At 62.8% G+C, this 57,036-nt stretch carries 49 protein-coding genes (2 of these 49 cut by a window edge); 26 read left to right on the top strand and 23 right to left on the bottom strand.

The annotated features are described in order from the left end of the window. The 5 genes in view from LNV08_RS00775 to LNV08_RS00755 are tightly spaced (at most 20 nt apart) and all read left to right on the top strand, a layout consistent with a single transcriptional unit that may run on beyond the window. On the top strand, positions 1-339 hold the final stretch of the coding sequence (locus LNV08_RS00775; protein ID WP_263531750.1) for a toxic anion resistance protein. The gene continues 891 nt to the left of window position 1, outside the view; 339 of the gene's 1,230 nt are visible here — the last part of the coding sequence; its start codon lies beyond the left edge, outside the window; it ends in the stop codon at positions 337-339. After that, entirely contained in the window at positions 336-1,922 is a 1,587-nt protein-coding gene (locus LNV08_RS00770) for a vWA domain-containing protein (RefSeq protein ID WP_263531749.1), read from the top strand. The genes LNV08_RS00775 and LNV08_RS00770 overlap by 4 nt, the downstream gene beginning before the upstream one ends. 20 nt (positions 1,923-1,942) lie before the next feature. Further along, entirely contained in the window at positions 1,943-2,569 is a 627-nt protein-coding gene (locus LNV08_RS00765) for a hypothetical protein (protein ID WP_263531748.1), read from the top strand. Between the two features lie 9 nt (positions 2,570-2,578). Next, positions 2,579-2,791, top strand: coding sequence for a CopG family ribbon-helix-helix protein (locus LNV08_RS00760; protein ID WP_263531747.1), 213 nt, complete (start codon positions 2,579-2,581; stop codon positions 2,789-2,791). Then, positions 2,788-3,228 carry a PIN domain-containing protein gene (locus LNV08_RS00755; protein WP_263531746.1) on the top strand — a complete coding sequence of 147 codons (441 nt, stop codon included), beginning with the start codon at positions 2,788-2,790 and terminating at the stop codon, positions 3,226-3,228. Before LNV08_RS00760 ends, LNV08_RS00755 begins: the two co-directional genes overlap by 4 nt. On the opposite strand, the gene nadB is transcribed toward LNV08_RS00755, so the two are convergent. Beyond that, positions 3,179-4,819: an L-aspartate oxidase gene (gene nadB / locus LNV08_RS00750; protein ID WP_263531745.1), complete on the bottom strand. Its 1,641-nt coding sequence runs from the start codon at positions 4,817-4,819 to the stop codon at positions 3,179-3,181. The two genes, LNV08_RS00755 and nadB, sit on opposite strands and share 50 nt — an antisense overlap. 242 nt (positions 4,820-5,061) lie before the next feature. On the opposite strand from nadB, the gene LNV08_RS00745 reads away from it, so the two are divergent. Both LNV08_RS00745 and LNV08_RS00740 read left to right on the top strand, forming a co-directional pair. Beyond that, positions 5,062-6,207, top strand: a complete 1,146-nt coding sequence (locus LNV08_RS00745; protein ID WP_263531744.1) for an IS481 family transposase — start codon at positions 5,062-5,064, stop codon at positions 6,205-6,207. Positions 6,208-7,019: 812 nt separating this feature from the next. Continuing rightward, positions 7,020-7,694, top strand: coding sequence for a class I SAM-dependent methyltransferase (locus LNV08_RS00740; protein ID WP_263531743.1), 675 nt, complete (start codon positions 7,020-7,022; stop codon positions 7,692-7,694). 72 nt (positions 7,695-7,766) lie between these two features. Here the strand turns inward: LNV08_RS00740 and LNV08_RS00735 are convergent, their stop codons facing one another. Next, positions 7,767-8,648, bottom strand: a complete 882-nt coding sequence (locus tag LNV08_RS00735) for a sterol desaturase family protein (RefSeq protein WP_263531742.1) — start codon at positions 8,646-8,648, stop codon at positions 7,767-7,769. A 139-nt stretch (positions 8,649-8,787) separates the two neighbouring features. Between LNV08_RS00735 and LNV08_RS00730 the strand changes: the two genes are divergently transcribed. Continuing rightward, positions 8,788-9,777, top strand: a complete 990-nt coding sequence (locus LNV08_RS00730) for an AraC family transcriptional regulator (protein WP_263531741.1) — start codon at positions 8,788-8,790, stop codon at positions 9,775-9,777. Beyond that, complete coding sequence (locus tag LNV08_RS00725) at positions 9,774-10,790, top strand: DUF2804 domain-containing protein (RefSeq protein ID WP_263531740.1); 1,017 nt, start codon at positions 9,774-9,776, stop codon at positions 10,788-10,790. Before LNV08_RS00730 ends, LNV08_RS00725 begins: the two co-directional genes overlap by 4 nt. Positions 10,791-10,814: 24 nt before the next feature. Here LNV08_RS00725 and LNV08_RS00720 read toward each other — a convergent pair whose 3' ends face one another. Continuing rightward, positions 10,815-11,093, bottom strand: coding sequence for a DUF3297 family protein (locus LNV08_RS00720; RefSeq protein ID WP_263531739.1), 279 nt, complete (start codon positions 11,091-11,093; stop codon positions 10,815-10,817). 170 nt (positions 11,094-11,263) lie between these two features. Between LNV08_RS00720 and LNV08_RS00715 the strand changes: the two genes are divergently transcribed. Continuing rightward, a complete protein-coding gene (locus LNV08_RS00715) occupies positions 11,264-13,357 on the top strand; it encodes a M3 family metallopeptidase (protein ID WP_263531738.1) in 2,094 nt (697 codons plus the stop codon). 333 nt (positions 13,358-13,690) lie between these two features. Here the strand turns inward: LNV08_RS00715 and LNV08_RS00710 are convergent, their stop codons facing one another. After that, positions 13,691-15,997 carry a hypothetical protein gene (locus LNV08_RS00710; protein WP_263531737.1) on the bottom strand — a complete coding sequence of 769 codons (2,307 nt, stop codon included), beginning with the start codon at positions 15,995-15,997 and terminating at the stop codon, positions 13,691-13,693. A 482-nt stretch (positions 15,998-16,479) separates the two neighbouring features. On the opposite strand from LNV08_RS00710, the gene LNV08_RS00705 reads away from it, so the two are divergent. Further along, positions 16,480-17,790, top strand: a complete 1,311-nt coding sequence (locus LNV08_RS00705) for a M16 family metallopeptidase (protein ID WP_263531736.1) — start codon at positions 16,480-16,482, stop codon at positions 17,788-17,790. Between the two features lie 92 nt (positions 17,791-17,882). On the opposite strand, the gene LNV08_RS00700 is transcribed toward LNV08_RS00705, so the two are convergent. From LNV08_RS00700 to clpB, 5 genes are all read right to left on the bottom strand, one after another. Further along, complete coding sequence (locus tag LNV08_RS00700) at positions 17,883-18,476, bottom strand: hypothetical protein (RefSeq protein ID WP_263531735.1); 594 nt, start codon at positions 18,474-18,476, stop codon at positions 17,883-17,885. A gap of 14 nt (positions 18,477-18,490) precedes the next feature. Beyond that, entirely contained in the window at positions 18,491-19,561 is a 1,071-nt protein-coding gene (locus tag LNV08_RS00695) for a M48 family metallopeptidase (RefSeq protein ID WP_263531734.1), read from the bottom strand. Between the two features lie 53 nt (positions 19,562-19,614). Continuing rightward, positions 19,615-20,328, bottom strand: a complete 714-nt coding sequence (locus LNV08_RS00690; protein WP_263531733.1) for a hypothetical protein — start codon at positions 20,326-20,328, stop codon at positions 19,615-19,617. Positions 20,329-20,624: 296 nt separating this feature from the next. Further along, positions 20,625-21,353 carry a GNAT family N-acetyltransferase gene (locus LNV08_RS00685; protein ID WP_263531732.1) on the bottom strand — a complete coding sequence of 243 codons (729 nt, stop codon included), beginning with the start codon at positions 21,351-21,353 and terminating at the stop codon, positions 20,625-20,627. A gap of 132 nt (positions 21,354-21,485) precedes the next feature. Continuing rightward, the gene (gene clpB / locus LNV08_RS00680) at positions 21,486-24,092 is read right to left on the bottom strand and encodes an ATP-dependent chaperone ClpB (RefSeq protein WP_263531731.1); all 2,607 of its coding nucleotides are present in this window, start codon (positions 24,090-24,092) and stop codon (positions 21,486-21,488) included. Between the two features lie 142 nt (positions 24,093-24,234). Here clpB and LNV08_RS00675 point away from each other — a divergent pair, with 142 nt between their 5' ends. Together LNV08_RS00675 and LNV08_RS00670 are read left to right on the top strand one after the other, a co-directional pair. Next, on the top strand, positions 24,235-24,750 hold the full coding sequence (locus LNV08_RS00675; RefSeq protein ID WP_263531730.1) for a DUF1993 family protein: 516 nt from the start codon (positions 24,235-24,237) through the stop codon (positions 24,748-24,750). 117 nt (positions 24,751-24,867) lie between these two features. Then, a complete protein-coding gene (locus LNV08_RS00670) occupies positions 24,868-25,350 on the top strand; it encodes a YciI family protein (RefSeq protein WP_263531729.1) in 483 nt (160 codons plus the stop codon). A gap of 40 nt (positions 25,351-25,390) precedes the next feature. Here the strand turns inward: LNV08_RS00670 and LNV08_RS00665 are convergent, their stop codons facing one another. From LNV08_RS00665 to LNV08_RS00655, 3 genes are all read right to left on the bottom strand, one after another. Further along, positions 25,391-26,359 (bottom strand): collagenase, encoded by a 969-nt coding sequence (locus tag LNV08_RS00665; protein WP_263531728.1) that lies wholly within the window; start codon positions 26,357-26,359, stop codon positions 25,391-25,393. 109 nt (positions 26,360-26,468) lie between these two features. Beyond that, complete coding sequence (gene crcB / locus LNV08_RS00660) at positions 26,469-26,858, bottom strand: fluoride efflux transporter CrcB (protein ID WP_263531727.1); 390 nt, start codon at positions 26,856-26,858, stop codon at positions 26,469-26,471. Then, a complete protein-coding gene (locus LNV08_RS00655; protein WP_263531726.1) occupies positions 26,855-27,340 on the bottom strand; it encodes a molybdenum cofactor biosynthesis protein MoaE in 486 nt (161 codons plus the stop codon). The genes crcB and LNV08_RS00655 overlap by 4 nt, the downstream gene beginning before the upstream one ends. Before the next feature lie 107 nt (positions 27,341-27,447). On the opposite strand from LNV08_RS00655, the gene LNV08_RS00650 reads away from it, so the two are divergent. The 3 genes from LNV08_RS00650 to LNV08_RS00640 are packed head-to-tail and all read left to right on the top strand — an operon-like array spanning position 27,448 to position 30,424. Continuing rightward, a complete protein-coding gene (locus tag LNV08_RS00650; RefSeq protein ID WP_263531725.1) occupies positions 27,448-28,500 on the top strand; it encodes an SPFH domain-containing protein in 1,053 nt (350 codons plus the stop codon). Positions 28,501-28,507: 7 nt separating this feature from the next. Further along, on the top strand, positions 28,508-30,157 hold the full coding sequence (locus LNV08_RS00645; RefSeq protein ID WP_263531724.1) for a DUF4178 domain-containing protein: 1,650 nt from the start codon (positions 28,508-28,510) through the stop codon (positions 30,155-30,157). Between the two features lie 42 nt (positions 30,158-30,199). Next, on the top strand, positions 30,200-30,424 hold the full coding sequence (locus LNV08_RS00640) for a DUF350 domain-containing protein (RefSeq protein WP_263531723.1): 225 nt from the start codon (positions 30,200-30,202) through the stop codon (positions 30,422-30,424). Positions 30,425-30,502: 78 nt separating this feature from the next. On the opposite strand, the gene LNV08_RS00635 is transcribed toward LNV08_RS00640, so the two are convergent. The 4 genes from LNV08_RS00635 to LNV08_RS00620 form a co-directional block, all read right to left on the bottom strand. After that, positions 30,503-31,006, bottom strand: coding sequence for a hypothetical protein (locus LNV08_RS00635; RefSeq protein ID WP_263531722.1), 504 nt, complete (start codon positions 31,004-31,006; stop codon positions 30,503-30,505). A 278-nt stretch (positions 31,007-31,284) separates the two neighbouring features. After that, positions 31,285-32,118: a GNAT family N-acetyltransferase gene (locus tag LNV08_RS00630; RefSeq protein WP_263531721.1), complete on the bottom strand. Its 834-nt coding sequence runs from the start codon at positions 32,116-32,118 to the stop codon at positions 31,285-31,287. A gap of 60 nt (positions 32,119-32,178) precedes the next feature. Further along, positions 32,179-33,183, bottom strand: a complete 1,005-nt coding sequence (locus tag LNV08_RS00625; RefSeq protein WP_263531720.1) for a transporter — start codon at positions 33,181-33,183, stop codon at positions 32,179-32,181. Between the two features lie 180 nt (positions 33,184-33,363). Continuing rightward, positions 33,364-36,138 carry a zinc-dependent metalloprotease gene (locus tag LNV08_RS00620; protein WP_263531719.1) on the bottom strand — a complete coding sequence of 925 codons (2,775 nt, stop codon included), beginning with the start codon at positions 36,136-36,138 and terminating at the stop codon, positions 33,364-33,366. 276 nt (positions 36,139-36,414) lie between these two features. Between LNV08_RS00620 and LNV08_RS00615 the strand changes: the two genes are divergently transcribed. Beyond that, on the top strand, positions 36,415-37,020 hold the full coding sequence (locus LNV08_RS00615) for a YqiA/YcfP family alpha/beta fold hydrolase (protein ID WP_263531718.1): 606 nt from the start codon (positions 36,415-36,417) through the stop codon (positions 37,018-37,020). On the opposite strand, the gene LNV08_RS00610 is transcribed toward LNV08_RS00615, so the two are convergent. From LNV08_RS00610 to LNV08_RS00600, 3 genes are all read right to left on the bottom strand, one after another. Beyond that, the gene (locus LNV08_RS00610) at positions 37,017-37,928 is read right to left on the bottom strand and encodes a DUF2145 domain-containing protein (protein WP_263531717.1); all 912 of its coding nucleotides are present in this window, start codon (positions 37,926-37,928) and stop codon (positions 37,017-37,019) included. The genes LNV08_RS00615 and LNV08_RS00610 overlap by 4 nt on opposite strands. Then, positions 37,925-38,425 (bottom strand): hypothetical protein, encoded by a 501-nt coding sequence (locus LNV08_RS00605; RefSeq protein WP_263531716.1) that lies wholly within the window; start codon positions 38,423-38,425, stop codon positions 37,925-37,927. Before LNV08_RS00605 ends, LNV08_RS00610 begins: the two co-directional genes overlap by 4 nt. A 147-nt stretch (positions 38,426-38,572) precedes the next feature. Continuing rightward, positions 38,573-38,701, bottom strand: coding sequence for a hypothetical protein (locus LNV08_RS00600; RefSeq protein WP_263531715.1), 129 nt, complete (start codon positions 38,699-38,701; stop codon positions 38,573-38,575). Here LNV08_RS00600 and LNV08_RS00595 point away from each other — a divergent pair. From LNV08_RS00595 to LNV08_RS00580, 4 genes are all read left to right on the top strand, one after another. Further along, the gene (locus tag LNV08_RS00595) at positions 38,700-40,388 is read left to right on the top strand and encodes an alkaline phosphatase D family protein (RefSeq protein ID WP_263531714.1); all 1,689 of its coding nucleotides are present in this window, start codon (positions 38,700-38,702) and stop codon (positions 40,386-40,388) included. The genes LNV08_RS00600 and LNV08_RS00595 overlap by 2 nt on opposite strands. A gap of 23 nt (positions 40,389-40,411) precedes the next feature. Further along, entirely contained in the window at positions 40,412-41,032 is a 621-nt protein-coding gene (locus LNV08_RS00590; protein WP_263531713.1) for a DVUA0089 family protein, read from the top strand. 179 nt (positions 41,033-41,211) lie between these two features. Continuing rightward, positions 41,212-42,621: a bifunctional enoyl-CoA hydratase/phosphate acetyltransferase gene (locus tag LNV08_RS00585; protein WP_263531712.1), complete on the top strand. Its 1,410-nt coding sequence runs from the start codon at positions 41,212-41,214 to the stop codon at positions 42,619-42,621. Positions 42,622-42,777: 156 nt separating this feature from the next. Beyond that, a complete protein-coding gene (locus LNV08_RS00580) occupies positions 42,778-43,254 on the top strand; it encodes a hypothetical protein (protein ID WP_263531710.1) in 477 nt (158 codons plus the stop codon). Between the two features lie 683 nt (positions 43,255-43,937). Here LNV08_RS00580 and LNV08_RS00575 read toward each other — a convergent pair. From LNV08_RS00575 to LNV08_RS00560, 4 genes are all read right to left on the bottom strand, one after another. Then, positions 43,938-45,545: a PEP/pyruvate-binding domain-containing protein gene (locus LNV08_RS00575; RefSeq protein ID WP_263531709.1), complete on the bottom strand. Its 1,608-nt coding sequence runs from the start codon at positions 45,543-45,545 to the stop codon at positions 43,938-43,940. Continuing rightward, positions 45,542-47,500, bottom strand: coding sequence for a DUF47 family protein (locus LNV08_RS00570; RefSeq protein ID WP_263531708.1), 1,959 nt, complete (start codon positions 47,498-47,500; stop codon positions 45,542-45,544). The genes LNV08_RS00575 and LNV08_RS00570 overlap by 4 nt, the downstream gene beginning before the upstream one ends. Before the next feature lie 192 nt (positions 47,501-47,692). Then, entirely contained in the window at positions 47,693-49,861 is a 2,169-nt protein-coding gene (locus tag LNV08_RS00565; protein ID WP_263531707.1) for a prolyl oligopeptidase family serine peptidase, read from the bottom strand. 127 nt (positions 49,862-49,988) lie between these two features. Then, complete coding sequence (locus LNV08_RS00560) at positions 49,989-51,596, bottom strand: ABC transporter permease (RefSeq protein WP_263531706.1); 1,608 nt, start codon at positions 51,594-51,596, stop codon at positions 49,989-49,991. 115 nt (positions 51,597-51,711) lie between these two features. Here LNV08_RS00560 and LNV08_RS00555 point away from each other — a divergent pair, with 115 nt between their 5' ends. From LNV08_RS00555 to rocF, 5 genes are all read left to right on the top strand, one after another. Then, positions 51,712-52,854 carry an ABC transporter ATP-binding protein gene (locus LNV08_RS00555; protein ID WP_263531705.1) on the top strand — a complete coding sequence of 381 codons (1,143 nt, stop codon included), beginning with the start codon at positions 51,712-51,714 and terminating at the stop codon, positions 52,852-52,854. 205 nt (positions 52,855-53,059) lie between these two features. Then, positions 53,060-54,499: a S41 family peptidase gene (locus LNV08_RS00550; RefSeq protein WP_263531704.1), complete on the top strand. Its 1,440-nt coding sequence runs from the start codon at positions 53,060-53,062 to the stop codon at positions 54,497-54,499. Between the two features lie 85 nt (positions 54,500-54,584). Then, positions 54,585-55,364 (top strand): HesA/MoeB/ThiF family protein, encoded by a 780-nt coding sequence (locus LNV08_RS00545; RefSeq protein WP_263531703.1) that lies wholly within the window; start codon positions 54,585-54,587, stop codon positions 55,362-55,364. An 87-nt stretch (positions 55,365-55,451) separates the two neighbouring features. Further along, positions 55,452-56,336 (top strand): LOG family protein, encoded by an 885-nt coding sequence (locus LNV08_RS00540; protein WP_263531702.1) that lies wholly within the window; start codon positions 55,452-55,454, stop codon positions 56,334-56,336. 16 nt (positions 56,337-56,352) lie between these two features. After that, a protein-coding gene (gene rocF / locus LNV08_RS00535) for an arginase (RefSeq protein ID WP_263531701.1) crosses the window boundary here: on the top strand, positions 56,353-57,036 show its 5' portion. The gene runs 237 nt beyond the window's last position; 684 of the gene's 921 nt are visible here — the first part of the coding sequence; its start codon is at positions 56,353-56,355; its stop codon lies beyond the right edge, outside the window.

The raw sequence follows: 57,036 nt of genomic DNA, 5'->3' as shown, positions 1-57,036 counted from the left end.
AACAACCAAAAGCTGGTGTTGGATCAGATCAGCGCGCTCAACACCACCACCGGCAACCTGATCGCATCCACCAGCGAGATGCTGCGCGATCAAAGTGCTGCCATCTATCAGCAAGCGGCGTCCAGCACGATTGAGATCGCCAAGCTGCAACAAGCCTTTGCCAATATTTACCAGACCATGGACGCCATCGGCGACTTCAAGACCAAGGCGCTGGACGCGATGCAGACAACGGTCAACACGCTGAGCGACGAAGTCGCCAAGAGCAGGACTTATCTGGAGCGCGCGCGCAGCCAAGCCTCGGCCGCCGCGCTGCAAGCGCCCGGCGAGGTCAAGCTGTGAGGCGCTGGCCGGCAACTTGGCTGTTGGCAAGCGCGGCGGTACTGCTGGCCCTGCAGGGTTGTGGCAAGCGCGATGCCGACAAGGAGGCCGAAGCCGCCAAAGCTGCACAAGCCGCCCGCCCGGTATTCAGCATCCTGGCGGGCTCCGAGCTGAAGGATCTGGAAGCACCTATCGTCGCGGCTGCTGCGGCCGCCGGCGTCGAGATCAAACTCAGCTATGCGGGCACGCTGGAGATCGTCGAGCGCGTCAATGCCGGTGAGCAGTTCGATGCCATTCTGCCGGCCAACGGCGCCTACCCCGCACTGGCTCTGAACAGCAAGCCGCTGGCGCGCGAAAAGCTTTTCTATTCGCGCATTGCGCTGGGCGTCAAGCCCGCCAAACTGAAAACATTGGGCTGGGACAGCAAGCCGCCCGGCTGGAACGAGATCGCCGCCGCCGCCGGCACGGGCAAGCTGCGCTACGCGATGACCAATGCCAGCAGCTCCAACACCGGCATGAGCGCGCTGTTTGCGGTCGCCTCCGCCTCCGCCGGCAAGAGCGAGGACCTGGGCGTCGAGGACGTCAAAGCGGACGTGATCAAGGCCTTTTTGTCCGGGCAGAAGTTGACGGCCGGCAGCTCGGGGTGGTTGGCCGAGGCCTTTGTCAAAGCGCCACAAGACATCGACGCGATGATCAACTACGAGGCCGTGATCCTGCGTGCCAACGAACGCTTGGGCGCGGCCGACCAGCTCGGCCTGATCTACCCGCGCGACGGCATGATCTCGGCCGACTACCCGCTGATGCTGTTGAACGCCGACAAGCGCGAGCCGTACAACAGCCTGGTGGCCGCACTCAAGGGCGTGCCCTTCCAGCGCGATGCGCTATCGGCGGCCTTCCTGCGGCCGGCCAACCCCGAGGTGAAGGCCGCTGCGGCCTTGCCGACGGCGGCGGTCGCCGAGCTGTCGTTTCCGAATCGCCTGGAGGTGATCGATGCGGTGCTGGCCAACTACCAGTCCGCATGGCGCCGCCCGGCCACTTCGATCTTTGTGCTGGACATCAGCGGCTCTATGAGCGGCGAGCGCATTGTGGCCATGCGCGAGGCGCTCAAGGTCTTGGCCGGCGCAGACGCAAGCACCGCCTCGGCGCGCTACGCCGCCTTTCAGGCGCGCGAACGGGTGGTCTTGATCGCCTTTGACGACCGGGTCGAGGCGCCGCTCTGGGTGCGCTTTGAAGATGGCGATCTGGAGGCCGCACGCGCCAGCATCCGCAGCCGCGCCGAAGCGCTGTCGCCACGCGGCGGCACGGCGATTTTTTCTGCGCTGGACGCGGCGCAGGCCGTGGCCCGCGAAGAAAAGCAGCGCGACCCCGATCGCCTGGTCAGCATCGTCTTGTTGACCGATGGCGAGAACAATGCCGGCATCAGCTTTGAGGATTTCAAAGCGCGCTACGCCGCTGCCGCGCCGGCGCGGGTCTTCCCGATTCTGTTCGGCGAGGCCAACGTCAAGCAGATGCAGGCGCTGGCGGCGGCCACCGGCGGGCGCGAGTTCGATGCGCGCAAGGCGAGACTAGCCCAGGTTTTCCGCGAAATTCGTGGCTATCAGTGACGTCCTGAAGCGGAGCCCTTGTGGATAGAACCTTGAAGATGCGCGCGCTGCTATTCCTTTACAGCAGTGCGAATATTGCCGGCTGCGCGCTGGCGCTGCTGGGACCGGCGCTCTTGTTTGCCGGCGTGATAGACAGCGGCTGGCTCTTGATCACTACCGGGCTCTATGTCGGCGGCTGGCTGCTGGGGCGGCGTCCTCCGGCGCTGGAGCGCCATATCGAGCAGAGCTTGACGGTGGAGCAAACGCTGGCTCGGCTGGATGATTTGGTGGCAGGTGCCCGTCCGCATCTGGCCGATGAGATGCGCGCCAGCCTGGACTCGATCCGCAGCTCCGTGGCCGAAGTGTTGCCGCGCCTGCTCGAGAGCGGCAGCGCCGCTAACGATTTATTTACCGTGCGCGAAACGGTGCTGAGCTATTTGCCCGAGACGCTGGCCAACTACGTCGCGCTGCCGCCGGCCTTTCGCGCGACCCATGTATTGAGCGAAGGCAAGACCGCCAGACAGCTGCTGGGCGATCAACTGGCCCTGCTCGACGCCAAGATGAAAGAAGTGGTCGTCAATGTGTCGGGCAGCGATGCCAAGGCCTTGTTGGCCAATGGCGAGTTCCTGCACGCCCGTTTCAACCGCCCCGATTTTTTGCAAGCCTGAGTTCACACCATGCCGCGCACCATCATCGACATCCCGACGGCACAGATGCAAGACGTTGACCGCCTGTGCAAATTGCTCGGCATTTCGCGTGCCGAGGCGGTGCGGCGCGCGCTGCGCGATTTCATCGCCGGCAATGCCGAGGTCAGCACCGATGGCTTTGGCCTGTGGAAGCAGGCGCAAACCGAAAGTCGAGGCAAGAAAGCCAAGGGGACAGGCCCATGAACGCCTTGATCGACACCGCTTTGCTGATTGATTATTTGAGGGGCGAGCCGCGCGCGGCGGCGGCGCTGGACATCTGCAAGCACCGCTCCATCAGCGTGGTCACTTGGCTGGAAGTGATGAGCTGCTGCCCGCCGGATTTGCAGGAAGCGACCAGAGGTTTTTTGCGCTCCTTCGAGCGCTTGTCGATCAGCGAAGCCATCGCCGACGAAGCGCTCAAGCTGGCACAAGAACACGCGGGGCTGGGCCAAGAGCGCGCGCTGACCTGGGCCACCGCGAGCATCAATCAGCTGATGTTTGTCACCACCGAAGCGATTGCTGGCATGCAGTCGGGCCGCAATGTCACGGTGCCCTATGCCGCTCCTGCTTCTGTCGTTCCAGCCTCTGCATCTAGAGCTTGCGCAGCCCCCGCTCGGCCATCAGCACGGTCGGGAAACTGACCGGCAGCGTCAGCGGATAGTCGCGGCTATAATGCAGGCCGCGGCTCTCATGCCGCAACAAGGCCGAGCGCACGATCAACTCGGCGCAATCGACCAGATTGCGCAGCTCCAGCAGGTCACGGCTGACGCGGAAATTGGCGTAGTAATCATCGATCTCGCCGCGCAGCAAGGCGATGCGGTGCAGCGCCCGTTCCAGCCGCTTGGTGGTGCGCACGATGCCGACATAGTTCCACATCAAGAGCCGTAGCTCGTCCCAGTTATGCGCGATGACGACCTGCTCATCGGCGTCTTCGACCTGGCTTTCATCCCATCCCGGCAAGGGTGCCGGCTCGGTCTCGGGCAGACCCAAGATGTGCTCGGCACAGGTCTGGCCCAAAACCACGCATTCCAATAGCGAGTTGCTGGCCAGGCGATTGGCGCCATGCAGGCCCGTGTAGGCGGTCTCGCCCACCGCATAGACGCCCGGCATATCGCTACGCCCAGCCAGATCGGTGACCACGCCGCCGCAGGTGAAATGCACGGCCGGCACGACCGGAATCGGCTGCTTGGCGATGTCTATGCCTAGACTCATGCAGCGCGCATAGACCGTCGGGAAATGCTCTTTCAAAAAAGCCTCGCCCAGATGGGTGGCGTCCAGCCACACATGGTCGACGCCGTGTTTCTTCATCTCGAAGTCGATCGCGCGGGCCACGATGTCGCGCGGCGCCAGCTCCATCCGCGCATCATGCGCGGCCATAAAGCGGCCACCGCCCACATGCTCGGGCAGCTTCAAATAGCCGCCTTCGCCGCGCAGCGCCTCGGTGATCAAAAAGCTGCGCTCCTGCGGGTGATACAGGCAAGTCGGGTGGAACTGGATGAACTCCATATTCGCGACCCGGCAGCCGGCCCGCCAGGCCATCGCAATGCCGTCGCCGGTGGAGGTATCCGGGTTGGTGGTGTAACGGTAAACCTTGCCGGCGCCGCCGGTGGCCAGCACCACCGCACGCGCCGGCAGGGCTTCGACGCGCTGGGTGTCAATGTCCAACGCGTAGATGCCATAGCAACGCGGCTCTTCTTCGCGCTGCACATGGCGCGAAGTGATCAGATCCAGCGCCATCCAGCGCTGGCGCAGCGTGATATTCGGGTGCGCCTTGGCGGCAGCCAGCAACTGGTCGTGAATGGCCTTGCCGGTGGCGTCTGCTGCATGGGCGATGCGACGCACCGCATGGCCGCCTTCGCGTGTCAGGTGCAAGCCCAGGGGGCCGTCGTCATCGGGCGTGAAGGGCACGCCTTGGTTGACCAACCATTCGACCGCCGCGGCGCTGCGCTCGGCGATGAAGCGGGCGGTATCGACATCCACAAGACCAGCTCCGGCATCTTGGGTATCACGCACATGGGACTCGATGCTGTCGTCATTGCCCAGCACGCCGACGATGCCGCCCTGCGCCCAAGCCGTGGCGCCTTCGGTCAACTCGCGCTTGGCCAGCACGACCACCGGCACCGTGTCGGCCAGATGCAGCGCCACTGTCAAACCGGCTAAGCCGGCTCCCACGATCACAACAGGTGACACCGGCGGAGCGGGCGTTTTCGACTTGGCAGCAGCAGCATTCATTCGTGGGCTTCCGGCGCCTTGTTGAAGGCGCCATGCAGGGGCAGGAGGAGGGATTCTAAAGACAGGCTTGGCAGGCCGATCAAATATGGGCTTCGGATAGACCGCTGTCCCAGCACGATGCCGGGGGTTCGTCCCGGCGGCCGACCTACTTCTCTTGCTTCGCTGTATGGACCGGAGACATCGGAAACGGTTGTGCCGGGACATAGGAAACACTTCTTCGTCTATTCGACGAGGGAATTCCTATGCCGTGGCAACCGAAAGATCTGATGCAAACCAAGTTGGAATTTGTGACCTTGGCGCTCAAGGAAGGGGCCAATCGGCGTGAGTTGTGTCGGCGCTTTGGTATCAGTCTAAAGACGGGCTATGAGCTGATCAATCGCTTTGTCGCAGGCGGCGCGGCGGCGCTACAGCCCCGCAGCCGACGACCGCTACTCAGCCCCACGCACTGCACGCCGCAACTGGAGCAGGCTGTGGTCGCATTGCGCCATGCTCATCCTTGTTGGGGCGGGCGCAAGCTCAGCGCCGCGCTCGGCAACGCGGGGATTGAGCCACCCACGCCAAGCACGGTCACCCGCATCCTGCATCGCCATGGCCTGATCACGCCCGAGGCGAGCGATGCGGCCACGCCATGGCACCGGTTCGAGCACGATGAGCCGAATGCGCTTTGGCAGATGGACTTCAAGGGCTATTTCGAGACAGGCCGAGGACGCTGCAATCCGCTGACGATCCTGGACGATCACTCGCGATACAACCTGGCCATCGCGGCCTGCGGAAAGACCGATGGGAGCACCGTGCAAGGCCATATGGAGCAAGTATTCGGGCGCTATGGCTTGCCGCTGCGCATCAACACCGACAACGGGAGCCCTTGGGGAGTCCCAAAGCAGCCTCAGGGCTCGTTGAGCTCCTTGGCTATCTGGCTCATTCGGCTTGGGATTCGCGTCACCTACAGCGCACCTTATCACCCACAAACTAACGGCAAGATTGAGCGCTTTCACCGGGCCCTGAAAGCCGAAGTGCTCGACGGGCACAGTTTTGCGGATATGGCTTGCGCTCAGGACGCATTCGATCGTTGGCGTCGTATCTACAACCTTGAACGGCCCCATCAAGCCCTGGCGCTGAAAACGCCTGCAACGCGGTACTTACCCAGTCCTCGGAGCTATTCGAGCACGCTCGCGCCGATAACCTATCGTGATGAAGATGAAGTGCTCAAAGTCGGCTGGAACGGGGTCATCCATTTCAAGGGCCGAAAGCTGCAAATATCCAGCGCGCTGCATCGCCTGCCGGTCGCCTTCAGAGCAGACCCACATGACGATCAGTGCTTCGACATCATGTTCTGCCACCACCGTGTCACTCGCGTCGATTTGGCCCGCGCTGATCTCCTCAGGTAAGGTGGCAATGTGTTTACTATGTCCCGGCACACCTGTTTCGTATGTCTCCGGTCCATACACTTCGCCAAGAGAAGTAGGCAAGAGAAGGCGACCCGGACGACTGGCCCCTGCGGGGTCCGTTGCGGTGCTCGCAATTCAGGGCCGCGCCCAACTCACTGCGCGCCCTACGGCCGCTACGTTCAAACAGGGGGCGCGAAGTCAGTCATTGAGGGCGCTGCGCGCCTGCCCTGAATTGCTGCGCTCCTCACCCAGTCATACGGGGCTAAGAGTCTCGGCTCGCTGTGCATCGCCTCAATAGAGGTGCTGCGCACAGCGCGCCCCACCAAGGCGAAGCGCAGCGAGCCGTCTTCTTCTGAGTTCCCCTTCTGCATGGGCGAGGAGCGCAGAATTTGCCGGGCGTCGCGCAGCGACTTCAAGAACTGACTTCGCGCCCCCTGTCTGAGCGTAGCGGCCGTTAGGGCGCGCAGCGAGTTGGGCGCGGCCCGGTAAATTTGAGCATCCGAGCGAACCCGCAGGGCCATGCGGCAGGGGCGCTTTCTTTGCCCTCTTTCTTGTGCGCACAAGAAAGAGGGTCGCCCGCCGGGGCGAACTCCCGGCATCGTGCGGGTAGAGCAAACATGCCTCTGATCAGGTCTTGCTGACACCGATCGAGAGCGTCTGGCCAAGGTGGCGCAGCATCAAAGAGAAAAGCACAGTTGCATTCGCTGGTCTGACAACGCAGTTGACTGTGAGAAAGTGAAGCCCAGTCCAGCAAAGTTTGAGAAGACTCAGCTAAGCCACACTCCAAGTCAATCTCTTGCCTCCTGAGCACCATGGATCACAGCGACCTGTCCTCATCTACCGCCCAAGCCTTCGGCAGCTTCGCGCAGCGCTACGCCGAAAAATACTTTGACCTTCCGGGCTACCACGCTCATCTAGACCGCTTCCTCAACGGACTGAGACTCGAACAGACCGCCCTCCTGGACCTCGCCTGCGGCCCGGGCAACGTCAGCGCTTATTTGCTAGCGCGCCGTCCAAGCCTGCGCATCCATGGCCTGGACCTGGCCCCCGAGATGATAGAGATCGCGCGCCGAAAAATACAGGATGCGGTCTTTGAAGTGGGCGACTGCCGCGACCTGGCCCTACTGAACCGCCAGGGTCGACGCTTCGACGCAGCGGTTTTTTCCTTCGGCCTGAGCTATCTCAACGATGGGGACGCCGACCAATGCCTCAAGGCCTTGTACACCCACCTGCGGCCCTCGGCCTCTCTCTACCTCACAAGCCTCACCGGCGACCCCGCGCAGTCTGGCTCCATCGAGGTCAACGGGCACAGCCTGTATACAGCCTACCGCAGCGCCGACGACATCCTGGCCCACATCACGGCTGCCGGCTTCCAGGTAAGCTTCAGTGCTCTGATCTCAAGCCCGGCGAATGCGACAGTGCAAACGCAAGACTTGGTGGTAATTGCGACCCGAGGGGAGGATGAAGTGCAGACGGGGCACGAATAAGAGTTCGAATTCGAGGTCAGGTGCCAAATCTACCGTGAAGATCCGGGGCGCTAAGGGCCTGCAGCCTCACCACTACCCCACATCCCCCCGCTCCCACTCCGGCGGCGCCCACAAATGCTTGAAAGCCAGCCACCACGAGCCCTTCTCGCGCAACTCGCGCCGCATGTCCTTCAACATCGCCGCCCACTCATGCACATTCAGCCAGACCAGATTATTGGTCGGCACCGGATGCTCCAGGCCGTAGTCAACCGCCTCCTGCTCCGGCACAAAGCTGCCGAACAGACGGTCAAAAATGATCAAGGTGCCGCCGAAGTTACGGTCTATATAAACGGGGTTGCGGCCATGGTGAGCGCGGTGATGCGAGGGCGTGTTGAACAGCCACTCGAACCAGGCCGGCAGCTTACCCACCCACTGCGTGTGCACAAAGAACTGATAGCCCAGGTTCAGAGACAACGCAAACAAGACCCAATGCGGCTCGAAGCCCAGCCAGACCATGGGCGTGTAGAACAACCAATTGCCGGCAATCGCATAGAACCAGCTCTGGCGCAGAGCGGTGGTGAAGTTCATATGCTCGGAGCCGTGATGCACGACATGGGCGCACCAGAACCAGCGGATGCGGTGGCTGGCGCGGTGAAAGCCGTAATACAACACTTCAACGCCCAGAAAGAGCGCAAAAAAGGTCCAGGGCGTGATCTCTATCGTCCATAGCCGGAACTGATAGACCCACTGCATCGCCGGGATCACCAAGACAATCACCAGCAATAGATCGACGAACAAATAGCTGCCGCCGCTGTTCATGCTCATGAAGGTATCGCGCCAGGTGTAAACGCCGGGCGTCTTGCGAAAGCGCCAGGCCTCCAGCGCGATGCTCAGCATGAACAGCGGCGACAAGAGCAGCAGGGTCAGGTCGCGCGGGTCGAGATGCTGGCGAAAAAAATCGAGCAAGGGTTCCATGTCTTCACAGGCCTTTTGGTTCAAACCGAGCTGCCGATCTTGCAAGCTTATGTGCGTTTTGCCTTGACCATACGCGCCAAGTTGGCGCGGGGTAAACCACGGCTGTGATGAGTGCTGCGCTGCGGCATCATCATGCCCCATGACCGAAGCCCGCCTTGCCGCCTCCTATGTGCATCTGCTCTACGAGTATTTGCGCGGGCTGGGGCTTGACCCCCACAAGCTGCTCGGCCCCTTGCCCAGCGGCCATTTTGTGGCGCTGGCCACATGGCGCACCGCACTGGATCGGGCCCAAGCGTTGGACCCCCGCCCTGCGTTGAGCCTGCGCCTGGCCGCCGGCATCAGCGCGCGGCATTTCGGGGTGGTGGGCTTCGCGGCGCTGGCCTGTCCGAACTTGTTCGCGGCGCTGCAGCGCCTGGAGCGCTTTCACAACTCGGTCTATGACGTCAACCCGGCACAGGTCGAGCTTAGCGAACAAGGCCTTTGCATTGAGTGGGGCACGGCACGCGGGCGCCCGGGCGCCTTGGTTGACGAGACCGCGCTGGCCTCGCTGGTACAGCTGACGCGTGACTTCACCGGTCGGCGGCTGGCGCCTCTGCAAGTCGACTTCGTCAACCCAAGGCCGCTCGATACCTCGCCTTACTTGAGCTTCTTCGGCTGCCCGGTCTATTTTGAACAGCCTTCGACAAGGCTGCTGCTGGCGACGCGAGACCTCTCACTGCCGCTGCGCAAGTCTGACCCTGCCCTCTTGGCGCTGCTGGACGCCCAAGCTGAAGCCTTGTTGCAAGCGGTCAGCCAGGTGGCGGCACCCGTTGCGGCCTTCCGGCTCAGCTTGGTGGCCTTGATACGCGAAGGCCACACCTCGCTGGACGCGCTGGCGCGGGCCCACCACCTCAGCACGCGCAGCCTGCAGCGGCGCCTGGCCGAGCAAGGCCTGAGCTTCCAAGCGCTGCTGGACGGCACGCGCCGGCAACTCGCCGAAGCCTATTTGCGCAGCCCCGATCTGGAGCTCAGCGAGATCGCGCTGCTCTTGGGTTTTTCCGAGCAAAGTGCCTTCACGCGCGCCTTCGGTCAATGGACCGGCATGGCCCCAGCGAATTGGCGCAAACAGCATTTGAGAGACCCCCTATGACTGAAGCCCGCAGCCGCTTGCCGGCGCCACCGCCCGAGGTGGTGATAGACGGCGCACCGGCAATCGGCCGTTATGCCGGACGCATCGCGACGATTGACTGGCGCGCCTTGAGCGAGCCTCATCGGCGCTCGGCCTTGTGGCAGCGCCTGCATCACAAGCGCTGGCACTATGTGGGGCTGGGCAATGGTGAGTTGTTCATCGGCGTGGCCATCGTCGACCTGGGTTGGACCTGCACCGCATTCGCCTATGTGTTCGAGCGCCGCAGCAAGAGCCTATTAGCCAATTGGCGCCAAGACGGCATGCCGGGCCTGCAATGCCGCGTGTCGGATCAGCCGCTGAGCGGATGCGATAGTTGGTTTCGCGGCCCGGGCGCGCGCCTGAGCCTGCGCCATCAGCCTGAGGACACACTGAGTCTGAAGGTGCAGACCGCTGGCATCGACTTGCAAGCCGAGTTGCGCTTGACTGACGCCGCGCCCATGCTCTTGGCCATAGGCCGGATAGAAAACGGCGGCGTGGCCCATGCGACCCAAAAGAGCCCGGCGCTGAAGGTCAAAGGTCAGTTGAAGGTCGGCGGCCAAGCTTCTTTCTCCCTTGAAGATGCGATCGCCAGCGTGGATGCCTCCAACGGGCTCTTGGCCCGCAACACCGATTGGCGCTGGGCCTGCGCGCACAGCCCGGAAGTTGGCTTCAATTTGCAGAACGGCTATTTCGGCGCCAACGAGAACGCGCTCTGGCTGCAGGGGGAATTGATCCCCTTGGGCGCGGCGCGTTTTGAGTTTGAGCCCAAGCAGCCCATGGCGCCTTGGCGCGTCAGCACCGATGACGGTCTGCTCGACTTGAGCTTTAGCCCGGAGGGCGCGCGCCAGGAAGACCGCAATCTATTCATCGCCGCCAGCCATTACATCCAGCCGGTCGGCACGTTCAGTGGCCAGGTCAAGACCTCGAAAGACGCCCTGCCTTTCGCCGTCAAAGGCTTGCTCGGCGTGACCGAGGATCACCAATCACGCTGGTGATCGTGGCGACGCCCGGTCAGCTGCTTACTTGTAAAACGCTTCGACCTTGCCCTTGATCTTCATCATCAGCGGGTTGCCCTTGCGGTCGCGCGTCTTGGCGGCGCGAACCATCACCCAACCTTCGCTGATCGAATACTCCTCAACGTCGGAACGCTCTTTGCCGTTCAGACGAATGCCGATTTCATGCTGGAACACGGCCGCGTTGAAATGCGGGCTGCGCTCGTCCACCGACAGCCGGTCAGGGATGGCGGGCTTCTCAGCGGCTGGGGCTGCGATGGTTTCTGGCTTGGCTTCTTCGTTCATGATCTTTTTCGACTGCTGTTTTCAAAGGCGCCGTGAATGGCGGACAGTCCCGATTCTCGCGGATAAATCGCTAGGTCGCGGGCAGCATGCAGCGTAATCCCCGGCAGCACGGGCTGTGAGCCGCTGCGATACTCGTTCGCACTTGATCCAACTCCCAACTCAACGGCCCCATGCGCAAACTGCTACTGCCCCTCTTGCTCGCCGCCAGCTTCGCAGCCGGCGCACGTGACAACCCGCTGCTACAGCCCTCGACCCTGCCGCTCGGCTACCCCCATTTCGACCAGCTCCAAGACGCCGATTTCGCGCCAGCTCTGCAGGCCGGCATGGCGCTGCACTGGCGTGAAGTCGACACCATCCTGCGCAATCCGGCGGCGCCGACATTCGAGAACACGGTAGAAGCGATGGAGCGCGCTGGGCGCCTGCTTGGCCGCACGCAAAACATGCTGGGCAGCCTCAGCGGCACCGACAACAACCCTAGCCGCCAAGCCTTGCAGCAACGCTTTGCGCCCGAAATGGCCGCGCACCGCGACCGCATTGCGATGGACCCACGCCTGTTCGCCCGCATTGACTCGCTACTCAAGGCCAAACCCAAACTCGACGCCGAGCAGCAACGCCTGCTGGAGCGCATGCACCGCAATCTGCGCCGCGCCGGCGCCGAATTGCCTCCCGACAAGCAGCAACGCCTGCGCGAGATCAACAGCGAACTCGCGCAGATGGGCGCCGAGTTCAACCGCAAGGTGCAGGCTGGCGTCAACGACGCGGCCTTGTTCATCACCGACCGCGCTGCGCTGACAGGTCTAAGCGATGCCGAAATCGACGCGCTGAAGCAAGCCGACGGACGCTTTCGAATAGCGCTGCAAAACACCACCGGCCAGCCCCTGTTGCACCGTTTGCAGCACCGCCCCCTGCGCGAGCAGCTCTACAAGGCCTCGATTGCACGCGGCAGCCAGGGCGATGCGAACGACACTACAGCCCTGGTCAGCCGCTTTGCCGCCCTGCGCGCCGAGCGCGCCGCGCTGCTGGGTTTTGCCACCTATGCCGACTTTGAATTGCAGGAGCAGACCGCCAAGGAGGTCAAGACGGTCAATGCGCTGCTGCGCCAACTCGCACCTGCGGCAGTGGCCTCGGCACGCAAGGAACAGGCCGCGCTGCAACAGCTGGCCGACCAGGAACAAGACGCCGCCGGCAAGCCGCGTTTCGCCTTGCAGGCCTGGGACTGGGATTTCTACAGCGAGCGTCTGCGTGCCGTCCAACATGGCTACGACGGCGAGCAGCTGCGCCCCTACCTTGAATTGCAGACGGTGCTGGAGCGCGGTGTTTTCCATGCCGCCACCGAGCTCTTCGGTTTGACCTTCAAGCGGCGCCACGATCTGCCGATCTACCACCCGGATGTGCAGGTCTGGGAGGTCTTCGCGCCGAATGGCAAGACGCAGGCGCTGCTGTTGTTTGACTTCTACGCCCGCCCCACCAAGCGCGGCGGCGCCTGGGCTAACGGCTATGTGCGACAGAGCCGGCTATTCGGCGAAAAGCCGGTCGTCGGCAACCACATGAACATCCCCAAACCTGCGGCCGGTCAGCCCACGCTTTTGACCTGGGACGAGACCAAAACCCTGTTCCATGAGTTCGGCCACAACCTGCACAGCATGCTCAGCGACATCCGCTACCCTGGCCTGGCCGGCACGCCGCGCGACTATGTCGAGTTCCCCTCCCAAGTCAACGAGATGTGGCAGACCTGGCCCTCGGTGTTCAAACATTACGCCCGCCACCATCAGACCGGCGCGCCCATGCCCGAGGCTTTGTTGAACAAAGTGCTGGGCGCGGGCACTTTCAACCAGGGCTTCGCGACCACCGAATACCTGGGCGCGACGCTGCTTGACCAGCGCTGGCATCAACTGAGCTTGGCCGAAGTCCCCAAGCCCGAAATGGTGATGGCGTTTGAAGCTCGAGTGCTGGAACAAGAAGGCTTTGGCCCCGGGCAGACCTTGGTCGCACCGCGCTACCGCTCGCCCTACTTCAGCCATATGGTCGGCGGCTATTCGGCCGGCTACTACAGCTATCTGTGGAGCGAGCTGCTGGATGCGACCACGGTCGAGTGGATAGAGAAAAACGGGGGCTTAAGCCGCCCGGTGGGCGAGCAGCTCAAGCGCCATGTCTTCTCGATTGGCGGCAGCAAGGACATCATGGCGGAGTTCGAGACGATGGTCGGGTCGAAGCCAAAGCTCGAGCCCTATTTGAAGCGGCGTGGGCTGAGCTTGAACAAATGAGTGGCTGAGAACTTTTTGCTACGCGGCCCCGATGGGCCCGAAGCGGCCATACAAGATTTGACCTTAGGATCCATCCGGAAGACTGCCGTTCATGCCAGCTCGGCTCTACCCGCACGATGCCGGGCGAGCACACAGGCATAGGGTCAGGCGTCGCCTACAGATTTGATACATGCCCATGTCTGTCGTCGAAACTTAGTTGGAATTTGCCTGAGTGCAAGACCTGACCCTTGACCCCTGATTCATGCGGCGCAATGAGGTCTGGTTGGCCTTGCCCGGAGGCGGTTCAATACGACAGAACGGCCAACTTCAGAACCGCCCCCGGTACACCCCCCACTATTGCCGCTTGAACAACAAGGTGCCGTAAAGCGGCAGGGTAGCAATGTTTGCGCTATAGCTCACAACGGCATACTCACCGTCGGGGCCACTGATGGCCCCCGTCACGCCAGAGCCCGCATTGAAGCCCTCGCCATAGAAGAGGCCACTCAGTGCCTGCCTCCGATCGGATCCTTCGCCCAGCAAGAACGACTGCCCCGCCACCGAGCCTTCTGCTCGGAATAGTGCGGTGCCGTACCAAGGGCTGAAGGTACCCACAGGGTTCTGCCCAAACACAATCTCCAGTTGCGCACTGGACACAATGCCTGGGGGGATTTGAGCGTCGCCGGAGCCCCGGCCCAACATCACGCCGGTTTGCGCGATCAGTGTGTAGCGGAACGTGCCTGTATTGGGTACTTTCGCCCCCGGGATGCTCACTGCATAGGGCACCGACCAGGTCCTGTTTTTATTGTCTGGATAGTTCTCGGTCACATTGACGCGCCCAATGCTTGCTTGGGCGGTGCCGGCAAGCTCATAAACAGGGCCTGAGAAGACATAAGGCGAAAGCACGGCTGCCAGTTCGCCCGACGCGCCGAAACGAGCATCTTTCCAAGCGCCCATATGGAACTGGGAACCATCGACATGCATGAACACATTGGCAGGCCCATCGACCGGCCGGGAGCTCAAACCAGGGCCAACCGTCCCAGAGTTGCCGCAACCCTTGGTCTGCGGTTGCACATTGGGATCGCCGAAAGCAGCAGCGATCTCTGTCAACTGACCACCAACCTCCAGCCTGAGCTTGGCCGCAGCCTTACGCGCGCCCTCACCGCCGACAGCCAAACGCATTTGCAAGTACTGGTTAGCCGATGTTGCGGTCGGGGACACAGGTTCCAGCACGATGTATTCCGCCTTGCCCACGGCTTGGTCAGAGAGCCAAGGCATACCGGACCCGCCGCGAGTTCTGAAACGCGCCACCGTTTGATCCGCCATACGCAGACCGATGTCTGCCCCAACATAGGTGCTACCCAGGTACTGGAGGCCCAGCGTGGAGTCCGCCGTCAGGCCGACAAAAGCGCGCTCCGCGCCAAAGGCCAGGGAGGGCAAACTGGCTTCGGTGCTTGCCAGCAGATTCAGGACGCGCGCACCACATCCGGGACTCGCTAAGGCCGGGGCCGCCACGGCATACTGAAGTGCCTCGCGGTTCAATTGGTACATCCCAGGCTGGAGCTCATCCCCGACCAGCGTCGCACTGGCGATCGCGCCGCCATTCCATCGGCCAATGCCGATCTCCCCATCACCAAACACCTCCGCCACACTGTTCGTAAAGCTGGTGGTCCATTGCGTCGCATCGGTGCCCGAAGTGAAGCCAATCAAGGCGCCGCGTTTGTTGAAGCGAGTTTTCCCCAGGGGCTCATCAACCAGCTTGAGCACATCGTTCTGCATCTTTGCAGTCACCGAGCCGCTGCTGACCCCTTTGGGCGTTATCTTTTTTATCTCCCACTCACCCAGCGGCTGCATCGCGCCGCCAAACAGGAGTGACTTAGTGCTGAGTTTCTCACTCGGCCCAATGGCCATCAAATCGACGAAATCCGCCATACCGCCTAAAAAGGCAGGGAAAAGCCGGTCATCCTCTTCATCGATCAGCATTAGGCGTTCCAAGCCATCCAGACTACGGGCCATCGACGGCGCGGTAGCGCCATCCAAGCGCTTGGAAAAACTATTAAAGACGCCAAGGTAGAGAGACATGGCCACATCGGTGTTCACCGATGGAACGCCGGTGAAGGGCTTTCTCAAGTCCAGCACCTGAAAGTTGAGAACGGAGCTCACGCCCAACCACGCTGCAATCTTGGCGTTGGCCGCTGCGACTGCGGGGGTCGACCAATCAGGCGCAGCCTGCTGCCTGAGGAACCTGACGCCCACCTCGGTATAAGGACTGATGTGCAGCTTGTGCGCAGCAGAGGCGCGCACATCGACAGCGCGAATGATTGCGTCCAGGGGCTGACTTACGGTGGTCGATTCGCTCGTGTAAGTTCCACCGGTGGCCTGCACCAAGAAGACCGAAGCCTCGGGCAGATTGACCTCCAACTCGAAGCTGCCATCGCTTGCGGTTACTGTTTTGCCGACCGGGGTTTGCGTACCGTCATTGGCGACCGCAAAGGCCTGTACCGAAGCGCCTATCACTTGCGGACTCAAGACCTGCCCGCTGATGCGGGTATTGGTCTGGATCGCCGGGGGTTCCGGCGTCTTTGCATCGCCCCCGCCACTACTGCCGCCCCCCCCGCAGGCACTAAGCAAGACTCCGAAAAAAACAACAATCAGCTTTTTCATCCCGCTGGTCCTCCCGCGCCATGTGTTGGCGGCATTTTTAGATCCAGCGGATTCTATAGATCATCCAGCCGCCGGATATCCGCGCAAGCAAGAAGTTATTCACATCCACTTCAGTACCTCTGAACCAGCGCAGTCAACAAGGCGAAGAACACCGGCGCCGTCACCATAAACAGCAGCGTCAAGGCGACGATGGCGGCAGTCGGAGCCTGAGGGTTAGGTCTCCCTTCTTGCATTTCGTCAAGCGCGCCAAAGCTTCGGAGCCAAGACGGGGCTGGTCCAACTTCCGGCGCTCCTGTTGCCTGCCTGTCAACGACCACACCGAACACGTTCCAACCGCTCGCCAATACCCGCGCGATACTCAAAGCTGGCACAAGGAATCGACATTAGGAATCACGCAGCAAGAGCTAACCTCAACGCTGACCGCCCTCTCATCTTTAAACTTGGTTCAGCCCCCCAATGCACATCGACACCCACAGACCATTTTGGACAATTTGACCGCCTTCCACTCCAGCCACAGCGCCCAGTTCGAAACGCTGCCAAACGGCCTGCGCACCGTCGTGATTCCCATGCCTTGGCGCCAAACGGTGAGCCTGAGCGTGTTCATACGCACCGGCAGCCTCGATGAGAGCGCCCGGCTGAACGGCATCAGCCATGTCGTGGAACACATGGCCTTCAAGGGCACGGCGAGCCGTGATTGCCAGTGCATCAACCTCGACGCCGAGGCCATGGGCGCCGAGGTCAATGCCCACACCGACAAGGACCACACCGCCTTTCACATCGAAGGCTTGCCAGCCGACTTGCCGGCCTTTGTGGCCTGGCTGGCCGACATTGTGCTGAACAGCAACTTTCCGGCCGATGAGCTGGAAAGAGAGCGGCGCGTGATCGAACAGGAGTTCAACGAGTTCGAGGACGACCCCAGCAGCGTCGTCTTCCAGTTGCTGGACCGCGCTTGCTATGGCCAGCGCCATGCAGCTGGGCGACCCATCATCGGCACGCGCGCCAATATCCTGCGCTTCAGCCGCGATGAGCTGATGGCCTACGTCCAGGCCCAATACACCGCCAGCAATGTGGTGGTGGCCGTGGCCGGGCCGGTGGATGGGGAGGCGTTCACGCGACTGGTTGAGCAGTTCTTCGGCGCCATGCCTGAGGGTCAGCCGAATGCGCTGAGCGCACCGCTCTGGCAAGGTGGCATGAAAACGCGCCGCATGGCCGGTAGCGGCCAATGCCAGCTGATGCTGGGCTTTGAAGCGCCCAGCCTGGGCGAGTACAAGAGCCGCCGGCATCTGCCCCATGTGCTGGCCGCCGCCCTGCTGGGCGAGGGCATGAGCTCGCCGCTGCTGGACGAGATCCGTGAGCGCCGCGGGCTGGCCTATCACGTCGCCTGCTCAGCCGACATCCTGCCGCTCTACGGCCAGTTTTTGATCGAGGGCGCGACGGCACCGGCCCAGGCCGAGGAGTTCTTAAAAGCGATGCAGCATTTGCTGCAGCGTCAGGCCGACGGGCCGCTGAACAAAGTCGCGCTGGCGCGTGCACGCAAGCAGTTACAGGTGCGCAGCCTGCGGGCGCTGGAGCAACCTGCGCGGCGCATGGAAGCCGCCGCGCAAGAGCTGTTCAACTTCGGCCGCCTGCGCGAGCCCCAAGAAGCGATGGCGCACATGCAAGCGGTCACGGGCGCGCAGGTACAGGCGGTGTTCGAGCAGCTGCTTCAGCCCGGCCGCTCAAGCCCGGCCATTGCCTTGGCAGGCAGCGTGCCGCAGCGCGCTCGGGAATGCGCTAGAGCGCTGTTTTCCTGATCGAGCAAGCGCTTTTCAAGTCAAGCCAAGGTCATTGATACGAAACGAATCTCTAGGGCCGGCGCCGTGATCGGCGGCCCGCCCTCCCGCTCTCACGACTTTAGCTTGGCACCTCGAGCCAGAGTCTCGACGCGAGCTTGGTAGCGAGGGAAGAACACCAGGCGCGGTGCGCTGTAATGGATCACGAACAGTTCGCCCTTTTGCACCGTCCCATAGGCCAGGCCGCGCATTGGAACATCATCGACCTTGCGATTCAGCGCGTACTCGAAGCGAAAGCCCTTACCGCCCAGGAACTCGGCCGGCTCTAGCTTGACAAGCTCGAAGCTTGAGCCATCACGGGTCAACATCGCCTGATAGAGCGCCACCACATCGGCTGCTTGCATGGAGGACTTGAAATTCAACGGCTTCTGGTTCTTAGCCGCGTCAGGCAGCTTGGCAATCGGCTGCCCGTCCTTGATACCCACATAGAACTGCAAAGCGTCTATGGTCACGCCTTCAACGGTCCAGGTCGGGGTATCGTTACCCAAACCGCGTTCGAATTGGTTCCAGGATGTGTCTAACTTGAGCGCCATACGGTCACCGACCAAGGCATCACCCGTGGACACTTTGCTGACGGCGGCACAACCCGACAGCACCAGCACCAAAGTCGCGGCGGCCAACAGGCCTGCCAGATTCTTGTTTTTCATCACCGAATACTCCCTCATAGAAAACTCTTGATCAACGCGAGGTCAGCGGCCTCGGGGGCCAGCTCGACATAACGGGCAAAGGCCTCTCGGGCCTGCTCTGGCTTGTCGCGACCTTGGTACAGATAGCCCAAGGCGCGGTGCAATTGGGCCGGTTCCTGACCGAGTTGCAGGGCCTGCTCGAAATCTTGCAGTGCCCGGTCACCGTCATCCCCGGCGGCCCGCTGTCGCCGTGTCTCGCCACGGAAATACAGAAGATCACTGCGCTTAGGCGAACGAGCTATCAGCCGGTCCAGCAAGACCAGGGTTTCGCCATGTTGGCCGCGCCGCAATTCGTCCTCCAGCATCAACTGCTGCAAACCAGCCAGCCGGCTACTCAACTCTGTAAACCCGACAAAGCCCCCGCCGTCCGCCGCTGCAAGGAGCGCCAGGGTCGCGCTGCGCTCCTCAGACGCCGGGTGTGTAGCGAACATCGGACTGGATCTTGAGGGGTCGTGAGCGGCGGCGGCCTCGGCGCGCAAATTCTCCCAGACCTTGGCGGCCTCGCGGGTGTCGTAGCCGGCCTTGCGCATCAGATCCAAGCCGATGCCGTCGGCCTCGCGCTCCTGGTCGCGCGAGAAACCAAAAGCACCCGACAACATGGCCAACTGCCCAACCAGGCCCACCACACCGAACATGCCCATGAACATACCAAAGGCGCTGCGCGCCTTGACATCACGCAGCTTCTCCAAGGTATGGCGCTGCATATAGTGGCCGATCTCATGACCGATCACCGCCGCCAGCTGAGCCTCGTTGTCGACTCTCAGCAGCAAGCCGCTCCATATTTGCATCATGCCGTTGGGCGCCATGCTGGCATTGAAAAAAGGCGTGCGAACGGGATAGACCCGCACATCGGCGCAATGCTCGCCAGCAAGCTTGCAGGCAATGTCCTGGATGTAGTCGCGCAGCGGAGCATCGCGCAACATGAAGGGGCTGCGCCGCAGCCGGGCTTCCTCCCGGTCCATCATGGCCCAAAGCCCGCCCTCGTCGCTGGCCGCGTCAGGCTTGGCAAAACGAGCGGGCGCCAACCAAGCGCTGCCCTGAGCCATTGCAGAACAATGGGCGCAGCCTATGCCAAGGGCCGCCAAAAGCCCACGGCGCTTCATTGCACCTTGGGAAAACCGGCCAGCAAGGCCTCGATAGATTCGGCCGCTGCTTCGGCCTCACGCAGATCGCCACTGGCACGCGCCAGCCGGTTGAACCACATCACTTGACCACTGTTCAGATCAACCAGCGATGCATAACCGGTCTGAGTACCCCCTGCCAGACCTATGCCCAGCAGCGCCAGGCCCGCCATCGCCAACTTGCGCTCGGCGGTGGCATAACTGTCTCGCACCCAGACAAAGAGGCCGTACTGCGCGCCCGTCGTGGCTTGCAACTGCTTCATTGCATCGCCAAAGCTCCAATCCAACTTGCCTTCTTTAGTCGGAAGCGCCCAAACTCCACCCACCGAGTGATGCAAGGCAATTGAACGCGCCACTGCTGCATGCAGGGCAATGGGTTCGGCAAACTCGTCGGCCGCCCCCTCGCTCATGGGCTCCGCGCTAAACCCGAGTTTCTTAGACTTGCTGGCCAGGGCGGCTTTCATATGTCCGTGGGCCGCCGTCGTCCAATCGGCTCGCGGTTCATTGACGCCACCGGCTGACATCGAGAACAGCTCGACGTCTACCGGCATGACCACCACTTTGGCGGCCTTGGCCAGCTGAGTAAAGCCCGGCGCCAGATTCGTATTCTCTGCCAGCGCGGCACCCGAACTCACGGCCAAACCGATTGCCAAGCCGGCAACAGCCAGCATGGACTTCAGATCATTGCTCATCAAAAACCCTCCCTAAGCGATAGCGTCAACTGGCGCAGACGCTCTCCGGCGCCTTGCGTTCTCTGAATCTCACGGGTGAGGAATGTAGCAGCGCGCCGTTAGGCTCAAGCCTGTGAAATACCCTAGGCGAAAAGATTCACCAGTGGCGGCAACTGCTTGACTTGTCAGGCGATGCCCGGCACATCGCAGCCGTGCGTAGGGGCAAGCCGGCCCGACGCTAGGCGAATGCGTTATTTGAGCGGCATCACCAGCAGCACGTTCTACACACAAGGCCACCGGCCGCATGCCGGTTTGGCCTATGCATCCGCGTCCTGCGCGATCACGTCCCAATTGCCATACAAACTCAAACCGGCGGCCTGGGCCAGGGCAATCGAGGCCGCGTTGTCCAGTTGGCAGCGATATTGCGTTTGATACCCGGCTTGAGCCGCATGGCGACAAATGGCCCGCACGACCCGACGCGCTTGGCCCTGGCCGCGAAACGCGGGCAAGGTCAACACACCGATGTCCGCAATTGGCGCGCCGTCCCAGGGGTACATGCTGGCCGCGCACATCAGCTGGCCCTGCGCATCAAAGGCGCCAAACACCGCCCAGTGATCCAGCTCGACCCAAGCATCATCCAAATCCTGCTCACTTGACTGCGACAGGAAATCGGCAAACAGTTTTTCATCGGCAGCACTCAAAGGACGGATGTGCGCGGCCTGCGGCTCAGCCAACAAGGCCGCCAATGCCGCCTCGCTGAAATGGAAAACATGGTCAGCACCGTGCAAGGCAATGCCTGCAGCCCGCAACATCAGCCGCAAGCTTTCCGGCGTCAAGTTCTGGGCCTGTGACAACAAACCGACCTGCTGCGCCAACGCCGGCTTCAGGGCCACCATCAGCTTGCCCTCCGCGCGCTTGAGCAAGACCAGCCGGCGCGCCTCCTCCAGTTCGGGCTTGATGTGCACGCTCAGGCGTTCACTGTCGAAAACCGCTGTCTCGGCAAGGAATTGGCTTTGCCAAAAAGACTCAACAACAGGAGAAAACATAGGCTTGACTGGCGCGAAACAAACAAAAACCGAAGGGGCTGAATCATTCGATTCAGCCCCCCATTATCAAAGTGCACAAGAGAAGACTAGCCAAGCGACGGCCCCATTACAGGGCCGTCCAAAGAGCAAGCCTCAGTGCACCACTCGCCCGAAGTGGAACTCGCCGTCCAGCACGTCGACCGGGATCACATCTTTGGGGCCAAACTTGCCCTGCAGGATCAGCTTGGACAAGGGGTTCTCGACCCGCTGCTGGATCGCGCGCTTGAGCGGCCGCGCACCAAACACCGGATCAAAACCAACCTTGGCCAACTCGGCCAGCGCCTCGTCGCTGACGTCCAACTTCATCTCCAGCTTCTCCAGCCTCGATTCGAGAATCTGCAGCTGGATCTTGGCGATCGCGGCAATGTTCTTGGCGTCGAGCGCATGGAAGATCACCGTCTCGTCGATGCGGTTCAAGAACTCGGGCCTGAAATGCGCCTTCACCTCACCCCAGACCGCCTCGCGGATCACTTCCTTGGGCTCGCCGACCAAGCCCATGATCTGCTGAGACCCGAGGTTACTGGTCATCACGATGACGGTGTTCTTGAAGTCCACCGTGCGGCCCTGCCCGTCCGTCAGGCGGCCATCGTCCAAGACTTGCAGCAGCACATTAAAGACATCCGGGTGCGCCTTCTCGACCTCGTCCAGCAGCAGCACGCTATAAGGCTTGCGCCGCACCGCCTCGGTCAGGTAGCCGCCTTCGTCGTAGCCGACATAGCCCGGCGGCGCGCCGATCAGGCGTGACACCGAGTGTTTTTCCATGAACTCGCTCATGTCCATGCGGATCAGGTGCTCTTCGCTGTCGAACAAAAAGCCCGCCAGCGCCTTGCACAGCTCGGTCTTGCCCACACCGGTGGGGCCGAGGAACAAGAAGGAACCGAGCGGCCGATTCGGGTCGCTCAAACCTGCCCTTGAGCGGCGGATTGCATCGGCCACCGCCGTGATCGCCTCATCCTGGCCGACCACACGCTGATGCAGTTTGCCTTCCATTTGCAGCAATTTGTCGCGCTCGCCCTGCAGCAGCTTGGAGACCGGGATGCCGGTCGAGCGCGCCACCACTTCGGCGATCTCCTCTGCGCCAACCATGGTGCGCAAGAGGCTAGGCCGCACGCCTGGGGCGGCGTTCTTGCCGGATTTGCCGGCCTCCTTGGCCTGCGCATCCTTGAGCTTGGTTTCCAACTCGGGCAGGCGGCCATATTGCAGCTCAGCCACCTTGTTGAAATCGCCCTTGCGCTTCCATTCCTCGATCTGCTGGCGGATCTGGTCGATCTCTTCCTTCACATGTGCAGAGCCCTGCGCCTGCGCCTTTTCGGCCAGCCAGATCTCTTCCAGGTCGTTGTATTCACGTTGCAGCTTGAGCAACTCCACCTCGATCAGATCAAAGCGCTTGATCGAGCCTTCGTCCTTCTCGCGCCGCACCGCTTCGCGCTCGATCTTGAGCTGGATCATCCGGCGATCCAGCTTGTCCATCACCTCGGGCTTGGAGTCGATCTCGATCTTGATCTTGGCCGCCGCCTCGTCGATCAAATCGATGGCCTTGTCGGGCAGGAAGCGGTCGGTGATGTAGCGGTGTGAGAGTTCGGCCGCGGCAATGATCGCCGGGTCGGTGATCTCCACGCCATGGTGGACCTCGTACTTCTCTTGCAAGCCGCGCAGGATCGCGATCGTCGCCTCGACGCTGGGCTCGTCGACCAGCACCTTCTGGAAGCGCCGCTCCAGCGCCGCGTCTTTCTCAACATATTTGCGGTACTCGTCCAGCGTGGTCGCACCGATGCAATGCAACTCACCACGCGCCAAAGCGGGCTTCAGCATATTGCCGGCATCGATCGCGCCCTCGGCCTTGCCCGCACCGACCATGGTGTGGATTTCGTCGATGAAGAGAATCGTCTGACCTTCGTCTTGAGCCACTTCCTTCAAGACCGACTTCAGACGTTCCTCGAAGTCTCCACGGTATTTGGCGCCGGCCAAAAGCAGCGCCATGTCTAAGACCAGGATGCGCTTGTTCTTCAGCGAATCGGGCACTTCGCCATTGACGATGCGCTGCGCCAGGCCTTCGACGATGGCCGTCTTGCCCACACCAGGCTCGCCGATCAAGACCGGGTTGTTCTTGGTGCGGCGCTGCAGCACCTGGATCGAGCGGCGAATTTCATCGTCTCGCCCAATCACCGGGTCGAGCTTGCCGGCGCGTGCGCGCTCGGTCAGATCCAGCGTGTATTTCTTCAGGGCCTCGCGGTTGCCTTCGGACTCCTGACTGTCGACTTTTTGGCCACCGCGCACCGCCTCGATCGCGGTTTCGAGCGCCTTGCGGCTGAGGCCATGGCCGCGCGCAATGCCGGCCAGATCGGTCTTGGCGTCGCAAAGCGCCAGCAAGAACATCTCGCTGGCAATGAAATGATCGCCTCGCTTGGAGGCTTCCTTCTCGGCCGCTTGCAAGAGCGACACCAGGTCGCGCCCGGCGCCAACCTGCTGGCCCTCCCCTTGCACATTCGGCAGGCCGGCAACGATGGTGTCCAGCGCGGTCTTGAGGGCGGCGGTCTTGACGTTCGCTCGCTCCAGCAAGGCCTTGGGGCCATCTTCCTGCGCCAGCATGGCCAGCAGCAAATGGGCCGGCTCGATATAGGGGTTGCCGCGCGTAACAGCCGCACTCTGCGCATCGGCCAGGGCTTCTTGGAAACGGGTGGTGAATTTGTCGGGGCGCATGATGAATCAATCCTCCGGTTAAAACTTGATTGGCAAATGAGGCGGGCCTGGCCTGAATTCAAGGGGCAGGCTGCGCGATTCGCTTGTGCCTCCGGGCTTTGCTCGGACAATCGCCGCAAACAACTCAGCCCGTCCTGTACCTATGAGCTTGAACCTTTATGCGGCTTCGGTGCCGGTTTTTCAACGCTATCTTGGCCAATTGAGTGCAATGCTTGATATGGCTCAAACGCAGATCGAGGCGGGAGCCCTGTCGGAGGGCGATTTGCTCGCCGCTCGGCTGGCAGCCGATATGTTGCCGCTGCGGGCCCAAGTCGAGGTCGCCGGCGGATTTGTGTTGCGGGCCCTGGCGCCACTCTTGGGGCGGGAGGTGCCGGCCTTCGGCGAATATCCGGCCGGTTTGAGCGGGCTGCAGGCCATGATCCTTGCTCGCCAAGCTTGGTTGGCGGAATTGACGCCGGAGCAATTTGCAGGCGCCGAGGCCAGGTCGATCAGCAGTGACGCCGGCCACGCGACGATAGAACTGCCGGGCATAGTCTTTCTCTGCCAGTTCGCCCTGCCTAACTTCTTCTTTCACCTGAGCTGTGCTTACGCCATCCTGCGCCAGCAAGGCCTTGCCTTGAGCAAAGAGGACTTTGACGGGCTGCATCGCTGGCGTTGAGCCACAACCCAATCGCTGGCCAAACATGTAAATCGCAAGCGGCGGCCTCATATTGCTGACAAGCGCTCAGCCAAAGCCTGGCGTAGCATTGCCCGAACCCCAAAGGAGATGCCCGCCATGCGAATGCTCATTGCCAGCCTAACGCTGTGCTTAGCCTGGGGCGCCGCGCTCGCCCAAACACCTCAACCCACCGCGACACCCAAGCCGCCTGCAGCGATTTATGACGCCGAGTTGGCCCAAGCTGTCGGCGCGGACGAATACGGCATGCGGCGCTATGTGCTGGTGATCCTCAAGACCGGGCCGACTCCGATGCCGGCGGGCGAGGCGCGCAGCGCCATGTTCAAGGGTCATTTCGCCAATATCAACCGTCTCGCGGCCGAGGGCAAGCTGGCTCTGGCCGGCCCATTGGACGGCGTGGACGGGTGGCGAGGTTTGTTCGTTTTGGCCGTCAGCGATATCGAGGAAGCCAAGCTGCTCACGGGCACCGACCCCGTCATCAGCAGCGGCGAGATGGTGGCCGAGTACCACAAGTACTACGGCTCAGCGGCGCTGATGCTGGTCAATGACGCACATAAAAAGGTGACGAAGAAGAGCTTTTGAGACGGCACTTGGAGGCAGGGCAATGCCTGCATCCCTTGTCTCACTCAGCCTTGATTGACGCCGCCGCCGGGCTCAGACCGTCCAGCCATGTCGCAAACTCCCCATCCAAGCTCTTGCCCCAGCCGCGCAGCAGCGCCTGGTAGCGCGGGTAGTCGCCGCTGCGGGTGAAGCTCAGCATCTGCTCCAGCTTGGGCCGCTGCTGCTCGATCATGAAACGTGCGGCCAAGTAACCCCAGGCATAGACGCGCTCATCGCCGCTATTGCTCATATAGCCGGTGTCAAACAACTGACTCAGGGAGAAGGCCTTGCTGCCCGCCAGTTTCAAGGCTTTGGGATGATCGGCGCCGCGCGCGATGTACTCGGCCACGCCTTCGGTCCACCAGATCAGATAGGGTGTTTGCGGCGCGGGCTTGGCGCAGTTCTCCGGCGGCTCATGGGAGTCATGCAGATTGGCGCAAAAGTCGCCATAGAGGTTGAAGCGCCCGTCCAGATAGTGAACATACTCGTGCCCGAGATTGCGCACGCTGCCGTCCTTGTTTTGGTTGGCAACAAACTCGGCCCTATTGCCGCTCTGCTCGGGCAGGCCTTCCAGATACATGCCGCCATTGTTCGTCGGCATATTGAAATGCGCACCCGCATAACGAACAAATTCATCGGCCGAGGCGTAGATATTGGCGCGCAACGAGTTGTTCAGGTCATGCTTGACCGGCTTGCCCTCGGTACCGAACAGCCGGTGAAAGCGCGCTTCAATCTCGGCCAACTCGCGGCAGATGGCTTGCTCTTGCTGCGCACTCAAGGCCTGCGAGCGCAGGTCCAGCGTGGCACTGCAGCGGTGGCTGCGACTCATGACCTGGTCCGCGCCGCCGGCCTCACCAGCCGCTGGATTGGACTCAGAGGCAGCGGCTTGCGCCGCCCCCAAGAGACCCATGCTCAGCAGCACGCCGATCGCCAAACAGATGTCCCTGCAAGCCTGAGTGCCGGCTGCCCCAAATCGTTTCTTCGCTTTCAAATTCTTCCTCTCGGCTTCTGCGTCCATGCATCATATTTACTAATATATCTGCAATATAAGGCAACAAAAGATCAAGAGTAAGCGAGCAAACCCGCAGCCAGAGTGCGAGCTAAGCCTGCTGCATCAAGCGCCACCCCGCCGCCGCGCAGCCCAGGCCGCCGAGCGTGTGCAAGGCCGCGTGCCACAGCGCCATGCCCGCCTCACCACGCTGCAACAGAGCCAATGACTCGGCCGAGAAGGCTGAAAAAGTGGTCAGGCCGCCCAAAAAGCCGGTGACCAAGAGCAGTTTGAGTAAATCATTAGGGCTGCGGCCAAACCAGGCCATCGCCATGCCTATCATGAAGCCGCCGGCCAGATTGACCACCAGCGTGCCGAGCGGAAAGCCCGCAACACTCGCGAACCGCTCATTGAGCCACAAGCCGGTAGCCCAACGCAGCAGCGCACCGACGGCCGCGCCGCCGGCGACGGCTCCCGCCTGGAAGAACATGGCGGCTGTCATACGCTGGCGTTGTTCGAGACCAAGCCCCAGCGCGCCAGCGCCGCATCGTCGCTGTCGCGCGCATCGACCCAATGGGCGCCGTCGGGCGTGGTTTCCTTCTTCCAGAACGGTGCCTGCGTCTTCAGATAATCCATCAAGAACTCGCAGGCTTGAAAAGCCTGGCCGCGATGCGCCGAAGCCACCAGCACCAGCACGATCTGATCACAGGCGAGCAAGGCGCCGACGCGGTGAATCACCCGCGCGGCGCGAATGTCAAAGCGCGCAAAGGCCGCGTCAATCATGCTTTCGATCGCCGCCTCGGTCATGCCGGGGTAATGTTCCAACTCCATGGCACTGACGTTCTGGCCATGACTGGCATCCCGCACGGTGCCGACAAAGGCCACCACAGCGCCTATGCCGCCGTCTTGCCCACGCAGGGCCAGCGTTTGCGCGCCCAGATCAAAGTCTTCGGTTTGGATGCTGACACGGGGAATTTGCTTCATGCCGGAATTGTGCCTGCGCTGCCACGTGAAAATCACCCACAGGGAGAGTAAAACCGGGCCGCAGATGTCGCATACTGCGGCGCACGCTTACAACGAAGGAGCACACCATGGGACTGATGGACTTCATCAAGAAACAGTTCATAGACATTATTCAGTGGACCGAAGACACCGACGGTACGCTGGCTTGGCGTTTCCCGATTGCCGATATGGAAATCCAGTACGGCGCCTCGCTGACCGTGCGCGAGTCGCAGATCGCTGTCTTCGTCAATGAAGGCAAGGTGGCCGATGTATTCGGCCCCGGCATGTACAAGCTGACAACGCAGACCCTGCCGGTGCTGACCTATCTGAAGAACTGGGACAAATTGTTCGAGTCGCCCTTCAAGAGCGATGTGTACTTTTTCAGCACCCGCCAACAGATCGACCAGCGCTGGGGCACCCAGCAACCGGTGACGATTCGCGACAAGGATTTCGGCGCGGTGCGGCTGCGTGCCTTTGGCAACTTTGCTTACCGCATTGCCGACGCCAAGCTCTTCCACACCGAGATTTCGGGCACGCGCGAGCGCTACACGGCCCAAGACCTGGACGGCCAGCTGCGCGGCATGATGCTGCAACACATCAGCGATGCGGTCGCGCAGGCCGGCATCCCATTTCTTGACCTGGCGGCCAATCAGGTCGAGTTTGCTGCGCAGCTGCAAGCCGTCACCGCGCCCGAGTTCGCCAAGATAGGCCTGAAGCTGGAGAGCGTCACGCTGCAAAACGTCTCGCTGCCCGAGGAGTTGCAGAAGATCCTCGACCAGAAAATCGGCATGGGCATGATCGGCCAGAACATGGGCCAATTCATGCAATACCAGACCGCGCAGGCGATCCCCAAGTTTGCCGAAGGTGCGGGCAGTGGCGGCGGCGGAAGTGGCGTGGCCGGCGACGCGATGGGTCTGGGGGCAGGTCTTGCCATGGGGCAAGTGATGGCCCAGCAATTGCAAGCGGGCTTAGGTGGCCAAGCCGCGCCAACTGCAGCAGCAACAGCGCCGGCAGCTCCGGTACAAACCGCGGAAGACATCATGGCCTTGCTGGAGAAGCTCGGCGAGCTCAAGGCCAAGGGCATCTTGACCGACGAGGAGTTCGCCGCCAAGAAGACCGATCTGCTGAAGAAACTCGGCTGAATTTCCTTTGACTCCAGCTGATTCCCCCGGCTCGGCGCAGCGCCGCTGGAGCGCAGCCTGCCCGAACTGCGGTGCGACGGTCGAGTTCGCCTCCGCCGCCTCGGCCAGCGCCGTCTGTTCCTTTTGCCGCAGTAGCTTGCTGCGCGAAGGCGCGGTGCTGCGCAAAATTGGCCTCAGCGCCGAGCTGCTGGAAGACTATTCACCACTGCAGCTGGGTGCCGGTGGGCGCTTTGCCGGCGATGCATTCACCGTGCTCGGGCGCTTGCAGCTGGGCGGCAGCAGCGGCACCTGGAACGAATGGCATGCGCTGTTTGATTCGGGCAAGAGTGCCTGGCTGAGCGAGGATAACGGCCAATTTGTGCTGAGCTTCGAGTCGGGCTTGAACGAGACGCCGCCGCAGTCCCATGAGCTGGTGCTGGGCGATATGCTGGTGCTGGCGGGCACAAGCTGGCGCGTTTCCGCGCTGACACGGGTCAAGACCCTGGCCGCGCAAGGCGAGCTGCCGCGCCCGCCAGCGCTAGGCGCCGAAGCTTGGCTGGCCGAGCTGCGCAATGGCAAAGACGAAGTCGGCAGCTTGGACTACGGGGCGGAGGGCGGCGTGCAGTGGTCGCTGGGCCGGCCGGTACGCTTCGAGGACTTGGCCTTGCACGGACTGCGCGAGGACAAGCAAGAAGCCGCACTCAAGGCGCGCAGCCTAGAGTGCCCGAGCTGCGGCGCGGCGCTGACGCCGCAGCTGGCGCAAAGCAAATCCATCGTCTGCGGCCAGTGCCAGGCGGTGGTGGACATCTCGCAGGGCCAAGGCGTAGATTCAAACGCCGATACAAGCGCCGGACTCGCTCATTACGCCCAAGAAGTGGCCGGGCGCGAGCCGCAAATTCCGCTCGGCCGGGTCGGCCTTATCGGCAATTTGGCGCTCAGCACGGGCGCCAAGCTGCCGTGGCAGGTGGTGGGCTACCAAGAGCGCTGCGATCTGCCGGCCGCCGGCAGCGATGACGAACAGACTTTTTGGCGCGAGTACCTCTTGTTCAACAAATTGGAGGGCTTTGCCTTCCTGGTGGACACCGAGGAAGGTTGGAGTTTGGTGCGGCCCTTGACTGGCTCACCCCAGGGCCAAGGTGAGCGCATCGAATGGCAGGGCCAGCGCTTCAGAAAACGCTGGAGCTATGCGGCCAAGGTCACCCATGTGCTGGGCGAGTTCTATTGGCCGGTGGCGCGCGATCAAATCGCGCAAGTCAGCGACTATGAAGCCGCCGGTGGCCAAGCCGGTACCCTGCTCAGCCGCGAGCAAACCGCAGATGAAGTCACCTGGAGCCTGGGCCGCAAGCTCGACGCCGCCGAGGTTGCCAAGGCCTTCAAACTCGATGCCAGCCAAGCTGGGGCACTCAGCCGCGATGCGTCGAGCTTCAACACCGGCTCGCAGCGCCCCATGCGCAACATCATCCTGAGCCTGTTTGTGCTGTTCTTCATCTTCATGCTGGTGAAGTCCTGCGGCACCAGCAATGACGATTGCCAAAGCTATAAAGACAATTTCGGCGAAGCCAGCGCTGAATATGCGCAGTGCCGGCGCAGCGGCGGACCACGCATCTACCCTGGCGGTGGAGGCTATAGCGGCGGGTCCTATGGTGGCTCGGGCAGCAGCGGTGGCGGGCACAAATGATCAGCCGGGCGCGCCAAACAAGCAAACTTCAAGGAGTAGCGTATGAGTGGATTTGAGTGGTTACGCCCTGCCGTCGTGCTGGGCTCTATCTTGTACGCCGTGATCGGCGTGCTGGTCTTCTGGATCAGCTTTGTCATCATCGACAAGCTGACCCCTTACAAGCTCTGGGAAGAGATCGTCGAGCACAAGAATATGGCGCTGGCGATCGTGGTGGCCGCCATGTGCATCTCGATCGGGCAGATCGTGGCGGCAGCGATTCACGGTTGACTGCTGCGCAAGAGGCAATGGCTCCGACTGCGCAAATGGCAGTCGCCGGCGGGGCCCGCAAAGGTCCGCAAAGGCCCGTTAAGCCCTATGGGCAAACGCGAACACATCCTCCGGGCGCCAGATATGGCCCGACCAGGATCGATATCCGCGCAGCCAGAGACACCCGTCGAGACGCCGCAGGTACAAACCTTTGGGGAAGTCATCGTCTTCTTTCAAGGGCATGGATGCAACCGTGATCGAGCCCCGCGGTGCTCCCCGCTCGGCTTGGGTGTCGGCAGTGCGGTCTTCCAGTTGCTCAAGCAGTTGCAGCCTCATGTGAGGCCCGAGTTCGGCCGGACAGGGCTGCAGGCCGGCCGCAGCGGCGACCGCAAGGACTTCAGAATAGTGAGCGCCTGCCGGCAGTCCAAGATCTGCGAGCGAGAGGATCTCGAGATCGACGGTGTAGGAACTTGTTGACACGATGAAGCCCTCATCAAGGATGAATGTCATCGCATAGGCATTCATTTGGACCTGCGCTTCGTGCAGCTTGGTCAACAGGGCATCTTTTGTGAGGCCGCCTGTGCGGACAGCGAGCTGCGACATGTGTGGGCTGATGGGTCAAATGGATGGGGTGTCAAAGGCTGGGCCGATTCACAGCGCATTGTGAACGCAGACCATACTCTCAGCGGACGCCCCTCCCGGCGCCATTGCTTTACAGCGCCACCCCGTAAACAATTTTGCCCCGGACGCCGAGGCGCCCGTACCCAAAAACCGCCGCCGTGACAAGGGCTCCGCCACGTTTCACCATGGCTTGCGGCGCCTACAGGACCCTGGACTTCTGAGCGCTTTGGCCTCAAGGCCAAGGCCGCAGGCCTGCCGCTTCAAGGCCGAGCACGGTAGCGCATCGGCCAAGTCGGGCAAATGGGCTTGAAGCCTATGGCCTCCAGAATGGGTCGGCTCATCAATGAGGCGTCTACCGCCATCCACTCGAAGCCCCGCGCCCGCGCTTCAATGAAGCGCAGCTCAAACAAGGCCGAATAGACACCCCGCCCGCGCCAGGCCGGCAGCACCGCGCCGCCGTGCAACTCGGGGAATCTGGAACCGGGCGGGTAGTCGGTCCAGCCCGTGCCTATGGGCTGGCCGTCGGCATAGGCGCAGAACATGCTCATTTCCTCAGGCTTGCCCAGGCTCGCTGCCAGCTTGGCGCGCAGCCATTCAAAGTCTCGCCCCCAGATTTGGGCCTGCACCTGCAGCACATCATCCAAATCCAGCGGATCAACCAAGCGGCGCAGGCTTACACCGGCAGGCAAGGCGGCAGACAAGCCGGCAGGCAAGCCGACAGTCGCTGAGGCCTTCGCGTGCGTACGTTCAAGCAGGGGTTCAAGCAAGGGATAGAGCATGAACAGCTCGGGCTCGTCGGCCACAAAGCCCTGCGCTTCGAGCAATTGTTTGAGCGCAGCGGGTTCCTCCAAGCCATAGAGCTTCCATTCGAAATCTTGCCCGCGAGCTTCAAAGTAGTCGATCTGCTCGCGAATCTGCCTGGCCTCTTGGCCGGCGCTCAAGCGTGAAAAGCACAGCAGCGCCTCGGCATCAGCGCAATCACTGTGCGGCAGATAGCGGCTCAGATGCGGCAAGGCTTCGAGCCGGAACCCCTCGATGTCATGGCCTTGCCTGTCGGCCCGGTAGGCTTCAAAAAGTTGCTGCTCATTCGTCATGGCTAGGGCCTAGGTCACAAGATTCATGGGGCTGCCGCTACACAGCGCAGCGACGGGCTTTCAGTCCTTCTTCCTGAACGCCAGCCAGCCCGCCACCGCCGTGAATCCCAGCACCACCAGTGCCAGGATGCTGAAACCATGCGGGTGCTCGGAGAGTGGGATGCCGCCGACGTTCATGCCGAACATACCGGCCATGATGTTGATGGGCAAGGCCAACACGGTCACCACCGTCAAGGTGAAAACGCTGCGATTGGTTTGCTCGCCCACTTGCGCCACCATCTCTTCTTGCAGCAGTTTGATGCGCTCTTGCAGCGCCGAGAGGTCGCGAATGACCAGCGAAAACTCCTCGGTCGCTTGGCGCAACTCGTCCAGATCATGCGCCTTGACCCAGGGCGGCGGCTGCCGCAAGAGCCGAAACAGCGCACCCGGTTCGGGCGCCAACAAGCGCTGCAGCCGAACCAGCACGCGGCGCAACTGCCCCAGCTCGCCGCGCTTTTGCTGCAGGCGCCCAACCAGCAAACCGTCCTCGATATTGTCGACCTGCAGCGTCGCCTCGCGCACGATGCGCACCAGCACATCGCCCTGATCGTTCATCAAATGGTTCAGCAACTCGACACTGGAGTTGAAGCGCGCGCCGTCCTTGACCGCTTGGCGCAATCGGTCGATTGAACGCAAGGGATGCACGCGCGCGCTGACCAAGACCCGCTCGCTGACGCTGACCCACAGCGAGGCGATCTCGGACGGGTCAAACGAGAACTCGAAGGCCACATCGTTGACCACGGCGATCAGGTTGTCGGACGCGTCTTCGATGCGGGTCGAGCGCGAGCCCTCGCGCAGCGCCTCGAAGAACTCCGGCGGCAGGTTCAAGTTCGCCTGCATCCATTTCTCGGCCGTGGTGTCGGTGAGGTTGAAATGCAGCCACAGGAATTCATCGGCGGGCTGCGCCGCCCCAAGCGCCAACCAGCTCAGCGACTCGGCCAGGCCAATCGGGCGGCCAGCCTGGCCGGGAGCCAGCACAAAGCCGCAGATCAGGGCGTTGTCGACAGCGCCAAACACATAATTCATTGCATCCTTCCCCAAAGACCAGCCCAGCTCCGCTACAACTACCTTACCGCGCCGCCATGACCTCAAGACCACCTCATTGCGGGCCCGATTGTCAGGCAAGTATTGCGGCACTTGTGCGGTGCAATAAAAAAAGGGCCGACGCAGCCGCGCCGGCCCTTGCCAAGCTGATTGAGCTCAGGCTCAGCTGCGCTGCATATTGGCCTTCAGCACGCTGCTCAAGGTATCCAGGCTTTCCGCCAGATGGGCGCGGGTTTCAACCGACAGGCCGCTCTTGCCGGATGCGGCGCGCAGATCCGACTGCAGCTGCACCGCATGGAAGCGCACCATCGCATAGGCATCGGCCAAAAGGCCAGGGCCGCCGCCGCGCGTCAGCACTGCCTGCAAACGCTTCAGATGCTCGCGCTGCAGATTGCGACGCAAGCCGTCGATCTCGGCACCGCTCTTGAGCTCGCTCCAAACGGCCGCGTTCAAAGTGCTGTGCACCTCGGACAGCGAGACCAGCCCCTTGCGATCCTTCTCCGCCACAAAGGCAGGCATATCGATCAGGCGGCGCGCGGTGTTGGCCGACATCAGGCGATCCAGCACGGTTGCCTGCACGACGGCCACGGCCGCCGGGATCGACAGCTGCACACGCTCCCACTCGTTGTAGTCCAGCGTCTGCGAAGCCAGGAACTCAGGGCGGAAGCGGAAGGAGTTGGCCGACAGCAAGCCGCTCGAGATGAACTTCAAGGCCTCACGCTGACGGGCAGGCTCGACGGCACTGAAGGCCGGGCGGCCGGTGCTGCCGGGCAGGTCGCGCAGCGCATGCATGCCGCCGACATACTTGCCGGTCAGCTCGGCAGAGCGCGCCAGTTGACGGAAGCTTTCGACGATGGAGCGGCGGTCGCGCAGCGGGTCGCCGCCGACCACCGGCTTGCGGTCCTGCACGCGCGCCCACAGTTCCTGGCTCAAGGCCAGGCGGCGCTTGAAGTAGGCCAGCGGGTCATCGCCCAGGTCAAAGCGGTTGGCGTCCGGGTCGAAACCGTCATAAGGGCCGCCCACGCCTGCGTCGATGTCATCGGCATATGCCAGCTGCGGCTCGATGCTGCGGGCGGCAATTTTGGCCAGGTCGGCCACTTCGGTCTCGGCGGCCAAAGGCTTGTAGGCGTACTCGATCGCCCAGTAGTCGTAAGCGCCAAGGGTCGTGTTGGTCAAGCTGCCTTGCGGCTCGCCTTTCAGCGACAGGTTGTAGGCGTTGTAGTCCATCACCGAATTGGAGATGCCGTACTTCTCGGTGTGGGCCTTGTCTTGCAGCTGCTTCAAGCTGACCGAGGTGGAGGCCTTGAAGTTGTGCTTGAGGCCCAGGGTGTGGCCGACTTCGTGCGTGATCACGTCCTTGATGACGGCTTGCACAAAGGCCTCGGCCTCGGGACTGTCGGGCAGGATGTCGCCGCGACCTTCCAGCAAGTCGAGCGCAAAGCCCATCTCGGCGGCAGCCTCGTTGGCATAACTGCAATAGTCGGCGGCGCCATGCTTGTGGCCATGGCGGTCCAGCGCAAGCGCAGAGAAAGCAGGGGAAACGGGGGAAGCAGGACTGGCAGCAGAAGCACCCAGATCATCGCTGATGAAGCGGCGCGAGCCGCGCGCGAACACATCGCTCATGCCGATGTCGGCATCCAGAATTTCACCGGTGCGCGGGTCGGCATGGCTGGGGCCAATCGCAAAGCCCACATCGGAGCCCACAAACCAGCGGATCGACGCGTGGCTGGAGTCCATATTGTCCCAATCGGCATCGTCGGGCTGCTGCTTGGCCTGGATGGCGTTCTTGAAGCCGATCTTCTCGAAGGCCTTGTTCCACTCCAGGATGCCGGCCTCCACCGCAGGGCGATATTGCGGCGGAATGTTCTTGTCCATCCAATAGGTGATGGGCTGAATCGGCTCACTCAGCTCCGCATTGGCGTCTTGCTTTTCGAGCCTCCAGCGCTTGACCAGATGCACACGCACATTGGCCTTGCTGTCGCTGCCGAAGTCTGAATAGGACTCCGCAAAGTGACCCAGGCGCGGGTCGAGCTTGCGCGTCGGCATCGGCAGATCCGGCAGCGCTTGGAAGTTGTAGACAAAGCTGAAGAACATGCTGCGCGGATCGGGCGTGCTCTGCGGCGGCGATGGCACGGGTGCTGGCGGCGCCACCAGCGGCGGCGCAGGAATGCGCGGCGTGAAGAAATGCATGCGGGCGGTCAGCGTGCTGAGCTTGGCATCGGCGCGCGTGGCTTCGAAAGAGGAATTGCTGCGATCCGGCGCATAAGGCAGGCGGTAAGCCACTTCAAGCCTTGTCGACAAGCCAGGGATGTCGGTCAGGAACATACCGGCATCAACCAGCACCGACTTGGTCTGCGGATGCTCGGCACTGCCGACCGGGCCGGCCGCAATCAGGCTGGGCGAGAAAGCCTGGCTGACCGCCAGCTTGCCGCCGCCTTCGCCGCGGAAGGCGGTGTTCAGCGCCACCAACTGAATCTGGTTGCCGATGCGGCGCCACTCGACCATTTGGTCGGCCACCATCTGGCTGGCGTAAAGGCCGCGCTCGCCGATCGAGCTGGCGATATTGACGGTGAACAAGAATGGCTTGCCGATCTTGTCCTTGGGGATTTCGAGCCAGACCTTGTCGTCCTTGCGCCAGATCGGGAACAGACCGGCCTGCACCTTGGCATCCTTGCTGACTTCAGCGAAAGGCTTGGGCGCGGTCGGGTCGGCGGGTGGCTTGGCGCCTGCATTGGGGGCCGATGCAGCCGAGGCTGCCGAGACTGGTGTAGCGGGGTTGCCTGCCTTGACGGGCGCCGCAGCAGCGGCAGTAGCGGCGGCTGTTGGCGCGGCCGCATCGGGCGCGGTGGTGGCGCAAGCACTCAGCAATGAAACGGCCGCAGCCACGGCAGACAAGGTGAGCCGGCGCGAGCCGAGCAGCGAAACATATGAAGTCATTCAGACCATCCTGAAACATTGCACAAGGCTCAAGCGGATGGCCCGAGCCCGAATATATTGGCAGCGCGAGCGCCCATCAACGGTGCTCGCGCGACAAAGTCGGCCACTGTGAACCAGGCGCAGCGCGCCGTCAATGCGGCCGAGCGTGCTTCGCACAAAGCGTTCCGCCATTCGTCGCATTTAGTCACTTGGCAAAGGGTTTACCCCAGGCGCCGGCACACAAGCCATGACGCCCAGTCGCCAACAAGCCTCAAGCCAGCCCTTTAGACTGCGCGCATGCACACCCGCCCCCAAACCACCCACCTGCTCTATCTGCACGGCTTTCGCTCTTCGCCGCGCTCGGCCAAGGCGCTCAGAATGGCCGACTGGGTGCGCAGCCACAACCCTGCGCTGGTATTTGCCTGCCCGCAACTGCCGCCCTCGCCCACCGAGGCGATGGCCTTGCTGCGAGACTTGACGGCCGACTGGCCGAGCCAAGGTTGCGCGCTGATGGGCAGCTCGCTCGGCGGCTTTTACGCCACCGTTTTGGCCGAGTGGCCACGCTTTCGAAGCAGCCGCACCGTGCTCTTGAACCCGGCCGTCGACCCGGCGCGCGACCTGGAAAAATACATAGGCGAGCAAAGTTGCTGGCAAGACCCTGAAGAACGCTTCTTCTTCCGCCCCGAATTCATCCAAGAGCTGCAAGCGTTGAGCACCCCCTTCAGCAGCCAGCCGCAGCGCCTGCTGGCCGTCATCGCCAAGGGCGACGAAGTGCTGGACTGGCGCGAGATGCAGGCCCGCTATGCCAACTGCCGCGTCAAGCTGCTGGAAGGCAGCGACCATGGCTTGTCGGACTTTGACGACTATTTGCCCGAGTTGAGCGACTTCCTGGGCCTGGCCTAATTCAATGCAATGACCCGGTCTTGCGCCTCGGCCACGCAGCCCTCGGCCAGGCCCGGCCCCCAGCCGCGCCGGATCAGCACATATTGGCCGTTATGGCAAAACTCGATGCGCTGCGCGCCGGCCATGGTTTGCTGCACAAAGGCTTCGATCGAGGCCGGCATGCTGACGAGGTAGCGGGCCGCTGCCAGGTCCTCGGCCGGATGGTCGTCGTTGTGCACCCAGGGGATGAAGGCGGCCGCACCCCATAGCAGCGGCGCAAAGCCGATGTCGAACAGCGCCGGCCGGTAGCCTTGCGCCTTCAACCAGGCCTGGGCCTGCGGGCGAATCTCTTCTTGCGCCGCGCCCTGCCCTAAGTTCCCCAAGGTGGCCGCCAACAACTCCGCCACCCATTGGTTGCAGTTTTGATAGCGCGCACTGAAGGGGTAGGCGTTGGCGCTGTAGCTGGGTGCCAGCAACTGCAAGGCACTGCGCTTGTCCAGCGCGGCGCGTTCAATCGCGGCGGATTCGGCCGGCGCAAAGAGCAGCACCGATAAATAGCCCAGCTCGGCCTGATTGGCTCCGATCAAAAAGCCTGCCAAGCCTTGGTCATAGAGCTTTGGCGCGGCTTCATCGCAGACGTAATAAAGCTGGCGCACCGACCAAGGCGTGTTGTCACTGTCCCGCAAAGCCAAACCCGCGTGCGAATAGCGCATCCCAAAGCGACTCAAATCGGTGCCGGCCCGCGACACCAAAGCGACGCCCTGACCGCTGCGTTCCAACTCGTCTTTGACGATGGCCACAAAGCGCAGCTGCTTGTCCTGCTGGCTGGCACTGAGCTGCATGGGCTGCTCGCAAAACCGCAAGCCGCCGGCTTGCACCGCGCCGCTGCCCAGCAGCGCGAGCGCCAACAGTCCTAGGACTCGATTCAAATCGCGACGGCCTTGCTGTCGAGTTCGCGATACCACTCGTCGCTGAGCACCAGGAAAAATGCCTGCTTGCTTTGCCCGTTAGCAAACTCCAGGCCGTAAGCGTGTTGGCGCGCTGTCACCAGCTGCCCCGTGCTCAGCTGGCTTTTCTCGAAGGCTTGCTCGGGCAGGACCAGATAGAAGTCATCCGCCGCATTCGACGCCGCTATGTTGGTGGTGGTGGTGGCGGCGGCCGCCTGCAGGTGCACGCGCACCATGCCGGGCCGGTCAGCGGCGGCGGCCACGTCGATGATTTTGTAGTCGCCGGCCGCAACCTTGTCGCCCTTGGTCGACGAGCCGCTTGAGGCCTCCAGCGATTTGGAGCCGCTGCTGGCCGCGCTGCTGGCGCCCTCGGAGGCCGAAGATGCGGTCGAGCTGGCAGCCAAGGCCGGCAGCGCCAGGGCGCTGCTCAAAAGCAGGCCCGCAGCAAGAGTCCGCTTGATGAGAGTGGAGGAGTTCATGATCGGGTTCCCGTAGATGGTTGGAGAGCTGGGCTGGCGCAAAGCCGAAATCGGCCGCCATGGTAGCAAGGCTTTGCTGCAGCAGCGCTGAGTAGACCCCCTGCCGAATGCCGTAGTCCTTTTGCATGGCAGCGTCACACAGCGCTCCTACAGTCCGCCCGGCTCGAAGCTGCTGGCAGGCAGCGTTCGGATCAAAGACGCGGCATCTTCCGCAAAGCCCGCAAGCGCCAACTCCCCACTTGCGTCGCCCAACATCGCACAAGGACAGTCCATCATGGGTCGCCCCTCCCTCATCAAGCCCGTTCGCGTCGGCAGCAGCCGCCGCGGCTTCTTCAAGAACACCGGCTCGGCCGCCGCCGCTCTGCTGGCCGCACCTATGCTGCCTTTGGCCGGCACAGCTGAAGCTGCAGTCGCCATCAACGGCAACTTCCAACACGGTGTGGCCAGCGGAGACCCGCTGTCTGACCGCGTGATCCTGTGGACCCGCGTCACGCCCACCAATGGCCGCAGTTCGCAAGTGGTGGACTACACCATCGCCAAGGACCCGGCCTTCACCCAAATCGTCAGCACCGGCCGCAGCAAGGCCATCCTGGAGCGCGACTTCACCGTCAAGATCGACGCGCTGGGTCTGAGCCCCAACACCACGTATTACTACCGCTTCTCGGTTGACGGCGTGATTTCGCCCATAGGCCGCACCAAGACGCTGCCGGTCGGCGGCGTCAGCAATTTGCGCATGGCCGTGGTGAGCTGCTCCAACCACGCTTATGGCTACTTCAATGCCTACCGCCGCATCGCCGAGCGGGCCGATCTGGACATGGTCGTGCACCTGGGCGACTACATCTACGAATACGGCGCCAACCAATACGGCAATGTGCGCACGCCCGAGCCGACGAACGAGATCGTCACGCTGGCCGACTACCGCATGCGCCACGCGCAGTACAAGCGCGACCCGGACTCGCAAGCCATGCATCGCCAGCATCCGCTGGTGGCGATCTGGGACGACCATGAAACCGCCAACAATTCTTACGTCGATGGCGCCGAGAACCACCAAGCCGGCGAAGGCGCTTGGGCAGCCCGCGTCGGCGCGGCTTTGCAGGCCTATTACGAGTGGATGCCGGTGCGCGTGGTGGACCCAAAACAGCCGCGCAATAACGCACGCAGCTACGCCTTCGGCAATCTGGTCGATCTGATCATGCTGGAAGAGCGCTTGAATGGCCGTTCGGCCCAGCTGGGTACGAATATCGGCAACGCCAGCGGCTACTTCGTCCAGCAAGGCGCTTACCTGGACCCAGCCCGTCAACTGCTCGGCGCCAGCGAAGAAGCCTGGTTATTCAACAAGCTGCGCACCAGCACGGCCAAGTGGAAGTTCCTGGGCCAAGGCGTGATGTTCGCCCAGGTCAAGGTGCAAGGCGCGCCGAACTCGGCCGGTGGCGGCGTGTTCTTCAACTCCGACGCCTGGGACGGCTACCAGCCCGCGCGCGACCGGGTCTACGACGTGCTCAAGGGCAGCCAGACCCAGGCCCCGGTCAACAACGTCGTGATCCTGACGGGTGATATCCACAGCAGCTGGGCTGCCGATCTGAGCCAAGACCCGAACAATGCCAATGTCGCTACCGGCGGCTACGACAAGGTCACGGGCCAAGGCTCGCGCGCGGTGGAATTCGTCGGCACCTCGATCTCCTCACCCGGCGTGGACAACCCGGCTCAAGCCGCTGGCACGATTGCTCAGCTGGCCCCCGCCAACCCGCACCTGAAGTACATCAAGCTCGACAAGCGCGGCTATATGTTGATCGACGCCGATGCCACCCGCTGCGTGTGCGAGTGGTGGTATGTCGACACCGTCGCCAGCGTCAGCAATGTGCAGACCTTTGGCACCGCCTTCCAGGTGGTGGACGGCAGCAATCGCTTGAGCCCTGCCGCGCAAACGCCGAACCGCGCAAACCCGGCCGCCTTGGCTCCTTGAACATCAGAACTGGACATATCGCCATGAAACTCAACCGCTCTTTTGCCCGCAAGGCAATGGCCAGCGCCTTGCTGGCAGCCGCTGCCATGTCTTCGGCCCAGGCCGCCAACTTCGACTTCGCCGGCCAAGCCGTCTACAACACCGATGTGGTGCGCATCAGCTTCAGCCTGACCGCCAACAGCGCAGACTTCAAGACCTGGACCGACTCGTGGCAGACGGGCCTGAACTTTGACCCGGTGCTGCAACTCTGGGCCAAGGCCGGCAATGACTACAGCTTGATCATCGAAGTGGACGACAACGACAAGCTCGGCGCCGGCCAAGGCTCGCTCGACGCCGGCATTCAGCTCAGCAGTTTGAGCGCCGGCCAGTACCTGCTCACACTCAGCGCTGCCGACAACTACGCCAAGGGCCAAACCCTGTCGGCCGGCTTCACGCTGGACGGCAGCACGCCCGTGGCCATCGCCGACTGGACGCAAAGCAGCATTGACCCCAATTTCCCCAACCAAAAGGGTGGTCTGTGGAGCGTCAAGCTGAATTCGGTGGACCAAGCCGCTGTCGTGCCTGAGCCCGGCAGCTGGGCCTTGATGGGCCTGGGTTTGTTGGGCTTGGCCTGCTTGAACCAGCGTCGTCAGCGCAAGGCTTGAGTTAGCCACTGCGCAAGACACAGCCGGAAGGGGCTGCGGCCGTCAAGGGTCGCAGCCCCTTTTTTGATACAGCTCAAGTGAACCCGCCTTGAACCAGCGCGAAAGCGCCGGCGTCACGCGCCTGACATGATGCCAATCCAAGCTGTCGTTTGATGGATGACACTTGGAGCTTGGCGCTTATGAACGCACCCGACCTCTTGCGCACCGAATGGATGCGCAACCGCACCTACGACGAGTTGGCCCTGGGCCAAACAGCGCGCCTGGTGCGCACCCTCAAGCACAGCGATATCCAGGCCTTCGCCCTGGTATCGGGCGACGTCAACCCGGCGCACCTGGACGCCGAATACGCCGAAGGCACACGCTTTCACGGCGTGATCGCGCATGGCATGTGGGGCGGCGCCCTGATCTCGTCGGTGCTGGGCAATGAGTTCCCCGGCCCCGGCACGATCTATATGGAGCAGACGCTGCGCTTCTCGCGCCCGGTGCATGTGGGTGACACCTTGACCATCGTGCTGACGGTGCTGGAGATGTTTGATGACAGCGGCATCGTCAAGCTGGGCTGTGAAGCCAATAACCAAAAAGGCCAGACCGTCATCAGCGGCCTGGCCACCGTGCTGGCGCCGCGCACACGCATCGAGCGGCCACGCCCCGCCCTGCCCGAGATGCATTTGTTCGATGCCGAGGCGCGCATGAGCGCCTGGCTGAGCCAGATCAAGCTGGCCACGCCGCTGCGCTGCGCCGTCGTGCACCCTTGCAGCGAAGACGCGCTGCGCGCCGCCTTGATGGGCGCCGAGCGCGGCCTGATCGAACCCTGGCTGATAGGCCCGGAAGCGCGCATTCGGGCCTTGGCCGAGCAGTTGGATTTGAGCCTGCAAGGCTGCCACTTCCAGGCCACCGCACACAGCCACGCCGCCGCCACGCAAGCCTGCAATATGGCCGCCGAGGGCCAGTTGGACATGCTGGTGCAAGGCAGCTTGAGCAGCGATGAGTTGCTGGCGGCGCTGCAAGCGACACCGGCCCTGCACTGCGGCCGGCGCTTGGCACATGTCTACCGCTTTGACATTCCCAGCTATGCCAAGCCGCTGTTCATGAGCGATGCCGGCATCAATATCCGCCCCGACCTGGATGCCAAAGCCGACATCGTGCGCCTGGCCGTGGGTCTGGCGCATGCGAACGGTCTGGCTTGTCCCAAGGTGGCCTTGTTGTCGGCGGTGGAAACCATCACCGAGCGCATCAGCTCCACGCTAGACGCCGCAGCACTGTGCAAGATGGCCCAGCGCGGCCAAATCGCCGGCGCCATCCTCGACGGCCCCTTGGCTTTTGACAGCGCCGTCAACCTCGACGCCGCCCGCCTGCAAGGCCTCAGCGACTCGGCCGTGGCCGGCGACGCCGACATCTTGCTGGCGCCCGACTTGGAGTCGGGCAGCCTCTTGGCCAAGTTGCTGGAATACATGGCGGGTGCCGCCAGCTGCGGTGTCGTGCTGGGTGCGCGCGTGCCCGTGGCGATGAGCGGACGCACCGACAGCATGCGCACACGCTTGGGCTCACTGGCCTTGGCGGCAATGGCGACGCGCGTCATGCCGGACTGACTCGAAAATCAAGCGGCTTTAGGAAGAATCTGCCTGATTTGGGAGAGCAAGAGATACATGGCCTAACGTCCAAACAATGTGGCAACATGCGCATCACAACATCTTGAGCGTCTAAGACTCATCGCAAACGCACCCGCCACAGAGGAGTTTCTCGCAATGGCAAAGGTTCCTGAATTCGACGTCGCCGCAGCCCACAAATACTTCTCAGCCCATTGCTTCAACAAAGCATGGGACCTGATCGAAAAACCAGATCGAACGCCTGAAGACGAGCGATTGATGGTGGCGCTCAATCAAGCGTGCATCTATCACTGGCTCCAGCGTGACGACTGCAACCATCAACGCCTTTCGGTGGGCTACTGGCAGGCATCCCGAATACAGGCCCTTTTGGGAAACGCCGCTGAGGCCTTGCGCTTAGGCGAGGTATGCCTCTTCTACAGTGGCGAGCTGAAACCCTTCTACCTCGGCTATGCCCATGAGGCCCTTGCTCGCGCGTACGGGCTGGCCGCCAGTCCAGGGGACTCTGCGCGCCACCTGACCTTGGCACTGGAACTCGTTGCCAAGGTCGGCGACAACAGTGAACGGAAACTGCTGGAAGCCGACCTTGAGCAACTGAAAAAAGGCCTCGCTTTGTGAAAGAGACGCCCAAGTCTGCGACCAACTTGACCCAGTGTGCTTTTTCGTCTCTGCTTTTCGCAAAGGAATGTCATGCATCGACTGACTTTCTTGGCCCTCGGGCTGTCAATGCTTTGTGCAGGCTGCACCACTGCGCCAAGCGAAGAGCTTCTTAGGCCAGAGCCTGATTTCGTAGCTAACAGCGTTGAATGCGACGAATTGGGAAGTCCCGAACTTCCGGAGTCGTTCAGGTTGGACTCCATGCCTTATGGATGGGCGCTGGTTCGAATCGACGTTGAGCAAGGTGCTGTAACCAGGGTTGAAATACTAGACGCCAGCCCAAGGCGTGCTGTAGAGGCCCCGACGACAGCCCTTTTTCAGAGCGTGCATTTTCCTTCGCTCAAGTCAGCTCGTGGATGCGCATGGATCCACAGCCGTTCAATCACGCCTGGAAGCGAGTGATCAGCAGGACGGTTAGCGGCAAGAATCCAAGGGATTTTTCTGTTCAAAGCCACGATATCGCCATCCCACGCGAGAATTTGCCGTCATTGACGAAGACGACTCACTGATTCGCGTGGGGCAAGCGTTGTGAACAGCTTGGCATGAACTCACGACGGCACCCGCCTGTCGATCCAGACTTTTGCCTTGATCTTCTTCATCCCTTCCAGCCCATGCGCCCGCAGCCGGCGTCGCTATCTCGCCAATCAAGCGGCCACAGCGACATCCCGCCTCAGTTCAGCCAACTCGGCCAGCAGCTCCGGCGGGCAGAACCATTCGGTCTGCACCTGCGCGGCATAGACACAGGCTTCATTGCCATCCAGGCTGAGCCAATCGCCCTCGGCCAAGCGAGTACCGAAGATATGAATCTCGCGCCGGGCTTCATCGACCTGCAAGCCTTCGCAAGCGACCAGGCAAACCTTGCCCATCTGGCGCGCCACCACGGCCGCGTGCGAGGTGCGCGCGCCGTTCTGAGTCAACAGGCCTAGCGCCATTTCCAGCGCAGCACTGTCGCCGGTCTCAGCATCGCGGCGCACCAGAATGGCGGGCCGGCAGGCCTCTTTGGCGGCGCGCGCTCCCGCTTCGTCCAGCACGATCTGACCGATGGCCACGCCGCTGCTGGCGGCTTGGGCCTGCGCCAAGGGCTGCAGCGGCTGGCCGTCCGGGGCGACAACGCGGCTGACACGCAGATGTTCGGCGTCCAGGCCTTTGCAGCGCAAGCGGGCCGTCGCCACATCAATCGCACCCTCGCGCAGCAGATCGAGCGCAATGCGCGCGTCAGCCTGCGGCGTGCGCTTGCCGCCGCGGGTTTGCAGCAGGAACAAACGGCCATCCTGCACGGTGAACTCGAAGTCCTGCATATCGCCCATCTCGCGCTCGAGCCGGGCGCAAGCCTGCAGCAACTCGGCCCAGACCTCAGGCAAGACCTGCTGCAGTTGCTCATGGCCCTGGGCGCTGCGCCGACCGGACACCACGTCCTCGCCCTGCGCATTGAACAAGAAGTCCACCCACAGCGCGGCCTCGCCGCTGCGCGGGTCGCGCGTGAAGCCGACCCCTGCACCAGAGCGCGCGCCGGCATTGCCAAACACCATGGCCTGCACCGTCACCGCCGTGCCTATCGTGTCTTCGATGCCATGAGCGGCGCGGTAACTGCAAGCCTTGGCGGACTGCCAGGAGTCGAACACAGCGGCGATCGCCTGCTGCAATTGCGCTTGTGCGGCCTGCGGAAAAGGCCGGCCGGCGGCCTGCGCAAACAGCTGCAGATAGCGTCGTGCCAAGGCCCGCAGCTCGGCAAAGTCGAGCAGCCGCTCGTCCCGGCCCGCACAGAGCAAGGTCAACTCATCTTCGAACAAGGCGGCCGGCAAGCCCGCCACCACCTCGCCAAAGCTGGCGATCAAGCGGCGGTAGGCATCCCAGGCCAAGCGCGGGTTGCCGGTCTGGCGGATCAGGCCCTGCACGGTCTCGTCGTTGAGGCCGATATTGAGCAGGGTTTCCATCATGCCGGGCATGGACACCGGCGCACCGGAGCGCACCGACAGCAGCAAGGGCCTGGCCACATCGCCGAAACGCAGGCCGGCGCTGGCCGACTCCAAGGCCTGCAGCGCCGGCAACCACAGCGCAGGCTGCGCGGCCCCGGCCCGCAGCCCGGCATCGGCGCAAAAGCGCGTGCCCAGAACAAAGGCCGGCGGCACCGGCAGGCCTAGCTCGGCCATGCGAAGCAAATTAAAGGCCTTGAAGCCCAAGCGCTGCGGACTGGTTTGAGCGACCGAGGTCTGACCCGGGCAGCCGATCAAGCACAGATCAGTGGTATTCATGCGCCCACCTCGGTCTTGCTGAACACCAGCTCGCGCAAGGCATAGGCCGCGTTGAGCAGCCGATCGGACGCAAACTCCAGCTGATTGGCCAGGTCGTTGACCAGCATCAGCGCGGCGGCGTTGCTCACTTCGGCCGCCATGCAGCGCTTGGCCGCACGCAGCAGCTCATCGCATTGGCGCTCGGCGCGCAGCACCTGCCAGGTGGACGCGACAAAATCATCATGCTCGGCCGCTTCGCTGGCCCCGTTCAGTCCACGCGCCACGGCGACGGCCCTCACTTGCTCCTGCGTCGCATGCAGCACTGCCTGTGCCAGCTGAGCGAGCAGGCCGCGCAACTCTTTGTTCCAGCCTTGGTGGTGATGTTCGGCGATCAGGCCGAGCAGGAATGCGCATTCCTCCAGCGCATCGGCCGCATCATCGGCCGTCTCCAGCAGGCGCGCAAACTGCGCCCAGCGCGGCTGGCGGCGCGCCCGTTCGCGCGCTTGCATCACCAAGTGATCGGCCTGGCGCTCCCAGGCCTTGGCGCGCTGAGCCAGCTTGGCCGACGCCTCTTTGTCTTGCTCCCAGCCATGGGCCAGGGCCTGGCTGATGCCTTCGGCCAGGGTCTGGCAATAGGCGGCATGTTCGGCCAGCAAATCGAACTCGGGCGCCCTGCGCTGCAGTTGACGCGCCAGCAGCAAACGGGTTTCGTCGGCCACCAGCGCGGCAGGCTGCTGCGCCAGCATCGCAGTCGACGACAGGCGCAAGACCTCCAGCAAAAAGGCCTGCGCACCGGCTTCGCCTAAGACCTCATCCAGCCGGTCTCCGATGCGAAACGCGTCGGCGCCTACGGCCTGCATGGCCTCGAACAGCATGCGCTCGGCGCCGGCCTTGAGCCAGGCCATATGGCCGATCTCTGCCTTGGCCGCCTCGGCCAGCACGGCAATCGCCTCGCGTTTGCCGACAAAGTTCAATAGCCTCTTGCGAGCGCGGTTCCAGTCGATCAAAAAGACGATGCGGGAGGCGATGCCTTCCAGCATGCCTTGCAGCTGCGCCTCATCGGTCGCTTCGAAGCGCGCCGTGCCCAGCTGATAGGCCTCGCCCCGATTCAGCCCGGCCGAGACCCGCGCCTCAGGCGATGACCATTGCGCGCCGTAGGCGGCGAGCTGGGCCTGAAAGAACTCGAATCGGCTGCTGTGCAGATCGGAATAGGTCAGACTGATCGTCAAACCCTGCACTTGCAAGACCAGCACATGGGCATCATTGGTGCCGATATCGTTCTGGATCAAGAGCCGCTCGCCGTCGCGCGTGGCGGCGGTGTCGAGGCCGGGATGTTCGAACTTCAGCGCTGAGGTGCGCCGCAGGCCGCGCATAAAGGCGGCGACGCGCGGCCGGTCGTCGTCCTGCAGCTGCCACACATGGGCGCCGTCTATCAGCTCGCTGGCCAGGCTGGCGGCCAGGTGGTTGAGCTGCTTGTGCAAGTCCATCACCAGCAGGTGCAGGCTGTCATCCGCAGGCTCACCATGCTTGGCACGGTGGCCATGGCTCAAGGCTCGCAGCAAGACGGGGCTGAGCAAATCTTCGTCATGCAGCCCATCCAGCTTCGCGGCCCAAAAGGCGACGCGCTCGCGGGTGCTTTTGTCGGTTTCGGTCTGCAGCAGCGGTCGCGCCATCAGGCTCAGGTCTTGCGCGAGTTGCGTGGCCAACTGCGGCAGTTGCGGCAAGAGCACATCTTCGCCGTCGCGACTGGCCTGCGCAGGCATATCGCGCAGCCAGGCGGCGTCGAGGCCAGCGGCGGCCATTTCACTGCGCAGATCGGGCGGCGTCTTGGCAGGCGCCATGGCGTGATCGGCAGCGGCCTGCAAAACCGTCAGGCACAGCTTCAAGCGGTCATTGGCGAGCAAGGCGGTTTTGACCCAGGCGGGCAGCAGGAGGCTGTGCTGGCCCAGCGAGGCAACGGCGTCGGACTTTTCCATGATGGTGAGCGGCCGAGACTAAGCGGCGGTAGGAGCAATGCTCGCCAGTATGTTCAGCAGCCCGTGACAGCATGGTTACAAAACCGCGCGGCACCGGGAGAGATGGCGCGGGCTTGATCTGCCTCAAAGTCAACAAAAAAGGCCGGGCCGTCTTGACGACGGTCCGGCCTCATGAAGACCTACTGGTTTGCTTCAACGCTTGGGCTGGAAAGCCGCGTCGCCGAACTGCCAGAGGAAGAAGCTCCACACATCTGCGGTTTCATCGAGGCGCTGCGAGACGCTAGAGCCCATGCCGTGGCCGCCTTCAAAGTCAACTCGCAGAATCACCGGGCGGGTCTTGACGGCGTCTGGATTGGCAGTTTGCATGCGCGCGGCCAGCTTGGCCGGAATCCAGGCCTCGACGCGCGGGTCATTGGCGCCGGTGGTGACGATGACGGCGGGGTAGCTGCGACCATCCTTGACGTTATGGTAAGGGCTCAGCGCAAACATGCTCTTGAAATGCGCTGGGTTGGTCACCGTGCCGAACTCGGCGATATTGGGCGCGCCGTTCAAGGTCAGCTCCATACGCAACATATCGGACAAGCCGACCGCGCTTTGCGCCGCTGCGAACAAGTCGCCGCGCTGCGTGACGGCGCCGCCAATCGTGATGCCGCCAGCACTGCCGCCCGTGCCGGCCAGGGTCGCGGGCGAGGTGTATTTGTTGGCAATCAGCCATTCGGCGCAGGCCACAAAGTCCGACACGGTGTTTTGCTTGGTGGCGATGTAGCCACCGCGGTGCCAGTCGTCACCGAGTTCGCCGCCGCCGCGCACATGGCAGATCGCCTGCACGCCGCCGCGCTCGGTCCAGGCCAGGCGGGTCGCGCTGAAACGCGGCTCCTGCGTGATGCCGTAGGCGCCGTAAGCGCTCAGAATCGTCGGGCGCTTGCCGTCCAGGGTGACCGCTTTGGGTGCCACGATGGACAGCGGCACCATCACGCCGTCATGGCTCTTGACCATCACGCGGCGCGCTTCGACGCCGGAGGCATCGACGGCGACGGGCTTTTGGATCGTCAGCCGCTGCGCCGGCGCATCGGCCACACCGCCTGCTTGCAGTAACAAGCTTTGCGGTGCCTGCGTCCAGCCTTCCAGCAAGACCAGCAACTCGTCGCCCTTCAGCGGGTTGACACTGCGCAGCGTGCCCTCGAACGGCAGGGCCACGGTCGAGACCTTGCCGTCCTTTTTACCCACACGCCAGAGCTTGCTCACGCCCGCGTCCAGCGCCTTCACATAGACGGCGGTGTCGCCGGCCTCAATGGTTTGCAGCACGCTGTCACCGGCGGGCAGAGCGGTCTTGAAGCCGGCCTTGGCCGAGGCCAGATCCAGGCTCAGCAGCTCACGGCGCGAAGCCTTCTTCTGGCTCAGCGCATACAGCGATCCGCCGGCCACTTCTGCCCGTGTAACCTTGTCGCTAGGCCGCACGACGCGCCGCCAAGGTGTTGCCGCACCCTTGAGTTGATCGACCCTCGCCACCCAGTAGCTGCGCTCGGCCGCGTCGCCATGCAAGACCTCGGCCAAGGCCCAGGGCGAGCCTTTGGTGATGCGCACATAGGGCAGATCGGCGATCTCGAAGGCTTCCTTCTTGTTCACCTGCCAGCCAAACTGCGCCACATCCTTGGCTGGGTCCTGGCCCAGGATGTGCAGGAAAACCGCGCTCTTGTTATAGCGCTCCTCTGCAGGATGGCGGTTGTACAAGAAACCGCTGGCGTCGGGCAACCAGGCCACGCCGCCTTCGTTCAAACCGGTGCGGTCGATCGCTACGGGCAAGAACTTGGCCGTGGCCACATCGAGCAGACGCAAGATGCTGTCCTCGCTGCCGCCCTTGGACAGGCCCACCGCCAAGATACGGCCGTTGGGCGAGACGCTGTACCAGTCGATCGCATGCTTGCCGGGCTCGCCGGGCAGGTTGTTGGGGTCCAGCAGTTCGCGTTCAGCCCCTGCCAAACCGTCGCGTACCCACAAGCGCGCCTGGTTTTGGCCCGGGGCTCGCTTGGAATAAAACAGCTTGCCGGCCACCATCTCATAGCCGCCGGTGCTTTCGCCCGCGTCGGCCAGCACACCCAGGCGCTCGCGCAAGGCGGCGCGGCCGGGAATCTGGGCCAGCACGCCGTCCGCAAAAGCGGCCTGCGTCTTCAACCAGGCCTGGAACTCCGGCGACTTCATGTCCTCCATCCAGCGATAGGGGTCAACGACAGCGGTGCCGTGATAAACATCGGTGACCGGCTTGGCGGGCGTGGCCGGATAGGGGCCGGCTTGTGCCAGCAGGGCCAAAGGGGCGGCCAAACAGGTCGCCAGAGCGGACTTGAAGAAGATGGATGGGTTCATCGTGTGCCTGATGGGTAGGTTGCCGCGGTAGCGGCGGTGAAGCAGAGGATAAGCAGAGGATAAGCAGCCGCGCAGTTTACGCATTCGCAAGCAGCGGGCGGAAATGCCAAAAGTCTGCTCAGCCTGCTCAGCGCTGGCGCATCGCCTTCGAGAGCATCAGCACTGGCACCAGGCCCACCAACACAATCGCCAATGAAGGCAAGGCGGCTTCGCCCAAACGCTCGTCACGCGCCAGCTGATAGGCGACGACAGCCAGGGTGTCGCTGTTGAAGGGCCGCAAGACCAAGGTGGCGGGCAGCTCCTTCATCACATCGACAAACACCAGCAGCGCAGCCGCCAAGGCCGAGCGCGCCAGCAAAGGCGCGTGCAAGACACGGAACAGGCGGCCACGCGAGGCGCCGAGCAGGCGAGCGGTTTCGTCCACGGTGGGCGAAATGCGCGCATAGCCGGCCTCGACCGACTGCAAAGCCACGCCGGAGAAACGCACCAGGTAGGCGTAGATCAGGCCGGTGATGGTGCCGGTGACGATGTTGGTGAGGCCAAGCTGGGGCGCATATTCCTGCAGCCAGGCCAGCGGCAGCAAGATGCCCACGGCGATGACGGCGCCCGGCACCGCGTAACCGAGCGAGACCACGCGCGTGGCCGCACCCAGCAAGCGCCCGCCGGCCGAGATGCGCGCCGCGTAGGCCAGGACCAGCGCCAGCGTCACGGCCAGAACCGCCGAGATGGCGGCCAACTGCAAGCTGGTCCAGGCCCATTGCGCAAAGCGGGCCAAGGGCAGGCCAAATTCGCCGAACCTGGCCTCCAGCCACATCAGCTTCAGCAGTGCGAACACCGGCAGCACAAAACCCAGCAGCACCGGCAAGCCGCACAGCGCAAACGCGCCGGCCGCCGCCCAGCCGCGCAAGACCAAGGGGCGGGCCTCGGCCGCGTGTTGGGCGCCCGCCCGGCTGCTGGCAAAACGCAGCTTGGCCTGGGCGCGCCGCTCGGCCCAGAGCAACAAGGCAACCGCCAGCAGCAAGGCGGAGGCCAGCTGCGCGGCGGCCATGCGCTCATTCATCACCAACCAGGCCTTGTAAATGCCCGTGGTCAAGGTGCTGAGCCCGAAATAGGCGCCTACGCCATAGTCGGCCAGCGTTTCCATCAAGGCCAGCGCGACGCCGGCCGCCAGCGCCGGCCGCGCCAAGGGCAGCGCCACTTCGCGCACCCGCCGCCAAGTGCCCGCCCCCAGGATGCGGGCGGTTTCCATCAAGGTGACGCCGCGCTCCTGCAGCGCGGTGCGCGTCAAGAGATAGACATAGGGATACAGACACAGCACAAACAAGGCCACCGCCCCGGGCAGGCTGCGCACATCGGACCACAGCGCGCCCTGAGCACCGCTCAGCGCGCGCAACCAGGTCTGCAAGGCGCCGCTGTACTGCAAGGCATCGGTGTAGGCATAAGCCGCAACATAGGCGGGCATCGCCATCGGCAGCAGCAAGGCCCATTCGAACCAACGCCGGCCAGGGAACTCAAACAGGCTGATCGCCGCCGCCGTCATGCCGCCCAGCAAGGCCACACCAAGGCCGACGCTGACCGAGAGCAGCAAAGAGGTGCCCACATATTCGGGCAGGACCGTCGCCCATTGATGCTGCAAGACCGCCCAGCTTTCCTGATCAAGAGCCAACCAGGACCCCAGGATGCCCAGCACAGGGACGGCCAACAGCAGGCAAACAACGGTGACCAGACGCAGCATGCGAGAAAAAAGTGGAGAGGAAGAATTGGGAGCGCAGCGGTGGGCAGCACAGCCGACGATGAATGCGAATTAGGCGCGTTCTGCGCAGCACCGGCCGCCCGCTATCATAAGGGCCATGTTTCTAGCCCTCGACCAGATCGGGCTGCGCTACCCCGGTGCAGCGCAAGCTCAACAAGCAAATTCGCCATCCAGCAATCAAACCATGGCCCGTGGGCAGCGGCGCGGCGCGGTCGAGGCGCTCAGCCTGAGCCTGGTCAGCGGGCAGATCGGCGTGCTGATCGGCCCTTCGGGCTGCGGCAAGACCTCGGTGCTGCGCTGCATTGCCGGCCTGGAGCGCTTGCACAGCGGCCGCATCAGCATTGCCGGCGAGGTCTTGGCGGATGCGGCCATGGGCCGGCACCTGAACCCGGAAGAGCGCCGCATCGGCATGGTGTTCCAAGACTATGCGCTCTTCCCCCACCTGAGCGTGGCCGACAACATCGGCTTTGGCCTGCGCCATTTAAGCCGCCCGGCGCGCGCCGCGCGCATCCAGGAGGTGCTGGACCTGGTGGGCCTGGCCCATGCGGCCAAACGCGCACCCCATCAGCTCTCGGGCGGCCAGCAGCAGCGCGTGGCGCTGGCGCGCGCCTTGGCACCGGCGCCAAGGCTGCTTTTGCTGGACGAACCCTTCTCCAGCCTGGATGTGGACTTGCGCGAGCATTTGTCGCAGGAATTGCGGGCGATCCTGAAGGCCAGCGGCACCACGGCCTTATTCGTCACCCACGACCAGGCCGAGGCCTTCGCGATTGGCGATGTGGTCGGCGTGATGCACCAAGGCAGCCTGGAGCAATGGGATGCGCCCTACGACGTTTATCACCGGCCGGCCACGCGCTTTGTGGCGGACTTCATCGGCCACAGCGTGTTCACGCCGGGCCGCATCGTGCAGAGCGAACAAGGCCCGGCGGTGTTGACGCCCGTCGGCTCCTTGATGGACGCCGAGGCCTGCGCACTGGCCAGCGCCTACCCCGGCGGCTTGTGCGATGTGCTGCTGCGGGCCGATGACATCATTCACGATGATCTGGCGCCGGTCAAAGCGCAGATCGAGCGCAAAGTCTTTCGCGGTGCCGACTTTCTCTACACCCTCAGGCTCAGCACGGGCGAGCGTTTGATGGCCCATGTGCCCTCGCACCACGACCACCATGTGGGCGAATGGATAGGCATACGCGCCGACGTTGACCATGTCGTCACCTTCGCCAAACAGGGCAGCGTCGTCGAGTGAAGCGCGGCGGCTTGCGCAAAGACCGAGATTTAGTCTCTTTTTCACTCCAAAGCCTTGATTTGTCAGGCCAAAGCGCTGCCTTTCCGGCAGGGCTGCGCGGTGAGCCCGCATATACTGAACAAGCGAGATTTGTGCCAGCTCGGGGCTGGGCCAAAACGCATTGATTTTTAGATTTTTCGCTAGACGGATAGGACGGACTCTGCCCATGAGTGCCAAATTCAAAGTTGTAGGCTGGCTGGCCTTAGGTGTTGTGGCCGGCGCGCTCACGACCATGCAGTTGCAGGCCAATGCACGCAGCAACCTATCGCCCTTGCCCCTCGAAGAGCTACAGCAACTGGCGGCCGTCTTTGCAATGATCAAGTCCGACTATGTCGAGCCGGTCGACGAGAAAAAGCTGATCAATGACGCGATCGCCGGCATGGTGGCCGGGCTGGATCCGCATTCGCAGTTTTTCGACAAAAAGAACTTCAAGGAATTCCGCGAAGGCACGACCGGCAAATTCGTCGGCGTCGGCATCGAGATCGGCATGGAAGACGGCTTGGTCAAGATCGTCTCGCCGATTGAAGGCTCGCCGGCCTTCCGCGCCGGCCTCAAGAGCGGCGACCTGATCAGCAAGATCGATGACTCGCTGGTGCGCGGCTTAGGCATAGACCAAGCCGTCAAACGCATGCGCGGCGAGTTGGGCTCCAAGGTGCAGCTGACGATTTACCGCAAGAGCGAGAACCGCAGCTTCCCCATCACCATCGTGCGCGAAGAGATCCACAACCGCAGCGTGCGCGGCAAGATCATCGAGCCCGGCTACGCCTGGCTGCGCGTCAGCCAGTTCCAGGACAGCACCGTCGACGACTTCGCCAAAAAGCTCGAGGAGCTCTACAAGCAAGAGCCCCATCTGAAGGGCTTGGTGCTGGATCTGCGCAATGACCCCGGTGGCTTGCTCGAGGCCTCGGTGGCGATCTCGTCCGCCTTCTTGACCAAGGATCTGGTCGTCGTCAGCACCAATGGGCAGATTGCCGACTCCAAGGCCAGCTTCAAAGCCAATCCCGACGATTACCTGCGCCGCGGCGGCAGCGACCCGCTGCGCAATCTGCCGGCTGCGCTGAAGAAGGTGCCGATGATTGTGTTGGTCAACGAGGGCTCGGCCTCGGCCAGCGAAATCGTCGCCGGCGCCTTGCAGGATCACAAACGTGCGCTGGTCATGGGCGCGCAGACCTTCGGCAAGGGCTCCGTGCAAACAGTGCGTCAGCTCAGCCCCGAAACGGCGCTGAAAATCACCACCGCACGTTACTACACGCCCAGCGGCCGCTCCATCCAAGCGACCGGCATCCTGCCCGACATCTTGTTGGACGAGACCGCCGAGGGCAATGTGTTCGCCGCCCTGCGCACCCGCGAAGCAGATCTGGAAAAGCATCTGAACAACGGCAAGGAAGAAATCAAGGACGAAGCGCGCGAGAAAGCGCGCGAAGAAGCACGCGAGAAACTCGAAGCCGAGTACGCCAAGAAGAACGAGCCACCCAAGCCGCTGCCCGAGTTCGGCAGTGCCGAGGACTTCCAGCTGATGCAAGCCTTGAATCAACTCAAGGGCTTGCCGGTGATGGTGTCCAAGACGGCCATCGAGCGCAAAGCCGAGGCGAAAACGGACGAGTAATGCACCGTCCTTAAGCTAAAACAGCCCGCCCTTTTTGGCGGGCTGTTTTGTTTGAGGCGGACCTAGGCCGCGCTATGCTCGGGCCATGAATGACAAGCAATTACTGCGCTACTCAAGGCATATATTCCTGGACGAAATCGGCATCGAAGGCCAGCAGCGCTTGCTGGCCGCCCATGCCCTGATCATCGGCGCCGGCGGCCTGGGATCACCCGCCGCACTCTATTTGGCCAGCGCCGGTGTCGGCCACATCACGCTGGTGGATGACGACGCTGTGGACCTGACCAATCTGCAGCGCCAGATCGTCCACAACATGGACCGCGTCGGCTTGCCCAAGGTCGAGTCCGCCGCACTGGGCCTGGCAGCCATCAACCCCGAGGTGCGCGTCAGCGCCCTGCGCCAACGCGCCGATGCGGCCCTGCTGGACGAGCTGGTGGCGCAGGCCGATGTGGTGCTGGACTGCAGCGACAACTTCGCCACCCGCCAGGCCATCAACCGGGCCTGCGTCAAGCATGCCAAACCCTTGGTGGCGGGTGCGGCAATCGGTTTTGACGGCCAGATCAGCGTCTACGACAGCCGCCAGCCCGCCGCCCCCTGCTACGCCTGCGTATTCCCGCCCGACAGCCAATTCGAAGAGGCCCGCTGCGCCAGCATGGGCGTGTTTGCGCCCCTGGTCGGCGTGATCGGCAGCATGCAGGCGGCGGAAGGCTTGAAGCTGCTCTTGGGCCTGAGCGGCAGCTTGGCGGGGCGCTTGCAGATGCTGGATGGCCGCAGGATGGAGTGGAACGAAATAGTCGTACAAGCCGACCCGCGCTGCAGCGTTTGCAGCAGCACGAAAACTGAAAATGCGCACGAAACAACCACTTGAGCAAAAAATACGCACGAAAATTCTTCGCAGCCTCCCGTAAGCTGCGCCCTGGCAGTCAAGGCTGCTGATCCGACCCGACCAATTCACATGCACAAGCGCAAACAACTGATCGCCCGCAATTTCCCCAGCGCCAAAGAAGAGACCAAGGCCCTGGCGCCCCAGCCCAACTACGACCAGCCGGGCAGCGCCTACCGTTTGGCTTTTGACGACAACGAATTCCTCTTGCGCGAAGAGCTGCGTCCGGTGCGCATGCAACTGGAGCTACTCAAGCCCGAGCTGATGCAGCAAGAGCTGGGCATCAAGTCAACCATCGTGATGTTCGGCAGCGCCCGCATCCCCTCGCAAGAAGAAGCGCAAGCCTTGCTGGACCAGGCTCGCAAGGGCGGCGACGCGGAGCAGATCAAGCGCGTCGAAATGCAGCTGGCGATGAGCCATTACTACGAAGAAGCCAGGCGCTTCGCCGCCCTCGTAACGCGCGCCTCCAGCGAGCGCAACAACCCGATCTACGTCGTCACAGGCGGCGGGCCCGGCATCATGGAGGCCGGCAATCGCGGCGCCTTTGAGGCCGGAGGCAAAAGCATTGGCCTCAATATCGTGCTGCCCTTCGAGCAGCATCCGAACCGCTACATCACGCCAGAGCTGTGCTTTAGGTTTCACTACTTTGCGCTGCGCAAGATGCATTTTCTGATGCGCTCGGTGGCGCTGGTGTGCTTTCCCGGCGGCTTCGGCACGCTCGACGAGCTGTTCGAGACCATGACCCTGATACAGACCGGCAAAAGCCGGCGCCGCCCGATTCTGCTGTTCGGGCGTGAGTTCTGGACCCGCCTGATCAACTTTGACTATTTGGTCGAGACCGGCATGATTGGCCCAGCCGATGTGCGCCTCTTCCATTTCGTCGAAACGGCCGAAGAGGCTTGGGCGCTGCTGGAATCCGAATACGACATGAACCCCGGCGCGCCCAGCGCCGACTAAAAAAAGGAAGACCGACATGACCACTTTGCGATCCGTATCCTTGATTGGTGTGCCCACCGACATCGGCGCCGGCGAGCGCGGCGCCAGCATGGGCCCAGAAGCGCTGCGCGTGGCCGACCTGACCAAGGCACTGAGGAGTCACGGCGTCGATGTGGTCGATCGCGGCAATTTGAGCGGCCCGCCCAACCCCTGGCTGCCGCCGGTGGATGGTTACCGCCATCTGAGCGAAGTGGTGGCCTGGAACCAGGTCACGCATGACGCCATCTACGCCGAACTGAAGGCCGGCCGCATGCCCATCATGCTGGGCGGCGACCATTGCTTGGGCATTGGCTCGGTCAGCGCGGTGGCCCGGCATTGCCGCGATACCGGCAAAAAGCTGCGCATCTTGTGGCTGGACGCCCATGCCGATTTCAATACCAGCAAGCTGACGCCCAGCGGCAATGTGCACGGCATGCCGGTCGCCTGCCTGTGCGGCTTCGGGCCGCAAGAGCTGATCGAGATTGGCGGTCAGGTGCCGGCGATCAGCCCAAAATGGGTGCGCCAGATCGGCATCCGCAGCGTTGACGCGGGCGAGAAACGCTTCGTCCACGAGCAAGATCTGGAAGTCTTCGATATGCGCTATATCGACGAAATGGGCATGCGTCACACCATGGAGTTAGCACTGGCAACGCTGGACGCCAACACGCATCTGCATGTCAGC

This window comes from Paucibacter sp. TC2R-5, assembly GCF_025717605.1.
Lineage (GTDB): Bacteria > Pseudomonadota > Gammaproteobacteria > Burkholderiales > Burkholderiaceae_C > Paucibacter_A > Paucibacter_A albus.
This window is presented reverse-complemented; position numbering and strand designations above follow the sequence as displayed.

What these genes read in the sequence shown, in the direction of transcription:
- LNV08_RS00760 (WP_263531747.1), top strand. Translation starts at nt 2,579, where the DNA reads ATGCCGCGCACCATCATCGACATCCCGACGGCACAGATGCAAGACGTT.
- LNV08_RS00755 (WP_263531746.1), top strand. Translation starts at nt 2,788, where the DNA reads ATGAACGCCTTGATCGACACCGCTTTGCTGATTGATTATTTGAGGGGC.
- nadB (WP_263531745.1), bottom strand. Translation starts at nt 4,819, where the DNA reads ATGAATGCTGCTGCTGCCAAGTCGAAAACGCCCGCTCCGCCGGTGTCA.
- LNV08_RS00745 (WP_263531744.1), top strand. Translation starts at nt 5,062, where the DNA reads ATGCCGTGGCAACCGAAAGATCTGATGCAAACCAAGTTGGAATTTGTG.
- LNV08_RS00740 (WP_263531743.1), top strand. Translation starts at nt 7,020, where the DNA reads ATGGATCACAGCGACCTGTCCTCATCTACCGCCCAAGCCTTCGGCAGC.
- LNV08_RS00735 (WP_263531742.1), bottom strand. Translation starts at nt 8,648, where the DNA reads ATGGAACCCTTGCTCGATTTTTTTCGCCAGCATCTCGACCCGCGCGAC.
- LNV08_RS00730 (WP_263531741.1), top strand. Translation starts at nt 8,788, where the DNA reads ATGACCGAAGCCCGCCTTGCCGCCTCCTATGTGCATCTGCTCTACGAG.
- LNV08_RS00725 (WP_263531740.1), top strand. Translation starts at nt 9,774, where the DNA reads ATGACTGAAGCCCGCAGCCGCTTGCCGGCGCCACCGCCCGAGGTGGTG.
- LNV08_RS00720 (WP_263531739.1), bottom strand. Translation starts at nt 11,093, where the DNA reads ATGAACGAAGAAGCCAAGCCAGAAACCATCGCAGCCCCAGCCGCTGAG.
- LNV08_RS00715 (WP_263531738.1), top strand. Translation starts at nt 11,264, where the DNA reads ATGCGCAAACTGCTACTGCCCCTCTTGCTCGCCGCCAGCTTCGCAGCC.
- LNV08_RS00710 (WP_263531737.1), bottom strand. Translation starts at nt 15,997, where the DNA reads ATGAAAAAGCTGATTGTTGTTTTTTTCGGAGTCTTGCTTAGTGCCTGC.
- LNV08_RS00700 (WP_263531735.1), bottom strand. Translation starts at nt 18,476, where the DNA reads ATGAAAAACAAGAATCTGGCAGGCCTGTTGGCCGCCGCGACTTTGGTG.
- LNV08_RS00695 (WP_263531734.1), bottom strand. Translation starts at nt 19,561, where the DNA reads ATGGCTCAGGGCAGCGCTTGGTTGGCGCCCGCTCGTTTTGCCAAGCCT.
- LNV08_RS00690 (WP_263531733.1), bottom strand. Translation starts at nt 20,328, where the DNA reads ATGAGCAATGATCTGAAGTCCATGCTGGCTGTTGCCGGCTTGGCAATC.
- LNV08_RS00685 (WP_263531732.1), bottom strand. Translation starts at nt 21,353, where the DNA reads ATGTTTTCTCCTGTTGTTGAGTCTTTTTGGCAAAGCCAATTCCTTGCC.
- clpB (WP_263531731.1), bottom strand. Translation starts at nt 24,092, where the DNA reads ATGCGCCCCGACAAATTCACCACCCGTTTCCAAGAAGCCCTGGCCGAT.
- LNV08_RS00675 (WP_263531730.1), top strand. Translation starts at nt 24,235, where the DNA reads ATGAGCTTGAACCTTTATGCGGCTTCGGTGCCGGTTTTTCAACGCTAT.
- LNV08_RS00670 (WP_263531729.1), top strand. Translation starts at nt 24,868, where the DNA reads ATGCGAATGCTCATTGCCAGCCTAACGCTGTGCTTAGCCTGGGGCGCC.
- crcB (WP_263531727.1), bottom strand. Translation starts at nt 26,858, where the DNA reads ATGACAGCCGCCATGTTCTTCCAGGCGGGAGCCGTCGCCGGCGGCGCG.
- LNV08_RS00655 (WP_263531726.1), bottom strand. Translation starts at nt 27,340, where the DNA reads ATGAAGCAAATTCCCCGTGTCAGCATCCAAACCGAAGACTTTGATCTG.
- LNV08_RS00650 (WP_263531725.1), top strand. Translation starts at nt 27,448, where the DNA reads ATGGGACTGATGGACTTCATCAAGAAACAGTTCATAGACATTATTCAG.
- LNV08_RS00640 (WP_263531723.1), top strand. Translation starts at nt 30,200, where the DNA reads ATGAGTGGATTTGAGTGGTTACGCCCTGCCGTCGTGCTGGGCTCTATC.
- LNV08_RS00635 (WP_263531722.1), bottom strand. Translation starts at nt 31,006, where the DNA reads ATGTCGCAGCTCGCTGTCCGCACAGGCGGCCTCACAAAAGATGCCCTG.
- LNV08_RS00630 (WP_263531721.1), bottom strand. Translation starts at nt 32,118, where the DNA reads ATGACGAATGAGCAGCAACTTTTTGAAGCCTACCGGGCCGACAGGCAA.
- LNV08_RS00625 (WP_263531720.1), bottom strand. Translation starts at nt 33,183, where the DNA reads ATGAATTATGTGTTTGGCGCTGTCGACAACGCCCTGATCTGCGGCTTT.
- LNV08_RS00620 (WP_263531719.1), bottom strand. Translation starts at nt 36,138, where the DNA reads ATGACTTCATATGTTTCGCTGCTCGGCTCGCGCCGGCTCACCTTGTCT.
- LNV08_RS00615 (WP_263531718.1), top strand. Translation starts at nt 36,415, where the DNA reads ATGCACACCCGCCCCCAAACCACCCACCTGCTCTATCTGCACGGCTTT.
- LNV08_RS00605 (WP_263531716.1), bottom strand. Translation starts at nt 38,425, where the DNA reads ATGAACTCCTCCACTCTCATCAAGCGGACTCTTGCTGCGGGCCTGCTT.
- LNV08_RS00595 (WP_263531714.1), top strand. Translation starts at nt 38,700, where the DNA reads ATGGGTCGCCCCTCCCTCATCAAGCCCGTTCGCGTCGGCAGCAGCCGC.
- LNV08_RS00600 (WP_263531715.1), bottom strand. Translation starts at nt 38,701, where the DNA reads ATGATGGACTGTCCTTGTGCGATGTTGGGCGACGCAAGTGGGGAGTTG.
- LNV08_RS00590 (WP_263531713.1), top strand. Translation starts at nt 40,412, where the DNA reads ATGAAACTCAACCGCTCTTTTGCCCGCAAGGCAATGGCCAGCGCCTTG.
- LNV08_RS00585 (WP_263531712.1), top strand. Translation starts at nt 41,212, where the DNA reads ATGAACGCACCCGACCTCTTGCGCACCGAATGGATGCGCAACCGCACC.
- LNV08_RS00580 (WP_263531710.1), top strand. Translation starts at nt 42,778, where the DNA reads ATGGCAAAGGTTCCTGAATTCGACGTCGCCGCAGCCCACAAATACTTC.
- LNV08_RS00575 (WP_263531709.1), bottom strand. Translation starts at nt 45,545, where the DNA reads ATGAATACCACTGATCTGTGCTTGATCGGCTGCCCGGGTCAGACCTCG.
- LNV08_RS00570 (WP_263531708.1), bottom strand. Translation starts at nt 47,500, where the DNA reads ATGGAAAAGTCCGACGCCGTTGCCTCGCTGGGCCAGCACAGCCTCCTG.
- LNV08_RS00565 (WP_263531707.1), bottom strand. Translation starts at nt 49,861, where the DNA reads ATGAACCCATCCATCTTCTTCAAGTCCGCTCTGGCGACCTGTTTGGCC.
- LNV08_RS00560 (WP_263531706.1), bottom strand. Translation starts at nt 51,596, where the DNA reads ATGCTGCGTCTGGTCACCGTTGTTTGCCTGCTGTTGGCCGTCCCTGTG.
- LNV08_RS00555 (WP_263531705.1), top strand. Translation starts at nt 51,712, where the DNA reads ATGTTTCTAGCCCTCGACCAGATCGGGCTGCGCTACCCCGGTGCAGCG.
- LNV08_RS00550 (WP_263531704.1), top strand. Translation starts at nt 53,060, where the DNA reads ATGAGTGCCAAATTCAAAGTTGTAGGCTGGCTGGCCTTAGGTGTTGTG.
- LNV08_RS00545 (WP_263531703.1), top strand. Translation starts at nt 54,585, where the DNA reads ATGAATGACAAGCAATTACTGCGCTACTCAAGGCATATATTCCTGGAC.
- LNV08_RS00540 (WP_263531702.1), top strand. Translation starts at nt 55,452, where the DNA reads ATGCACAAGCGCAAACAACTGATCGCCCGCAATTTCCCCAGCGCCAAA.